53 protein-coding genes and 1 pseudogene (1 of these 54 cut by a window edge) are annotated in these 56785 nt (G+C 60.4%); 35 read left to right on the top strand and 19 right to left on the bottom strand.

Annotated elements, in window-relative coordinates; all coding sequences use genetic code 11:
- The first annotated feature begins 10 nt into the window (after positions 1 to 10).
- From HX851_RS41940 to HX851_RS41920, 5 genes are all read left to right on the top strand, one after another.
- The gene (locus HX851_RS41940; protein WP_369680893.1) at positions 11 to 2182 is read left to right on the top strand and encodes a type I secretion system permease/ATPase; all 2172 of its coding nucleotides are present in this window, start codon (positions 11 to 13) and stop codon (positions 2180 to 2182) included.
- Positions 2169 to 3590, top strand: a complete 1422-nt coding sequence (locus tag HX851_RS41935; RefSeq protein WP_177063934.1) for an HlyD family type I secretion periplasmic adaptor subunit — start codon at positions 2169 to 2171, stop codon at positions 3588 to 3590. Before HX851_RS41940 ends, HX851_RS41935 begins: the two co-directional genes overlap by 14 nt.
- Before the next feature lie 258 nt (positions 3591 to 3848).
- Positions 3849 to 4259 carry a lysozyme inhibitor LprI family protein gene (locus HX851_RS41930; RefSeq protein WP_177063933.1) on the top strand — a complete coding sequence of 137 codons (411 nt, stop codon included), beginning with the start codon at positions 3849 to 3851 and terminating at the stop codon, positions 4257 to 4259.
- A 503-nt stretch (positions 4260 to 4762) separates the two neighbouring features.
- On the top strand, positions 4763 to 5359 hold the full coding sequence (locus tag HX851_RS41925) for a hypothetical protein (protein WP_177063932.1): 597 nt from the start codon (positions 4763 to 4765) through the stop codon (positions 5357 to 5359).
- 172 nt (positions 5360 to 5531) lie between these two features.
- Positions 5532 to 6041, top strand: a complete 510-nt coding sequence (locus HX851_RS41920) for a hypothetical protein (RefSeq protein ID WP_177063931.1) — start codon at positions 5532 to 5534, stop codon at positions 6039 to 6041.
- Between the two features lie 661 nt (positions 6042 to 6702).
- Here HX851_RS41920 and HX851_RS41915 read toward each other — a convergent pair.
- Positions 6703 to 7134 carry a low affinity iron permease family protein gene (locus HX851_RS41915; RefSeq protein WP_256262335.1) on the bottom strand — a complete coding sequence of 144 codons (432 nt, stop codon included), beginning with the start codon at positions 7132 to 7134 and terminating at the stop codon, positions 6703 to 6705.
- Between the two features lie 151 nt (positions 7135 to 7285).
- A complete protein-coding gene (locus tag HX851_RS41910) occupies positions 7286 to 7762 on the bottom strand; it encodes a PA2171 family ribosome-binding persister protein (protein ID WP_177056699.1) in 477 nt (158 codons plus the stop codon).
- Between the two features lie 284 nt (positions 7763 to 8046).
- Here HX851_RS41910 and HX851_RS41905 point away from each other — a divergent pair, with 284 nt between their 5' ends.
- From HX851_RS41905 to HX851_RS41895, 3 genes are all read left to right on the top strand, one after another.
- Positions 8047 to 8373: a toxin C-terminal domain-containing protein gene (locus tag HX851_RS41905; protein WP_177063929.1), complete on the top strand. Its 327-nt coding sequence runs from the start codon at positions 8047 to 8049 to the stop codon at positions 8371 to 8373.
- A 1-nt stretch (position 8374) separates the two neighbouring features.
- Positions 8375 to 8569 (top strand): hypothetical protein, encoded by a 195-nt coding sequence (locus tag HX851_RS41900; RefSeq protein WP_177057164.1) that lies wholly within the window; start codon positions 8375 to 8377, stop codon positions 8567 to 8569.
- Between the two features lie 399 nt (positions 8570 to 8968).
- Positions 8969 to 9199, top strand: coding sequence for a hypothetical protein (locus tag HX851_RS41895; protein WP_218170447.1), 231 nt, complete (start codon positions 8969 to 8971; stop codon positions 9197 to 9199).
- 69 nt (positions 9200 to 9268) lie between these two features.
- Here HX851_RS41895 and HX851_RS41890 read toward each other — a convergent pair whose 3' ends face one another.
- From HX851_RS41890 to HX851_RS41870, 5 genes are all read right to left on the bottom strand, one after another.
- Complete coding sequence (locus tag HX851_RS41890; protein WP_177063928.1) at positions 9269 to 9766, bottom strand: GNAT family N-acetyltransferase; 498 nt, start codon at positions 9764 to 9766, stop codon at positions 9269 to 9271.
- A 106-nt stretch (positions 9767 to 9872) separates the two neighbouring features.
- Positions 9873 to 11330 (bottom strand): YncE family protein, encoded by a 1458-nt coding sequence (locus tag HX851_RS41885; protein WP_177063927.1) that lies wholly within the window; start codon positions 11328 to 11330, stop codon positions 9873 to 9875.
- Positions 11331 to 11370: 40 nt separating this feature from the next.
- Positions 11371 to 11808, bottom strand: a complete 438-nt coding sequence (locus HX851_RS41880) for a DUF305 domain-containing protein (RefSeq protein WP_177056703.1) — start codon at positions 11806 to 11808, stop codon at positions 11371 to 11373.
- Positions 11809 to 11937: 129 nt separating this feature from the next.
- Positions 11938 to 13293 (bottom strand): aspartate aminotransferase family protein, encoded by a 1356-nt coding sequence (locus HX851_RS41875; RefSeq protein WP_177063926.1) that lies wholly within the window; start codon positions 13291 to 13293, stop codon positions 11938 to 11940.
- A 31-nt stretch (positions 13294 to 13324) separates the two neighbouring features.
- Positions 13325 to 14848, bottom strand: coding sequence for a CoA-acylating methylmalonate-semialdehyde dehydrogenase (locus HX851_RS41870; RefSeq protein ID WP_177063925.1), 1524 nt, complete (start codon positions 14846 to 14848; stop codon positions 13325 to 13327).
- A 424-nt stretch (positions 14849 to 15272) separates the two neighbouring features.
- On the opposite strand from HX851_RS41870, the gene HX851_RS41865 reads away from it, so the two are divergent.
- The 10 genes from HX851_RS41865 (at position 15273) to HX851_RS41820 (ending at position 25806) form a co-directional block, all read left to right on the top strand.
- Positions 15273 to 16640, top strand: coding sequence for a glycerate kinase type-2 family protein (locus HX851_RS41865; RefSeq protein WP_177063924.1), 1368 nt, complete (start codon positions 15273 to 15275; stop codon positions 16638 to 16640).
- Positions 16641 to 16658: 18 nt separating this feature from the next.
- Entirely contained in the window at positions 16659 to 17372 is a 714-nt protein-coding gene (locus tag HX851_RS41860; protein WP_177056707.1) for a haloacid dehalogenase type II, read from the top strand.
- A gap of 40 nt (positions 17373 to 17412) precedes the next feature.
- Positions 17413 to 17808 (top strand): RidA family protein, encoded by a 396-nt coding sequence (locus HX851_RS41855; protein WP_177056708.1) that lies wholly within the window; start codon positions 17413 to 17415, stop codon positions 17806 to 17808.
- A gap of 31 nt (positions 17809 to 17839) precedes the next feature.
- Entirely contained in the window at positions 17840 to 19135 is a 1296-nt protein-coding gene (locus HX851_RS41850) for an NAD(P)/FAD-dependent oxidoreductase (RefSeq protein WP_177056709.1), read from the top strand.
- Positions 19136 to 19273: 138 nt separating this feature from the next.
- The gene (locus tag HX851_RS41845) at positions 19274 to 20329 is read left to right on the top strand and encodes an ABC transporter substrate-binding protein (RefSeq protein ID WP_177056710.1); all 1056 of its coding nucleotides are present in this window, start codon (positions 19274 to 19276) and stop codon (positions 20327 to 20329) included.
- Between the two features lie 76 nt (positions 20330 to 20405).
- Positions 20406 to 21470, top strand: a complete 1065-nt coding sequence (locus HX851_RS41840; protein WP_177056711.1) for an ABC transporter ATP-binding protein — start codon at positions 20406 to 20408, stop codon at positions 21468 to 21470.
- Positions 21467 to 22648 carry an ABC transporter permease gene (locus HX851_RS41835; protein WP_177063923.1) on the top strand — a complete coding sequence of 394 codons (1182 nt, stop codon included), beginning with the start codon at positions 21467 to 21469 and terminating at the stop codon, positions 22646 to 22648. The genes HX851_RS41840 and HX851_RS41835 overlap by 4 nt, the downstream gene beginning before the upstream one ends.
- Positions 22645 to 23436: an ABC transporter permease gene (locus HX851_RS41830; protein WP_177056713.1), complete on the top strand. Its 792-nt coding sequence runs from the start codon at positions 22645 to 22647 to the stop codon at positions 23434 to 23436. Before HX851_RS41835 ends, HX851_RS41830 begins: the two co-directional genes overlap by 4 nt.
- A gap of 36 nt (positions 23437 to 23472) precedes the next feature.
- Positions 23473 to 24975, top strand: a complete 1503-nt coding sequence (locus HX851_RS41825) for an aldehyde dehydrogenase (RefSeq protein ID WP_177056714.1) — start codon at positions 23473 to 23475, stop codon at positions 24973 to 24975.
- 96 nt (positions 24976 to 25071) lie between these two features.
- A complete protein-coding gene (locus HX851_RS41820; RefSeq protein WP_177056715.1) occupies positions 25072 to 25806 on the top strand; it encodes a GntR family transcriptional regulator in 735 nt (244 codons plus the stop codon).
- A gap of 45 nt (positions 25807 to 25851) precedes the next feature.
- Here the strand turns inward: HX851_RS41820 and HX851_RS41815 are convergent, their stop codons facing one another.
- Positions 25852 to 25992, bottom strand: a complete 141-nt coding sequence (locus HX851_RS41815) for a hypothetical protein (RefSeq protein WP_177056716.1) — start codon at positions 25990 to 25992, stop codon at positions 25852 to 25854.
- A 30-nt stretch (positions 25993 to 26022) separates the two neighbouring features.
- On the opposite strand from HX851_RS41815, the gene HX851_RS41810 reads away from it, so the two are divergent.
- Positions 26023 to 26148, top strand: a complete 126-nt coding sequence (locus tag HX851_RS41810; RefSeq protein ID WP_256262337.1) for a hypothetical protein — start codon at positions 26023 to 26025, stop codon at positions 26146 to 26148.
- A 2-nt stretch (positions 26149 to 26150) separates the two neighbouring features.
- On the opposite strand, the gene HX851_RS41805 is transcribed toward HX851_RS41810, so the two are convergent.
- Positions 26151 to 27413, bottom strand: coding sequence for an MFS transporter (locus tag HX851_RS41805; RefSeq protein WP_439899094.1), 1263 nt, complete (start codon positions 27411 to 27413; stop codon positions 26151 to 26153).
- 254 nt (positions 27414 to 27667) lie between these two features.
- Here HX851_RS41805 and HX851_RS41800 point away from each other — a divergent pair, with 254 nt between their 5' ends.
- Both HX851_RS41800 and HX851_RS41795 read left to right on the top strand, forming a co-directional pair.
- Positions 27668 to 28795 (top strand): MFS transporter, encoded by a 1128-nt coding sequence (locus tag HX851_RS41800; protein ID WP_177064092.1) that lies wholly within the window; start codon positions 27668 to 27670, stop codon positions 28793 to 28795.
- 58 nt (positions 28796 to 28853) lie between these two features.
- On the top strand, positions 28854 to 29954 hold the full coding sequence (locus tag HX851_RS41795; protein ID WP_177056717.1) for a LacI family DNA-binding transcriptional regulator: 1101 nt from the start codon (positions 28854 to 28856) through the stop codon (positions 29952 to 29954).
- A 40-nt stretch (positions 29955 to 29994) separates the two neighbouring features.
- On the opposite strand, the gene HX851_RS41790 is transcribed toward HX851_RS41795, so the two are convergent.
- Genes HX851_RS41790 through HX851_RS41780 form a run of 3 tightly spaced genes read right to left on the bottom strand, consistent with a single transcriptional unit; the run spans position 29995 to position 34120 of the window.
- Entirely contained in the window at positions 29995 to 31593 is a 1599-nt protein-coding gene (locus HX851_RS41790; RefSeq protein WP_177056718.1) for a GMC oxidoreductase, read from the bottom strand.
- A gap of 17 nt (positions 31594 to 31610) precedes the next feature.
- On the bottom strand, positions 31611 to 33398 hold the full coding sequence (locus HX851_RS41785; protein WP_177056719.1) for a thiamine pyrophosphate-binding protein: 1788 nt from the start codon (positions 33396 to 33398) through the stop codon (positions 31611 to 31613).
- The gene (locus HX851_RS41780; protein ID WP_177063922.1) at positions 33395 to 34120 is read right to left on the bottom strand and encodes a ThuA domain-containing protein; all 726 of its coding nucleotides are present in this window, start codon (positions 34118 to 34120) and stop codon (positions 33395 to 33397) included. Before HX851_RS41780 ends, HX851_RS41785 begins: the two co-directional genes overlap by 4 nt.
- A 310-nt stretch (positions 34121 to 34430) precedes the next feature.
- On the opposite strand from HX851_RS41780, the gene hisD reads away from it, so the two are divergent.
- The 3 genes and pseudogenes from hisD to HX851_RS45505 all read left to right on the top strand — a co-directional run bounded on the left by hisD (position 34431) and on the right by HX851_RS45505 (position 38004).
- The gene (hisD, locus tag HX851_RS41775; protein ID WP_177056721.1) at positions 34431 to 35714 is read left to right on the top strand and encodes a histidinol dehydrogenase; all 1284 of its coding nucleotides are present in this window, start codon (positions 34431 to 34433) and stop codon (positions 35712 to 35714) included.
- A pseudogene (locus tag HX851_RS45510) lies at positions 35599 to 37143 on the top strand (methyl-accepting chemotaxis protein); the annotation flags it as partial. The gene hisD and the pseudogene HX851_RS45510, both read left to right, overlap by 116 nt.
- A gap of 81 nt (positions 37144 to 37224) precedes the next feature.
- Positions 37225 to 38004, top strand: a complete 780-nt coding sequence (locus HX851_RS45505) for a methyl-accepting chemotaxis protein (RefSeq protein ID WP_370590456.1) — start codon at positions 37225 to 37227, stop codon at positions 38002 to 38004.
- Positions 38005 to 38126: 122 nt separating this feature from the next.
- Here HX851_RS45505 and HX851_RS41765 read toward each other — a convergent pair whose 3' ends face one another.
- From HX851_RS41765 to HX851_RS41750, 4 genes are all read right to left on the bottom strand, one after another.
- Positions 38127 to 39206 carry an ABC transporter ATP-binding protein gene (locus HX851_RS41765; protein WP_177063920.1) on the bottom strand — a complete coding sequence of 360 codons (1080 nt, stop codon included), beginning with the start codon at positions 39204 to 39206 and terminating at the stop codon, positions 38127 to 38129.
- A 5-nt stretch (positions 39207 to 39211) separates the two neighbouring features.
- Positions 39212 to 40003: an ABC transporter permease gene (locus HX851_RS41760; protein WP_177056724.1), complete on the bottom strand. Its 792-nt coding sequence runs from the start codon at positions 40001 to 40003 to the stop codon at positions 39212 to 39214.
- 28 nt (positions 40004 to 40031) lie between these two features.
- Positions 40032 to 40967 (bottom strand): ABC transporter permease, encoded by a 936-nt coding sequence (locus HX851_RS41755; RefSeq protein WP_177056725.1) that lies wholly within the window; start codon positions 40965 to 40967, stop codon positions 40032 to 40034.
- A gap of 92 nt (positions 40968 to 41059) precedes the next feature.
- The gene (locus HX851_RS41750; protein WP_177056726.1) at positions 41060 to 42220 is read right to left on the bottom strand and encodes an ABC transporter substrate-binding protein; all 1161 of its coding nucleotides are present in this window, start codon (positions 42218 to 42220) and stop codon (positions 41060 to 41062) included.
- A gap of 576 nt (positions 42221 to 42796) precedes the next feature.
- On the opposite strand from HX851_RS41750, the gene HX851_RS41745 reads away from it, so the two are divergent.
- Entirely contained in the window at positions 42797 to 43897 is a 1101-nt protein-coding gene (locus HX851_RS41745; protein WP_177063919.1) for a thiamine pyrophosphate-dependent enzyme, read from the top strand.
- Here HX851_RS41745 and HX851_RS41740 read toward each other — a convergent pair.
- The gene (locus HX851_RS41740; RefSeq protein WP_177056728.1) at positions 43888 to 44754 is read right to left on the bottom strand and encodes a helix-turn-helix transcriptional regulator; all 867 of its coding nucleotides are present in this window, start codon (positions 44752 to 44754) and stop codon (positions 43888 to 43890) included. The genes HX851_RS41745 and HX851_RS41740 overlap by 10 nt on opposite strands.
- A 304-nt stretch (positions 44755 to 45058) precedes the next feature.
- Here HX851_RS41740 and HX851_RS41735 point away from each other — a divergent pair, with 304 nt between their 5' ends.
- The 6 genes from HX851_RS41735 to pip all read left to right on the top strand — a co-directional run bounded on the left by HX851_RS41735 (position 45059) and on the right by pip (position 52148).
- Positions 45059 to 46090: a glycoside hydrolase family 3 N-terminal domain-containing protein gene (locus tag HX851_RS41735; protein WP_177063918.1), complete on the top strand. Its 1032-nt coding sequence runs from the start codon at positions 45059 to 45061 to the stop codon at positions 46088 to 46090.
- Positions 46077 to 47081 carry a glycoside hydrolase family 3 N-terminal domain-containing protein gene (locus HX851_RS41730; protein WP_177063917.1) on the top strand — a complete coding sequence of 335 codons (1005 nt, stop codon included), beginning with the start codon at positions 46077 to 46079 and terminating at the stop codon, positions 47079 to 47081. The genes HX851_RS41735 and HX851_RS41730 overlap by 14 nt, the downstream gene beginning before the upstream one ends.
- Before the next feature lie 9 nt (positions 47082 to 47090).
- Complete coding sequence (locus tag HX851_RS41725) at positions 47091 to 47972, top strand: sugar phosphate isomerase/epimerase family protein (RefSeq protein ID WP_177056731.1); 882 nt, start codon at positions 47091 to 47093, stop codon at positions 47970 to 47972.
- A 50-nt stretch (positions 47973 to 48022) separates the two neighbouring features.
- On the top strand, positions 48023 to 49609 hold the full coding sequence (locus HX851_RS41720; RefSeq protein ID WP_177063916.1) for a GMC family oxidoreductase: 1587 nt from the start codon (positions 48023 to 48025) through the stop codon (positions 49607 to 49609).
- A gap of 43 nt (positions 49610 to 49652) precedes the next feature.
- The gene (locus tag HX851_RS41715) at positions 49653 to 51074 is read left to right on the top strand and encodes an amino acid permease (RefSeq protein WP_177063915.1); all 1422 of its coding nucleotides are present in this window, start codon (positions 49653 to 49655) and stop codon (positions 51072 to 51074) included.
- A 129-nt stretch (positions 51075 to 51203) separates the two neighbouring features.
- Positions 51204 to 52148: a prolyl aminopeptidase gene (gene pip / locus HX851_RS41710; protein ID WP_177064091.1), complete on the top strand. Its 945-nt coding sequence runs from the start codon at positions 51204 to 51206 to the stop codon at positions 52146 to 52148.
- An 18-nt stretch (positions 52149 to 52166) separates the two neighbouring features.
- Here the strand turns inward: pip and HX851_RS41705 are convergent, their stop codons facing one another.
- Positions 52167 to 52757, bottom strand: coding sequence for a CGNR zinc finger domain-containing protein (locus HX851_RS41705; RefSeq protein ID WP_177056735.1), 591 nt, complete (start codon positions 52755 to 52757; stop codon positions 52167 to 52169).
- 127 nt (positions 52758 to 52884) lie between these two features.
- Here HX851_RS41705 and HX851_RS41700 point away from each other — a divergent pair, with 127 nt between their 5' ends.
- The 3 genes from HX851_RS41700 to HX851_RS41690 all read left to right on the top strand — a co-directional run bounded on the left by HX851_RS41700 (position 52885) and on the right by HX851_RS41690 (position 55725).
- Positions 52885 to 53766: an alpha/beta fold hydrolase gene (locus tag HX851_RS41700; RefSeq protein ID WP_177063914.1), complete on the top strand. Its 882-nt coding sequence runs from the start codon at positions 52885 to 52887 to the stop codon at positions 53764 to 53766.
- A 177-nt stretch (positions 53767 to 53943) separates the two neighbouring features.
- The gene (locus HX851_RS41695; protein WP_177063913.1) at positions 53944 to 54615 is read left to right on the top strand and encodes an SDR family oxidoreductase; all 672 of its coding nucleotides are present in this window, start codon (positions 53944 to 53946) and stop codon (positions 54613 to 54615) included.
- 63 nt (positions 54616 to 54678) lie between these two features.
- Entirely contained in the window at positions 54679 to 55725 is a 1047-nt protein-coding gene (locus HX851_RS41690) for a polysaccharide deacetylase family protein (protein ID WP_177063912.1), read from the top strand.
- Positions 55726 to 55749: 24 nt separating this feature from the next.
- On the opposite strand, the gene HX851_RS41685 is transcribed toward HX851_RS41690, so the two are convergent.
- Entirely contained in the window at positions 55750 to 56565 is an 816-nt protein-coding gene (locus HX851_RS41685) for an AraC family transcriptional regulator (protein ID WP_177063911.1), read from the bottom strand.
- Positions 56566 to 56685: 120 nt separating this feature from the next.
- On the opposite strand from HX851_RS41685, the gene HX851_RS41680 reads away from it, so the two are divergent.
- A protein-coding gene (locus HX851_RS41680; RefSeq protein ID WP_177063910.1) for an MFS transporter crosses the window boundary here: on the top strand, positions 56686 to 56785 show its 5' portion. Its footprint extends 1088 nt past the window's final position; 100 of the gene's 1188 nt are visible here — the first part of the coding sequence; its start codon is at positions 56686 to 56688; its stop codon lies off the right edge, out of view.

Raw genomic sequence — 56785 nt, 5'->3', positions numbered from 1 at the left:
GGAGAGTTTTGTGTCAGGAAGAACAACAATAGATACGCCCTCCCAGCGAGTTGAGCCTGCCGACGGCGACAGTGGCATTGCTTCACTCGTTGTCATTGCCCAACTTTCAGGTGTTGCAGTCAGCACCGAACGCCTCAAGCACCTGTCGGGGTTGTCGGGGCCTATCGATGCCTTGACCCTGGTACGTCTGGCCCGGCAGATCACACTTAAGGCCCGCACCACCACTAGCCAGATCAGTCGGCTTGCACAGACACCACTGCCGGCTATAGCTGAGCTTCGCGACGGGCGCTTTCTGGTGCTGGCCAAATGCGCCAACGATAATGTGTTACTCCACGATGAGGTGCAACAATGCACTTTTCAAATCAGTTTGACCGACTTTGAGGCGATTTGGTCTGGCCGGTTGATTCTGATTACTTCGCGGGCTGTTCTTGCGCAAGGCGGTGGAAAGTTTGATCTGTCGTGGTTTATTCCGTCGATTGTCAAGTACCGCAAGCAATTTATGGAAGTGCTGGCGGGTTCATTTTTCTTGCAGTTATTCGGTTTGGTATCACCCTTATTCATGCAGGTGGTGATTGATAAAGTGCTGGTGCACAAATCAATGTCGACCCTGGATGTGCTGGTATTCGGCCTGATTACCATCTCCGTGTTCGAAGCATTGCTGGGGGGATTGCGCACTTACGTATTCAGTCACACAACCAACCGCGTGGATGTCGAGCTGGGTGCTCGTTTATTCAATCACTTGCTCGGTTTACCACTGGCCTATTTCCAGGCCCGGCGAGTAGGCGACAGTGTGGCGCGAGTGCGAGAGTTGGAGAATATCCGAAGCTTCCTCACCGGCAATGCACTGACGGTGGCCATGGACACGTTCTTCACCCTGGTGTTTTTTGCGGTGATGCTGACGTACTCGCCCTGGCTGACTTTGATCGTGTTTATCTCACTGCCGTGCTACGTCGCGTTGTCGGTTCTGGTGACGCCAGTACTCAAGGCCCGGCTCGACGAGAAATTCCGTCGTAGCTCGGAAAACCAGTCGTTCCTGGTAGAGTCCGTGACGGGGATAGAAACCCTCAAGTCGATGGCGGTCGAGCCCTTGATGCAACGGCGCTGGGAGGAGCAATTGGCCGCCTATGTGTCCAGCGCTTTCAAGGCCTCCAATCTGTCCAGCTCGGCCAACCAGGTCGCATCCCTGATCAGCAAACTCACTACAGCAGCCTTGCTGTGGTTCGGTGCCCGATTGGTGATTGATGGCGATCTATCGGTCGGTGAACTGATCGCCTTCAACATGCTTTCCGGTCGCGTCAGTGGGCCGATCCTGCGCCTGGCGCAGCTGTGGCAGGACTTCCAGCAGGTGCGCCTGTCGATGGCCCGACTGGGCGATATCCTCGACAACAAGGCCGAGTCTGGAGCCTCTGCCGGCCAAGCTTCGATGCCGCCGGTCAAAGGCGAGGTGGTATTCGACCGCGTGGTATTTCGCTATCGGGCCGATGGTCCCGAGATCTTGCGTGGCCTCTCATTGACGGCTCAGGCAGGTAGCGTCATTGGCATCGTCGGGCCTTCCGGATCCGGCAAAAGTACCCTGACCAAACTGATCCAGCGCCTTTATGCGCCTGAGCGTGGACGGGTGCTGATCGATGGCATGGACCTGTCGGTGCTTGACCCTGCGTCACTGCGCCGGCAGATCGGGGTGGTCTTGCAGGAAAACATGTTGTTCAAGGGCACGGTACGCGACAACATTGCCTTTGCTGCGCCCGGCATGTCCTTTGATCAGGTGGTGGAGGCCGCCGAGTTGGCAGGCGCCCATGAGTTCATCCTGGAATTGCCACAGGGCTATGACACTGAACTGGGCGAGCGGGGCAACGGTTTGTCCGGCGGCCAACGGCAGCGCGTTGCGATTGCGAGGGCCTTGGCTACCCAGCCGAAGATCCTGATCTTCGATGAAGCTACATCAGCGCTGGACGCCGAGTCGGAATCCATCATCCACAGCAACATGCACAAGATCTGCAAAGGTCGCACGGTGTTCATCATTGCCCACCGTCTGTCCGCCGTCAGAATCGCTCAGCGCATCATCACGGTGGAAAAAGGCACCATTGTCGAGGAGGGCAGCCACGAAGAACTGCTCGAGCAGAACGGGCGCTATGCTTCGCTGTGGCGGCATCAGACGGGGCATCTTCATGTCGCTGCTTGATCGTTTCTTCCCTCGACTGCGGCATTACCACGACATTGCTCGCGCCGCCCTTGACGCAGAGAAAGCCCAAGGCAACACCTTGCAGCGTAAGCGCGACGAGGTCGAATTTCTTCCTGCGGCTCTGGAGGTGCTCGAAACGCCAGCATCGCCCATTGGACGTGGCCTGATGTGGGCGTTGATGTCGTTGTTCGCTATTGCGCTGGTGTGGTCGGTTATCGGCAAGCTTGATGTGGTCGCCGTGGCGCAAGGCAAGGTCGTGCCCAATGGCAACAGTAAGACCCTCCAGCCGCTGGAAGCCGGCATCGTCAAGGCAATCATGGTCGATAACGGTCAGCATGTGACCCAGGGACAGGCGCTGATCGACCTGGACCCGACCGAGGCCACGGCGGATGTCAGCAAATCTAGAACGGCTCGGATAGACGCGATGCTGGTGATCAATCGCGCCCAGTCCTTGCTGGATACACAAACGACCAACCGGGCGCCGGTTGTCGCGCCGGTCGAGGACGCGAGTGAGGATCGTCAGCGCGATACCCAGCGCTTTGCCGAAAGCGCTTTCTACGAGCAACGCAGCAAACTCACCGGACTGCGCTCGGAGTTGCAAAAGCGCCTGCAGGAGCTGCAGACCACCCAGCACAAAATCAGCAGTCTGCAGCAGACCTTGCCCATGACCCGGGCCGAGGAGGAGGACTACCAGACCTTGCTCAAGCAGAGCTATGTGCCCCGTCACGCCTACCTGGAAAAGGTACAAGCGCGCATTCAGCAAGAGCAGGAGTTGGCCGGGCAGCAGAGTTATGCCAAGGAGCTACAGGCCACCATTCAGGAGCAACGCGACGATATCGATACGGCTGTTGCTCAGTTTCGCCGTGAACAGCTCGATCTGCTCAACCAGGCGCAGCAGCAACTGGCCCAGGACCAGGGTGATGAAACCAAGTCCCGGCAACGGCAAGGGCAAACCCACCTGACGGCTCCCGTGAGCGGTACCGTCCAGGAGCTGGCGGTGCACACCATCGGTGGGGTAGTGACGCCAGCCCAAGCCTTGCTGGTGATTGTTCCCGACGATGCCGGGTTGGAAGTCGATGCGCAGATTCTCAACCGGGATATTGGTTTCGTTCGGCCGGGACAGGACGCTGAGATCAAGCTGGATGCCTTTCCGTACACCCACTACGGCACGATCGCCGGCAGGGTCATGTCGATTTCTCAGGATGCGGTCAAGGACGACAAATTGGGCTTGATTTACCTGGCCCGTATTCAACTCGGTGCACATGAGATCGTGGCCGACGGCAAGAGGATTCAGCTGGAACCGGGGATGAGCAGTTCGGTTGAAATCAAGACTGAGCAACGGCGCATTATTGAATATCTATTGACGCCGTTGTTGAAGTACCAAAGTGAGGCGTTGCGGGAACGGTGAATCTATGGGGCTGGATTGTATGTATTTCGGTCGGCGCGACACGAAGCTGAGAAGCCGATGATACTAAAGGGGGGGGCGGCAAGATTGTTTTAAGTGGTCATCACGCTGATAGTTTTATGTAATCGGCGTAACTAACGATAAAGACGCAACGCATAATGAGCGTGCGATTGTGCAGGTTAATTTTTAAGCTCGAATGCTTGAACTGCTAAAAGTAAAATCACAACAATTGACTTATGTGAGGTTTGGAGGTTGGTAGATATGTCTGATTTTGCTGCGTATAAAAAGACACTGGCTATCATGCTGATTGGATTGTCTGGTTGCATGCATGCAGTCGCCGATGATAAGCCATGTTCGACGCAAAATAGCTCCATTGGAATCGCACAGTGCAAGGCGGAAAAACTAAAAGACTTGAATGCAGTGCTTGATGCACATTACAGAGATGCTCTGAATAAGCTGCCGGAGGTTGGTAGTGAGGACGTTCGAAAAACAAAAGAGCAATTAAAAAAAGCGCAGAGTGCGTGGCAAGTTTATAGAGATGAGAATTGCAGCTATGTTGGAGGATTACAGGGCGGCAGTAGCATGTGGGTGACGATTTTCTCCGTGGATTGTGTTCTGGAAGAAACTGAAAGGCGTATTGAATTTTTTAAGAATTTGCCAGTGGGCGGTTGAGAGAAATTTGAATCTTAGGCTGTGGTGGATGTCGTGAAGAAAATCAGTGTTTATTTTTTTTGTGTGTTTTTTACTCTTTGCTCATACGGTTCAAGCTGCCGATAAGTGGGATGGTAAATCTCCTTGCTGGGTAGCTGGTGTCTGTGGGGAGCTTGAGTTGACAGCTTGGGATAAATTCAATAGGCATCCTCCCTGTCACATAAAATATGTGGTAAGGGCATCGCATGAAGTGTACACCGCTGAAAAGAACTCAGATAACCAGGGTGCTTCATCTCACGCTATGTTTCCTGATGATTTTTTTGGCAGTAAGGGGAAGGAGGCGCGCTTTAGCTATAGCTGTGCGATTAAAGATTTTAGGTGTGAAATTTATAGCGATGGTGTTCGTGTTGACTCTGGGACGGTTGGCATGAATTATAAGGTTGACCGGCTGCTTTAGGTATGAGGTGACTTGTTAGCGTCACTGGTGTGGTTGTGTGCTTTTTCAATTTTTAGGGAGTGGGGAAATGGTTGAGCTTAAATCTAGGCTTTCTTGGGGTTCAGCTATTTGCATGATGTGGCGTGGAAAGGCCGAGGGGTTGGGGCGTGCTCATAAAATAAAATCTCTCTCTGTCGTGGTGGCAATAATATTTACAGTGTCTATGCCGATATTTAATTATTTCGATATTAAGAAGTTTTCTGGGGCACTGCCTCCTGAGGCTCCTCTTATAAGGACGGCTGGTGAGTTCTCAAAAAACGATGAAAAGTTAGCCTTGAAACAGGTGCCATATTTCATTTTCACTACTGACAATGGGGTTGAGTATCGGACGGAAAATCGAATTGCTCCAGGAGTTGTTGAGGAGCTAGGGGGGAGGGTCCCTCGTGTGAAGGTAAATGTTGAAGGGTTTATTCTTAGGAACGGTAATGGATCTTTTTATCCGCTGAAAATAATTGGGGAAGATGGCAGGGAACTGGCCTCTTCTGATGAGCTGATGAAGAGACTCCTGATTTGGCGAGATTTTTTCTATTACAAATCGGTGTTTCTTTATTTTGCTGTTATATCTGTTTTTTGGGGTGTTTCGTTTTATTTCGCTGCGCGGTTGCGGCAGGGCTTTGTTTCTTGAGGACTCCTGTGTTCGCTGAGTTGGTTTTTTCTTTTGTTGTGTCTTGGTATTGGGTTCTGTCTGGTTGGGTAAGTTGAATGTTTTTCAGGAGTGACTAAAGGAGATAATTATGTCTGAGATCTCAACCCTTTCGAATTGCCAGGGTTTGGTTATGTTTGAGGAGAATTTCTAAATGAAAATCACCAGAGGTATGAGCTTTGCGTTAGTTTGTGCTGTTTCAGTCGCCTTGATATGGGCTGTATTTTTTCGTGAGTCCGATGAGGATTCGGTTGAGGTGGCGGGTAGCGGCGAACTTCAGATTAAGGGGCGAGAGTTCAAGGAAGAGATACAAGGCGAGTTTAAAAAAATGGTCAATGAGGAGTCCCGGCGCACCTATATTTTAACGGATGTTTGCAATAAATATTTTCCGGCAGGAATGCTTTTTTCTGACATTGAGATAGTCATGGCGGCTGCTGGAGCCCTCCCAGATAAAAAAGGGGGGGAGATTCTGGGCCCTAGTTTTAATCATAAGCTCCCAGCTGATAGTCCGGATAGAAAAGATATGGCCGGAGGCTTTTTGCTGGAGCAGTCACTGGTATCCCATACGTTATTTCAAATTACCTTTAGGCCGTATGGGGCCGGTGGCGAGCCGAAAAGACTCGAGAGGGTTGTTGATTGTTTTGCAAGGTCAACAAATTTATAAATAGGAGGATGTGCGTATGTCGGATGCCGAAAATGGTTCTTCAATATCGGTTGCATTTGTCCCTGTCAGATCTTTGTTAGGGGTGATGACTTATCATCAGACGCTGATATACACAACCCCTCAGGGCGCTTACTATATTTCTGCGGGACCAACAACTGCTAATAATAAACTGGATATGAATCCAGTTCAAACAGTGGGTAATATTGCGCTCGCTGCGAATGATGTGATTTATAATACACCTTCTGTGTGGGGGACTCTGAAGGTTGAAGGGAATGGGGCGTTCATACCCGGCGACACAACGTCTGCCGGAGGAGTAGACGTGGTTCCACAGAATGATCCAGTGACAGGCCAAAGGACCCGGTAGGACCGAAATCCTCCCGCGCACAGCCGCCATTGAAAAAATGCGGGCAAAGAAACGCCTGCAATTGTAACCGATGGGCGCCTGTGCGCTATGTCTTCGGGTTTCCAAGCCCGGTCGCCGAAAAACGACGACAGCCGAAGACTAGTGTTCCGGTTCCACAGCGACAATATCAGGAGTATTTCCGGTTGTGGCAAAAGGTATCTTGAAAGACGACAACCCCAGCGGGGAGGGGGCCGTAGCTCAATCGGGCGATTGAAGGCCGGTCGTCAGCCACCTACTGACGACTCAGCCCGCAACAAACTACGAATCCGATGATTTTTTTCCTGCCACTTCCTCCGCTGGCGAAGAGGAAACCGGATTAGGAAGCAGCGTTTGATCCGCCTCTTCACCGGAACCGATTTCGCTGTACTCCTTGCGCAGCTCACGCAGTTCCCGGTTCTCCAGTTTGTCGAGGCACAAGGCGGCGTTTTGCGCGTCCTTGGTCACTCGCAGCAGCTCATCTATCTTGATATGCAGAATGTCGTTGTCACGGTTCTGGGTGTTCTGGATCAGGAACACCATCAGAAAGGTGATGATGGTGGTCGAGGTGTTGATGATCAGTTGCCATGTATCGTTGTAATGGAAATAGGGACCCGTGGCGGCCCAGATGATAATCAGCACCACTGCGATCATGAAGGTCTTCGAGTTCCCCGCCCATTTTGAAAGCTGTTGGCAAAACTTGGCGAATTTCATGATGGGATTCCTTGTTGTGTGTCCAGATATGGACATCAACCCATTCGTGAAATTCTATGTTACATCTTGGTGCGCGAGATATTTTCCTGGCTTATACCCAGTCGAAATCGAGAGCCCGGCACATGGTCGGGCTCTCGATGGATCGCACCGATCAGGCTGCTATCTGCGCGGCACTCAGGTCTTTTTTGTACTGGGCCTTCATGGCCTCCATCTGCTCGCCCAGGGCATCCAGGGTTTTCTTGCCCAGCAGTTTTTTCGCTTGGGGAAACATCTCGGTTTCCTCCTCTTCAATATGGTGCTCCAGCAATTCCTTGACCACCTTGGCCCGGCCGGCGAACTCGGGGCTGCTGGGGTCGGTGGTCTTGAGGTCGGGCAGTACCAGCGAGTCAACCGTACGATGCTCTTCCTTGGCTTCGTAATACATTTCATCCTGCTCTTTGCCACCGGCTTTCTTGAACGCCGGATAGAGGATTTCTTCTTCCAGGCGGGTATGGATGGAAATTTCCATTTCGAGCTTTGCCACCAAATCCATGCGCTTTTTCAAGGCCCGGTCGGTGGACTCACTCAGTTGCGCCAGAATGGCTTTTACACGTTCGTGATCGGATTTCAGAAGGTCGATGGCGTTCATTGGTATTGCCTCTGCTGTCACGGAAGGGCACGGGCAGCTCGATGGCTGCGCCGCTGTGTTCTCCCGTTGAAGGCAGCACTACTTGTGCCAGACCTTATGATTGAAATTCGTCTTGTTTATCAACACTTTGAAAAAACTGTTGGGTGAAGAGGTCATGCAGACTGCACGGCCTGCGTCGCCAGGCATTGCAAATCAGCAAGTCGATACGCGTCTGCGGCCCAGTCCGGCGAGGAGGGCGCTTCAAGCAGGAATCCGCATCAACACTATAGTGGCCCTCTCTATAGATGTTGAAGTCATCCCGGGTGGCGGCCTGTATGCCGGGGATTCCGGACGCTGGCGTTCTCGTCTGTGGCGTGCCCATGAAGCTTGCTGAGCCGGTCTATAAGACGAACTCAGAAGCAGCGCAAGCAGCAAAGGCTCCAGGCTTCAGGAAGGTCAATGAAACAGTTCATGGACACACTGTTTTCAAAAAGGGTAATTTCTACATCACTCGAGATGTAGATGGGCATATTGGTGGGGCTTGGAAAATGGCGAAGTCTATTGAGGATCTTGCATCGAAGATCGGTCGTGCCGGCACTTTTGATGCTAATTTGAGGAAAGTTGGTGATTGAAATGGATGATGTGGAGAAAAATCCAAGTTGGGTCACTCGTGGGAAAACAATCCGTGAGTTGATTGAGGAGCTTCAGACATTTGATGATCTGGATATTCCTGTTGAAATATCTGTTGACGGTGGTGACACACAAAAACCGATAAGCCTTGTTATTCGTTCGGACGGGGTTTGTGTATTGTTGAACTGCGAAGAGTAATCTGTGTTTTGAGGCATGGAAGGAGTCCTCATCGGTTTTTTCTGAATTTTTATCGGGTAAGCTTTGGGGGGTACAGGCCTATGGAAAAAACGGCTCGTACCCTACCTGAAAGCCTGGGAGTTAAATGTCCGCCTGATGGAAATTCTTGGGAAGGGTCTGAAATACTCACCGATTTTTGATGCTTTCAGTTTTTATTGATTAGGACACCTGGCTGCCTCCGTCTTTCATGAGTTGTTTTCGGGAGTTCGTCTGCTATCGTTAAAATATCGGGAGGGTAATCCTCTGCTTGCACAAAAAATGCTTGCGCTCCTGAATCGAGAAAAGGAATTGATTGCAACAGATTCTGATGCTAAAAATTTTTCAGAATCCTGACGGATAATCTTCGCAAAGTACTTTCTGATGCTTGATATGGTTGTCAGTCTGGATGACCAGCCACGCTACATGCTGATGGCATGGAACGCCGAGGTGGCTGAACCGGCGATCCGACCTGGTGCGTTTCACGTTCAAAACTCCAGCATGCTCGGTGAGCTCGAAGGCATAAGCATTGTTGATAATGTTTTGTTCCTTGAGGGGTATTTTGGAGACATGGCTATTGAGGTCACAACAGTTTTGGTCGAAAGGCTGACGTAGAAGAACACCCGAAATGTTTGATTTCTCGAAAGCGTTCTGCGGTCATCGCGTGAGACTCGCGCACTTTGTTTAGACCGGAAGAGCGAGCCGGTATTCCTCTTCCCGGTCTTTCACCGAAACACCTTCAGCCAGAAACCCACAACGGCCCAGCACCTTTTTCGAACCCCTGTTTTCCTTGTACACCGTGGCCACCAGTTGCGTCAGTTGCCAGTGGGTCTGTGCCACATGAATCAGATGCCTCAGCGCCAGGGTTGCCAGGCCTTGTCCGCAGACGTGTTGGTCGATCCGATAGCCGACTTCAGCCGAGCCTTTGGGTGAGTTGATGCTTTTCAGGTTGGCCCGACCGACGATTGTCGCGCTGGCATCTTCGATGACAAACGGATGCCAGGTCCCGGCGGCGAAACCGGACAAGTAGGATTCGATATGATCGGCTGCACCTTGCGGCGAATAAAAACAAGGCGCGCGGGCCTCGATCTGCGATTCGAACCACTCGCGGTTACGTGATTCGAATGCCAGCAAGGCTTCAACATCCGTGCTCTCCAGTTTGCGAACGCTGAACGGTTTCACTGGGTGACGCTCCTGTCTGCACAATATTCTGGTTTTGTATCCCTCCTGATGGGGTGTCTGCAAGCGCCGAGTGCGCAGCGAGGTCCGCTGCACACTCGGGTGAGGCTTACTTCGCCTGGGTCTGGACCACGGCGCCAGGTTGATCAGGCTTGCCGGCCGCGATCACCAGGTAGCGATTCTGCTCCGGTGCATCGTTCTGCACGATCTGGCGGATAGGCCCGATTGCATTGACGATGGCCGAGCCCGCCGGGTTGCTCATGAATGCCGCCAAGGGCTGCAAGGTGCCGCTGCCATCGGGTTTGTCGGCCAAGGCCAGCAGGTAGGGTTGTTTCGCTTCCAGCCCGGTCACGGCGGCTTGCAGTACCTGCGTCAGGCCCTGGTTGAACAGCGTCACGCTGGTCGGTGCCGGGTCGACCGATTTACCCGTGGCCTGCAGGGTCAGGTGTACCGCTTGCCCGGCGACGCCCAGGGGCTTGAGGTTGTCGGTGCCCGGACCTTTTGTGACCGCGTTGGGTACGTAGGCGATGGCCTGTGGTGCCTGGCCGATGGGGATGGTGGCGATGACCTGGTTGCTCAGGGTGTCGATCACCGCGAAGGCGTCGGCATTCTCCAGGCCGACGTAGACCCGGCTGCCATCACCGGACGGCCAGATGCCGTGGGGCAGGTTGCCGACGGCAATCGTCGCGACCTTCTCGAAGGTGTCGGTGCGATAGACCTGCACCTGGTTCAGGCCGCCCACGGTGATGTAGGCAAACGAGCCGTTGGCGTTGTTGACCAGGTTGACGTGGTTGGCGATCGGGCCGATATCGAGGGTCTTGAGCAGCTTGAACGGCGGTGTGGCTTCGAACACCTGGGCCTTGCCCACGTCCTTCAAGGTGAACCAGACTTGCTTGCCATCGGCGGAAGCGGCGATGTTCGGGCAGAACGGGCTGGCTTGCGTGACATGGCCGACGATCTTGTGGTCGGCCACGGAAATCACCACGGTTTCCGGGTTGAACGAAGAGCAGACGTAACCGTACTTGCCGTCCGGGGAAAAGATCTGCATGCCCGGGCCTGCCGGGGTCTTGATGCGGGTTTTTTCCTGGTAGGTGCGGGCATCGATCACCGAGACATAGTCCTCGCCACGCACGGTCACCCAGACTTCCTTGCCGTTGGGGGTGAAGAAGGCTTCGTGGGGCGCGCGACCGACATAGGTCTTGTGCTTGACGGTGTTGGTTTCGGTATCGATGAAGGACACCGAGTTGGTGCCGATGGACACCGCCGCCAGGGTCTTGTGATCCGGCGAGAAGCCCAGGCCATGCACCAGCACTTCACCTCGGTACAGCGGGCTCAGGTTGCCGGGTTGCGGATCGCCCAGGGCAATCACCCCGAGCAGCTTGTTGTCGACTGGGTCGGTCACCGACACGGTGTTGGAAAACTGCTCCGCCGCATACAAGCGGTCCTGGTGCGAGATGGCAATGTCTTTGGCCGAGGCCTTGCCGGGAATCTGCCCGGCGAAGCTGGCGGTGCTGCCAGACAGCAGGGCCAGGGTCAGCAGTGCCAGGGGGAATGTTGTTATCTTCATGAAATACATCCTTCTTTTTGTAAAGTCAGGTGTGTGCAGCTCAGGGTTGGGTTGCGGCGGAAATCTGGGGTGGGATCTGTGTGGGCGCGGCGGTGGAGGGCGGCAGCGGGGCGCCGATAGCCAATTGCATGGCGGCGATTTCCTGCTGCTGTTCGACGATGATTTCCTGGGCCAGGCGCTTGAGCTGCTCGTTGTGGCCGTACTTGAGCAGGGTCATGGCCATGTCGATGGCGCCCTGATGGTGGGGACTCATCATGGCGACAAAGTCGCGGTCGATATCGCCGGTGGGTTTGGCGTCCATGCCGGCCATCATCTTGGCCATGGCGGCATCGTTTTCGCTGAGGAAGGGCGCTTCGGCGCTGGCAGGGCTGGACGCCCCGGTGTGCTCCTGGCCTTCGTGGGCCATGGCTGAAGACGTCACGGCAATCAGGGCAAGCATCGCGAGGTCGCGTAGCGGGTGAGGCGTGAATGTCGGCATGAGCGTTTCCTGTGGTTGAACCCACAGGCAGGACGCTTGGTGAGAGGGGTTATTCCATCGGGGCAAGTATTTATCTTCGCGGCCATGCCCCAGGAAAAAGGCCCGAGGTCATCCCGGGCCTTGTGGTGGCTACTTCAACAACCCAGCCAGCACCGCTTCGGTTTCCGTCAGCAGGCGCGTGGCGTCGGTTTCCGAGAACACCAGCGGTGGGCGGATCTTCAAGGTATTGGCGGCGGCGCCAGTCGCCGAGATCAACACCCGACGTTCACGCAAACCATTGACGATCGCGGTGGCGAGGGCGCTGTCAGGCGTCTTGCTGGCAGGGTCCTGGACCATCTCCACGCCGATGTACAGCCCGGCACCACGCACGTCGCCGATCTGCGGGTAGCGGCTGGCGATATCGTTGAAGCCTTCGCGGATAAAGCGTCCGACCCGCCGGGCATTGTCCTGCAGGTGTTCCTCGCGAATCACGTCGAAAGTCGCTTGCGCCGCGGCGATGGCCACGGTGTTGCCGCCGAAGGTGTTGAAGTAGCGCATGTCCTGGCCGAATCGTGCAACGATTTCCGGGGCAATGGCGATGGCGGCGACGGGGAAGCCGTTACCCATGGGTTTGCCCATGGTCACGATGTCCGGATCGATGCCGTGGCGCTGGTAGCCCCACAGGCTGTCGCCCAGGCGGGCAAAGCCCGATTGCACCTCGTCGGCGACAAACAGGCCACCGGCCTTGCGCACCACCTCGGCCACCGGCCCCAACAGGTCGGTAGGGTCGGAGAACACACCGTCGGAGGAGAAGGCCGAGTCGACGATAAACGCCGCCAGTCCCTCGCCCCGGCGCTCAAGGTCGCGAATCTGCGCGCTGACCTGCTCGGCGAACCATTGGCCCATGGTTTCCTTGGGAATCCTGTAGGAGTCCGGCGACGGCACGCGCCGTACCCAGGTGCCCAACGGCGAACTCTCGCCCAGGGACGGCGAAAAGCCGGCGGTGAGGTGCGAGTTACCGTGGTAGGCCTCGGAGGTGATGATGATGCCTTTGCGGCCGGTATGATGCTGGGCGATACGCATCGCCAGGTCGTTGGCTTCGGAGCCGGTGCAGGTGAACATCATGTGCCCGGCGTCGCCCACGCGGCCGCCGAAGGTGCCCAGCAGTTGTTCGGCGTAGTCGAGAATGCCGTCCTGGATATAACGGGTGTGGGTGCACAGTGTGTGCGCCTGGCGGCTGATGGCGTCGGCGACCCGCGGGTGGGCATGGCCGACGGAAACCACGTTGTTGTAGGCATCCAGGTATTGATTGCCATGCTTGTCGTAGAGGTGCACGCCTTCGCCCCGGCAGACCTGGACCGGGTTCTGGTAAAACAGGCGGTAGGCCGGGCCGAGCAGGCGGATGCGTTTTTCGATCAGGCGGCGGGTTTCCCCGTCGAGGTTTTGCAGGCTTTCCGGGTTGAACGCATTGACCATGGTGGCGCGACGTTGCGGTGAATCAGTCATGGGGTGCTCCTGAAGCGTGATTGAGGGGGATTCACTTGGCCGTCGGCATCGCAAACTCGGCGCCCTTGGCGATGCTTTCCGGCCAGCGCTGCATGACACTTTTCTGCTTGGTGTAGAACCGCACACCTTCCTCGCCATAGGCGTGGGTATCGCCAAACAGGCTGCGCTTCCAGCCACCGAAGCCGTGCCAGGCCATCGGTACCGGCAGCGGCACGTTGATCCCCACCATCCCGACTTCGATCCGCCGGGAAAACTCGCGGGCCACGTTGCCGTCGCGGGTGAAGCAGGACACACCGTTGCCAAATTCGTGGGCGTTGATCAGCGCCACGGCTTCGGCGAAGTCCTTGACGCGCAGGCAGCCGAGCACCGGGCCGAAGATTTCTTCCTGGTAGATACGCATGTCCGGTGTCACGTGATCGAACAGCGTGCCGCCCAGCCAGTAACCGTTGTCGCAGCCCTGGCCGGCCTCGGCGCTGTTGAAGGTGCGCCCGTCGACCAGCAAGGTCGCGCCTTCATCAATACCCAACTCAATGTAGCCCTTGATGCGTTCAAGGGCGGCGGCGGTCACGATGGGGCCCATCTCGGCCGCGGGGTTCATGCCGTCCAGCACCTGCAGGTTGCGGGTTCTCTCAATGAGCAACGGCATGATCCGCTCGGCCACGTCGCCCACCAGCACCGCCACGCTGATGGCCATGCAGCGCTCACCGGCCGAACCGTAGGCGCCGCCGATCAAGGCGTCGACGGTACGTTCGATATCGGCATCGGGCATCACCACCAGGTGGTTCTTGGCGCCGCCGAGGGCCTGCACACGCTTGCCGAAATGGGCGCCGCGTTCATAGATGTAATTGGCGATGGGGGTGGAGCCGACAAAGCTGACGGCCTTGACGTCCGGGTGCTCGATCAGCGCATCCACCGCCTCCTTGTCGCCCTGGACCACGCTGAACACGCCGTCCGGCAGGCCTGCTTGCTGCAGCAGTTCGGCCATGAAGAGGGAAGGGCTGGGGTCGATGGGGCTGGGCTTGAGGATAAAACAGTTACCGGCGGCGATGGCCACGGGAAACATCCACATGGGCACCATCACCGGGAAATTGAACGGGGTAATCCCCGCCACCACGCCCAGCGGCTGGCGCAGCGTCCAGTTGTCGATGCCGGTGCTGACCTGGTCGGTGAAGTCGCCCTTGAGCAGTTGGGGAATACCGCAGGCGAATTCGAGAATATCGATGCCACGGGCGACTTCGCCCTGGGCATCACTGAAGACCTTGCCATGTTCCAGGGTGATCAGGTGGGCCAGTTCGTCTTTGCGCTGGTTCAGCAGTTCGAGGAACTTGAACAGTACCCGGGCCCGGCGAATCGGCGGCACATCGGCCCATTTATCGAAGGCCTGGCGCGCGGCCGCAACGGCCGCGTTCACGTCGGTGCGATCAGCCAGGGCGACCTGCGCGATCACCGCGCCAGAGGAGGGGTTACCGACATTCTGGAAGCGCTCGGATGTACCGCAAGTCTGCACGCCCGAGATGAAGTGATTGATCACCGGGGCGCAGTGGGGGTTGCTCATGACAGGTATCCCTCTAGGTTTGGCTGGATAAGCACGGCGTGAAGGTGCCGGAACTGCACTCAGCATACGTAGACTGATCATTGTCGACAATATTCAATTAAATATTTTCACTGCCTTCCTGGTGTAGATGCGGCTAAAAGCGTCGTTCCCGGATATGCGCTTAATACGGCTTTATAGTCAGTAAATAGCCGGTTTATCGAGCCTTAAAGCAAAAAAACTGACCGTCTGAACTGTTCTGAAGACGTCATTTTTACGGTCTTAAAAAGATTTTTTCGAGGGTTTTTACCCTGTTGTAAAATTGTCGACATTAATCAATACTCGATTTCAGCACCTTCGCTAGCCCGCCTTTTGAAGCAAGGAGAACCCCGATGCCGGCACCCACATTCGATCTCGGCGCACGAGCACTGCTCGCCGGTGTGACGCGATGAGCTACATAAAGAACAGGCAACAATTACTGGGCAGCGGGGCCATGGACCTGCGCGCCCTGGCCTTGAGAATCGCCGATGCCGGCATTGCCTATTCCGACCCCGGCAACGCGGTTCGCCGCTACGTGTCCCTGGCGGACGACGCACTGCTGGTGGATGGCCGGCGTCATCCCCTGACGCCGGACAGCCGGGTGTTCGTGATCGGTGCCGGCAAGGCGAGCTTTCCAATTGCCAAGGCGCTGGATGAGCTGCTGGGCGGGCGCATCCATAAAGGCATCGTCACCTGCAAATATGGCCAGGAGGGCAGCCTCGAGCATATCGAGTTGCGCCTGGCCAGCCATCCGATCCCGGACCAGGCTTCCCTGGACGCCGCCGAAGCCATCGTCGCTCTGCTGGCCGACGTGCGTCCGGGTGACATTGTGTTGAGCTGCTTTACCGGTGGCTCGTCGTCATTGTTCGTCGCGCCTGCCGCCGATATCTCGCTGCAGGACAAGGCCGCCGCCAGTGAAATTCTGCTGACCTGCGGGGCCAACATCACCGAGATCAACGATGTGCGCAAGCACCTCTCGACCGTCAAGGGCGGGCGCCTGATCCGGGCGCTGTCCAGCGGCGTTACGCTGATCAACCTGACGGTCTCGGACGTGATCGGCGACCACCTGGACTACATCACCGACCCGTCCGTGGCCGACCGCTCGACCTTCGCCGATGCCCAGGCGGTGCTCGACAAATACCGCCTGTGGGAGCGCCTGCCGGTGTCGGTTACCGCCTTTTTGCGCCTGGCGCCCGCCGAGCATGAAACCGTGCGGGCCCGGGAGCTGGCGCACCTGTCCTGTCAGGACGTGATCCTGGTCGCCGCCGATGCCGCCTGCATCGGCGCGGCCAACGAGGCCCGGCGCGCCGGCTTCAACCCGTTGTTGCTGTCGACCTTTTTCGAGGGCGAAAGCAGTGCCCTGGGCCGCAACCTGGTGGCCATCGCCAAGCAGATCGTCCAGGACGGTCGGCCGATCTTTGCCCCTTGCGTGCTGATCGGCGGTGGCGAAACCACCGTCACCGCCAGCGGCTCGCGAGGCCGTGGCGGCCCCAACCAGGAATTCGCCGTCAGCGCTGCCCTGGAGCTGCGAGACACCCGCGGCATCGTTGTGCTCGGCCTGGATACCGACGGCACCGATGGCCCGACCCAATACGCCGGCGGCATTGCCGACGGCACCACGGCCGAGCTGGCGCTGCAGATGGACGTGGACCTGCATCAGGCCCTGGCGCGCCATGACGTCACCCCGGCCCTGGAGCGACTGGGCCATGCCATTGAAACCGGCGCGACCGGGACGAATGTGAACGACCTGAAGCTGGTCCTGGTGGCCAAGCTGTAATTATCGAGGAGAAGAGCAATGCTCAAAGATAAAAAGCTCAGTGGCGAGAAACCCACCTGGTTGACGTTTGACTGCTACGGCACCCTGATCCAGTGGGATGAAGGCGTACGCGCGGCACTGACGCAGATCCTGCAGAAGTACGACCGTAGCGATATTGCGCTCAAGGACATCATCGCCTGGCACGACGACCGTGAGCACGAGCTCGAACAGTCGGTGCCGTTCATGAAGTTCCGCAAGATCGTTGCGCAGAGTTTTGTCGAGGCCATGGCCCACTTTGGCGTGACCACCGATCAAGCCGATTTCGACATTCTGATCGGGCGCATCTCGGCCATGCCACCGTTCCCCGAAGTGGTAGCGGCGCTGACCGAGCTCAAGCAGATGGGCTTCAAGCTGTGCATCGTCTCCAACGCCGAAGACGCGGTGATTGCCGGCAATGTCGCGCAACTGGGCGGCACCATCGACCGGGTGATCACCGCCGAGCAGGCCGAGGCCTACAAGCCGTCGCCGCGCCTGTTCAACCATGCCTACCGCCAACTGGGCATCGACAAGAGCGACGTGGTGCATATCTGCGCATCGCCGTTGCTGGACCTGACCGCCGCGCGGGATATCGGTTTCCGCTGTGTGTGGATCGACCGTGGCACCGGCCGCCAGGCGCCCGCCGACTACACGCCCGATGCGGTGCTGCCGAACCTGTCCCACGTACCCGAACTGTTCAAATCCCTGGGCTGGTAACACCCGCTCAACCTGCACATTCACGATAACTGGAGGCTACATGTTTACTCGCTTGAACTACTCGGATCGTCCTGCACCCGCCACGCAATTCTCGGAAGCGGCTCTCGTCGAGCCCGGCACCCGCTTGCTGATCACCTCCGGCCAGATCGGTATCGGTGCTGACGGTCGCCTGGGCGCAACGGCGGCGGAGCAGATCGAAATCACTTGGCAGAACATCCTGCAACTGCTCAAGGAAGCCGGGACCTCGACCGAGCATATCGTCAAGGCGACCACCTACTTGACCAACGTCGAAGACATCCCTGCCTACCGCGCGATCCGCAACCGCTACATCCCGACGGTCCGGGCCTGCTCCACGCTGGTGATCGTGCCGGCGCTGGCCGACCCGGGCTACAAGGTCGAGGTCGAACTGATCGTGGCCGTTCCCGCCGTCGCCTGATCTCCACCCACCCACGCCCACAGGTGCGCACATGAACAACAACAAGCTCCACTCGATCCTTCAGCCCCTGGACATGCCGGCCTGGACGGCAACGGCGGAACCCGCGCCGACCCTGCTGGCGTTGCAGCAGGACCTGGTGGTGGATGTCGCCATTATCGGTGCGGGGTTTACGGGGTTGTCCGCGGCCATCGAGCTGGCGTCCCATGGCGTCACGGTCGCGGTGCTGGAAGCCGGGCGGGTGGGTGACGGGGCCTCGGGGCGCAACGGCGGGCAGATCAATCCGGGGCTCAAGCTCGATCCCCACGATGTGCTCGCCAAGCATCCGGCCATTGCCGAACACGCGCTGGATTTTTCCGGCAAGGCGCCGGACAAGGTGTTCGAGATCGTTGCCCGCTACGATATCCAGTGCCATATCAAACGCACCGGCTGGCTCATGCCGGCCCACCGCGAAAGTGCCGAGGCGGACCTGGAACGCCGGGCCAACGGTTGGATCAATCGCGGCGTCAAGGTGCAGACCCTGGGCCGTGAAGAGACCCGGCGCATCACCGGCAGCGCGGCCTACACCGGGGCGATCATCGATCCTCGGGGCGGCAACCTGCAGCCGTTGAGCTATGTGCGTGGCCTGGCCCGCGCTGCGGTCAGCGAAGGCGCCAAGGTCTTTGAGCGGACCCGCATCCAGACACTGGTACAGCAGTCCGGGAGTTGGGTCTTGACCACGGCTTCGGGGGCCAAGGTCCGGGCCAACCGGGTGATTCTCGCCACCAATGGCTACACCGATGGCCTGTGGCCGGGGCTGGAACAAACCATCATCCCGGTGCATTCGTTCCAGATCGCCACGGTGCCGTTGGAGGCCTCGGTTGCTGCCTCGATCCTGCCGGAAGGGCATCACGCGGCGGACACCCGCCGGTTGATCCAGTACTTCCGTAAAGACCCGGCCGGGCGGTTTTTCCTCGGCGGCGAAGGCAAGGCCGGTGGGCCGAAGACGGCGGCTGATTTCTCGCATCTGTATCGCCTGATGTTGCAGGCCTACCCGCAACTGGCAGGTATCTCTATCGAGTTCGCCTGGTCCGGCCGCCTGGCGGTGACCCCGGATTACTTGCCCCATGTCCATGAGCCCGCTCCCGGCATCAGCGCGGTGCTGGGTTGCCAGGGGCGTGGCATCGCGATGATGACGGCCATGGGCCAATCGCTGGCCGCCCATTTGCTGGACAGCAGCTCAGTATTGGGGCTGCCGGTGACTCGGCTCAAGCGTATTCCGTTCCATGGCCTGAACCAGCTGTATGCCGCCGTGGCGTCGAGCTATTTCCGGGTGATGGATGTGAACTGAGAGTGTGACCGCGGCGAGGCATAAAACAAAAAAGGAGCCCCTTCGCCGGACAAGGATTGTAGAGGAGCGTCTGATCCAGATTTTGCCGTATGTCTGCCCATTCTGTCCGACGAAAGTAATAACGATCAGGGGAATACCATGTTGAAGACATTCAGCTTTAAACGTTGTATCGGCACCCTCGCCGTGGTGGCCTCGGCCGTCACCGCAGGCCAGGTCTTGGCCCGGGATCTCACCGTGGTCGGGTGGGGCGGGGTCACCCAGGATGCGCTGAGGGATATCTATATGACGCCGTTCTCCAAGTCGGTGGGCCAGCCGGTCCTTGAGGATTCCTGGGACGGCGGTTACGGCGTGTTGCAGGCCAAGGTCAAGGCCGGGACACCAAACTGGGACGTGGTCCAGGTGGAGTCCGATGTACTGGAACTGGGTTGCTCTGATGGCCTGTTCGAAAAGATCGACTGGAGCAAGAACAGCGCCAAGGACAAACTCCTGCCCGACTCCATCAGCCCCTGCGGGGCAGGGGTCTACTACTGGTCGGTCGCCATCGGCTATGACGCCGACAAGCTCAAGGTCGGACCGTCCGGCTGGGCCGATTTCTGGGACGTGAAGAAATTCCCCGGCAAGCGTTCGCTGCGCAAGGGCGCCAAGTACAACCTGGAATTCGCCTTGCTGGCCGATGGCGTTGCCGCGAAGGATCTGTACGCGGTGCTCGCCACGCCTGAAGGGGTGGATCGCGCCTTCGCCAAACTCGATCAGTTGAAAGCCAATATCGTCTGGTGGGACGCCGGCGGTCAGCCGTTGCAGTTCCTGGCGTCGGGTGAAGTGGCCATGGCCGCCGTGTACAACGGTCGCCTGACCAATATCAGCAAGACCGAACACAAGAACTACAAGCTGGTCTGGCCCGGCAGCATTTACGCGATGGACAGTTGGGTGATTCTCAAGGGCGCGCCGAACAAGGACCTGGCCCAGCAGTTCATTGCCTTTACCACCCGTTCCGAGAACCAGGCCAAGCTCCCGAGCATCGTTTCCTACGGCGTGCCCAACCGCGATGCGGCGGCGCTGATCGCCAAGGCTGACTTTGTCGACCTGCCGTCGAATCCGCAAAACATGCAGGACGCGATCCCCCTGGACACCAGCTTCTGGAATGACCACCTGGAGGACCTCACCGCCCGTTACAACGCGTGGTTGGCCAAATAACGGCCCGCCCCACGGGTGAAGGATGCGGCTGTTCCGGCAGCCGCACGATAACAACACGTTTTCGAGGATTCTCCTTGTGACTGATTTCAGAATACGTTTCGCCGGCGTCACAAAGAATTATGGATCGATCAAGGTGATCGACAACCTCTCCCTGGACATCAGGGAAGGGGAGTTTGTCAGTCTTCTTGGGCCGTCGGGTTCCGGCAAAACCACCTTGCTGATGATGCTCGCCGGCTTCGAAACGGCCTCCAGCGGCGACATCGTGGTCAACGACGTCAAGGTCAACGATTTGCCACCCCACAAGCGAGACATGGGCGTGGTGTTCCAGAACTATGCCTTGTTTCCCCATCGCACCGTGGGCGAGAACATCGCCTTTCCGTTGCGCATGCGCGGCGTCAGCCGTAGCGAGATCAAGCAGCGCGTGGCCCGGGCGCTGGATATGGTGCAACTGTCGGCCATGAGCGATCGTCGGCCGACGCAACTGTCCGGCGGGCAGCAGCAACGGGTCGCCCTGGCCCGGGCCCTGGTGTTCGAGCCCCGCGTGGTGTTGATGGACGAGCCCCTGGGTGCCCTGGACAAGCAACTGCGTGAACAGATGCAGCTGGATATCCGTGCACTGCACAATCGCCTGGGCCTGACCATCGTGTTTGTCACCCACGATCAGTCCGAAGCGCTGACCATGTCGGATCGGATCGCGGTGTTCAACAAGGGCAAGATCGAGCAGATCGGTTCGCCCCGGGACATCTACGACCGGCCGCGGACACGTTTTGTCGCCGAGTTCATCGGCGAGACCAACCTGCTCGAAGGGCGCCTGGTGAGCATCGATGGCGAGCGCGCGGACGTGCTGCTGGGCAGTGGCGCGCGTATCTGCGTGTCCGCGTCGGGCTTGAGCGTGGGCCAGGACGTCCTGGTGTCGGTGCGTCCCGAGCGCCTGACCCTCAGCGACAGCGCGACCCAGGCCAACTCGCTGGCGGTGCAGATGGTGGACGCGGTGTACCAGGGCGATCATCTGCGGGCACAGCTGGCGGGTGACAACCTGACCCTGACCGCACGCTTGAGCCGCAGCGCGCCCGAGTGCAGCACCGGGACCCGGGTCATGGCGCATTTCGATCCCCGGGACTGCTGGATGATCGCCTCATGAGCACTCTTTCCGTGAAAAACCGCCGGTCCGCGGTCCTGCTGGTGGTGCCGTTGTTTCTGTTCATGCTGGCTTTTTTCCTCTGGCCCCTGGGCACGGTGATGCAGCAGGCAGTGTCTGACCGCTCGGTGCTCGACGTGCTGCCGCTGACCCGCGAGGCTGCGACCGGATGGGACGGGCAATCGCTGCCCGGCCCGGGGATTCAGCAGGCGTTTGTCACCGACATCCGCAACATCAGCGACCAGCAAGCCATCGGTGAGATGGTTCGGCGGCTTAACAGTGCCGCGCCGGGGTTTCGCACGCTGATCGGCAAGACCCAGGCGGCGGTACTCGCCAGTGACGGCCCGGTCGATCTGGCCAGCGTGGACAGTCGTTGGGCCGATCTGCGCTACTGGCAAACCGTGCGTGACGCCCTGGCACCGGTTACCGACCGTTTCCTGCTGGCGTCCGTGGACCTGCAGCGTGACAGCCAGGGACAGGTGGTCGCCATGCCCGGTGATGCCTCGGCCAACCGCACCATCATGATTCGTACCTTTTCCATGACCGCCACCATCACGGTGCTCTGCCTGCTGCTGGGCTATCCCTATGCCGTGCTGCTGGCCAGCGTCAGCGGCGGGTGGCGCAACCTGTTGCTGGGCGCGGTATTGCTGCCGTTGTGGACCTCGCTGCTGGTGCGCACCACCGCGTGGTTCATCGTTTTGCAGGACAACGGCATCGTCAATCGCCTGTTGATGCTGCTGCACCTGACCGACCGACCCACGGCCCTGGTGTTCAACCGGACCGGGGTGATCATCGCCATGGTCCATGTATTGCTGCCGCTGATGGTGCTGCCGATCTACAGCGTGATCATGGGCATTCCGCGCAACCTGATGCCGGCGGCCGGCTCCCTCGGGGCGAATCCGTTCCGGGCGTTTCTTGAGGTACTGCTGCCGCTGAGCGCGCGGGGCATCACCTCCGGGGTGCTGCTGGTGTTCATGTCCGCCATCGGCTACTACATCACCCCCGCGCTGATTGGCGGGCCCAAGGACCAGATGATCAGCTCGGTCATTGCCTTCTACGCCACCGGTGCCGCCAACTGGGGCATGGCCAGTGCCCTGGGCCTGGTACTGCTGGTGATCACCATCGTGTTGTATGCGGTGTATCAGCGCCTGTCGAACCGTGAACAGGAGACGGCCGAATGAAAAGCCACCCGTTTTTGTCCCTGTACGGCGCCTGCATGGTGATGTTCCTGCTGGCTCCGCTGTTCGCCGTGCTGCCGCTGGCGTTCACCTCCAGCTCGTTCCTGGTGTACCCGATACCGTCGTTTTCCCTGCGCTGGTTCGAGCGGCTGTTCACCGCGCAGGCCTGGGAAATGTCGATCATCAACAGCCTGATCATGGCCTTCGGTGCCACGACACTGGCCACCAGCCTCGGTACCCTGGCGGCCCTGGGGTTGCGGCGCAAGGGCGTGCCGTTTCGCGGGGTGGTCAACTCGTTGTTCATGTTGCCGATGGTGGTCCCGGCGGTGGTGCTCGGCGTGGGCATGCAGATGTTCCTGCAGAAGCTCGGGCTGACCAGCAGCTACACCGGCGTGATCATTGCCCATACCGTGCTGGCGGTGCCTTTCGTGGTGATCAGCGTCTCCGGCTCGCTGGCCGGTATCAATCCGAAGATAGAGCTTGCCGCCGCGAGCCTCGGCGCCAGCCCGTTCACAGTGCTGCGCACCACCACCTTGCCCCTGGCACTGCCGGGGATCCTCTCGGGGGCGGTGCTGGCCTTTGCCACCTCCCTCGATGAGGTGGTGCTGACCCTGTTCGTCGCCGGCCCCGGGCAACGGACCCTGGCCTTGCAGATGTTTTCCAGCATCCGCGAAAACATCAGCCCGGAAATCGCCGCCGCGGCCTTTCTTTTCATTGTCGGGACGCTGTCGATCGGCTTGATCCTGATGCTTGTGCGCAATCGGCGCCGTCGGCGGCTGTACCCGGTTTAGTCAAATCGTCAACGCTCATCACTGTGGACTCTTGAAATGAACGAATCGTTGGATACCTCGTATTACCATCGCATCGCCGCTTCGCTGACTTTGCCGGACCGGCCTTACATCAATGGCCAGTACGTTCAGGGCGATGCACGCTACGACAACATCAACCCGGCCACCGGCCAGGTCTTCGGCAGCATCGGTTTCGCCAATCGCGGCCATGTCGATCAGGCGGTCGCGGCCGGCCGGGCGGTATTCGAGACGGGTGACTGGTCCAGGGCCAAGCCGGAGTTTCGCAAGACGGTCCTGTTGCGCCTGGCGGGCCTGATCCGTGAGCACTCCACCGAGCTGGCGGTGATGGAGTCCCTGGACAGCGGCAAGCCGATCAAGGACTGCCTGCATGAAATCGGCACCGAAGTGCCAAACTTCTTCCAGTGGTATGCCGAGCTGATCGACAAGACCTTTGGCAAGGTGGTGCCCACCGGCGAGGACGTCACCGCTTTTATTGTCCAGGAACCGATCGGTGTGGTCGGGGCCATCGTGCCGTGGAATTTCCCGCTGCTGATGAGTGCCTGGAAGCTGGCGCCGGCCCTGGCCGCCGGCTGCAGCGTGGTGCTCAAGCCGGCGGAACTGACCTCGCTGACCGCCCTGCGCCTGGCTGAACTGGCGACCCGTGCCGGGCTGCCCGACGGCGTGCTGAACGTGCTGCCGGGTTATGGCCAGGAAGTCGGTGAAGCCATGGGGCGCCACCCGGGGATCGACGCCATCACCTTCACCGGTTCCGGCCCCGTGGGCGCCCTGATCCTGGAGTACGCGGCGCAGAGCAACCTCAAGCCGGTGGGCCTGGAGCTGGGCGGCAAGAGCCCGTTGATCATCCTCGATGACGCGCCGCTGAGCGACGACCTGATCGACAATGCGGTCAACGCGGCCTTCTGGAATGCCGGGCAGAACTGCTCGGCGAACATGCGCCAGATCGTCCATTCGAGCTGCAAGGCGCAGTTCCTGGAGAAGGTGAAGGCCAAGGTGGCGTCGTTGAAAGTCGGCGACCCGCTGGACCCCGAAACCGATATCGGGCCGCTGGTGTCGGCTCGCCAGCGCGATCGGGTCCAGGGTTTCATCGACAAGGGAATAGAGCAGGGCGCGAAGGTGCTGACCGGCAACCGCGCCCTCGACTTGCCGGGGTTCTATCTGGATCCGGTGGTGTTCGATGGTGTCGATGCGCAGATGGTCATTGCCCGGGAGGAGATCTTCGGCCCGGTGCTGGGCGTCATCGAGGTGCACAGCGACGCCGAGGCCCTGCAGGTGGCGCGCGACACCGAGTACGGCTTGCATGCTTCGGTGTTTACCCGCGACATTGACCGCGCGCTGCATTTCGCCCGCCAACTGCCGTGTGGCGTGGTAGGGATCAACGGGTTTTCCGAGGGTGACGTCAAGACGCCTTTTGGCGGCTATCGTAAATCCGGCTCGCTGTCGCGGGACAAGGGAACGGAAGCGATGTCCCAGTACCTGCAGACCAAGACCGTGTGGATTCGCTCCCTGCGCGGCTTCGACTGACCGCCGTTGACACCCGGCCCACAAAATTGTCGCCAATTTTGTGGGCTTGTCATACCATCGGCCATTCGAACGCCCTGAACTGAATCGAGAGTCGCCGTGAGCCTACTGAAAGTTCCCAAAGTCATAAAACGTCCCGCGGAAGTACAGGCTGCCGATGTACTGCGCGAGTCCATTATGTCGGGCACGATCCTGCCGGGCGCACGGGTGACCGAGGTGCAACTCGCCGAGGAGATGGGCCTGTCCCGAGCCACCGTGCGCTCGGCCCTGCACCAGTTGGAAAAGGAAGGCCTGACCACGCTGATTCCCTATACCGGCTGGACGGTGATCTCGCTCACCCCCAAGGATGTCTGGGAGCTGTACACCCTGCGTTCCAGCGTGGAGCGGCTGGCGGCGCAACTGGTGGCGGCCAATATGGACGACACCAGACGCAAGCGCCTGAACCGGCTGATGCAGGTGTTGGTGGATGCCTGCGAGTCGGACAGTCCGGACAAGATCGCCGAGGCCGACTTTGCCTTGCACAAGGGCATCATCACCTTGGCCGACCACAGTCGCTTGTTGTCTCAGTACGAATTCATCGAGCGCCAGATCCGCTTGTATATCCGTTCGAGCGACTCATTGATCGAAGACGGTGAGACCATTGTCGAGCAACACCGTCCGTTCGTGAACGCGATACTGGCTGGCGATGCCAAGACGGCGGGGGCGTTGTCCGAGGCGCATAACCTCAGCGAAGGCCAGAAGCTGATCGATCACCTGCAGGAGCTGATGCCGGACAACTCGGCGATCTCGCCAGAGGGGCGGCTCAAACACCTCAAGCCTCGCGGCAAGAACTAGGCCCGCCCTCTCTCCGCCGTCCACGGTCAGTGTCGTGCCATTCACCTAGCTGGCGCCGGGTGACAGCAGCCACCAGATGGCCTCGGCCACCTCTTGTGGGCTGGCGAGACGGCCCTCGGGGATCCTGGCCGTCAGGGCGGCCAATCGCGACGCGCCGTTGACGACCTTGTCCATACCTTCGGCCACAACTCCTACCTCGGTGCCGACGAGCACCTGGTGCTGATGGAAGCGCTGCGGGACAAGAAACCGGCCAAGGCCCGCAAGGCCATTGCCGATGACATCTTGCGGGGCGGGATCAGCATCTTGAAGTTCATTGATGAAAAGGAAAAAAGACCGGTCTGACCCTACAAGGCATTGGTTTGCGCCTTTGCACACGCGACGGCTTTCGGCTTGCGCATCAGCAGCGGGCCGAATGTCGCCAGCAGGCCGAGCATGATCAACGGGAAGAACATCAACCGACCCAGGCCCAGATGGCTGACGATCAGGGTGATCACCGCAGGCCCCACCAGCATTCCGGAAAAGCCGATGCAGTTGACGATGCCGATGTTGCGCCCGGCATGCTGGGGATCCCTGCGCCCGGCGGCGGAGATCATCAGCGGGGCAATGCAGGAAAGACCCAGGCCAAACAGGGCGAAGCCGATAATGCCGGTCGTGGCGCTGCCGCCGACGAGGGTGATGATCATGCCGAGGACGCACAGCGTTCCGCAGGCGAAAACCACTTGCGCATTGCCGAACGCCGCCGCCAGCCGGTCACCGAAAAGACGCCCGACAAAGGCGGCGCCGACGAAGATGGAGACGGCCATGCCCGCCGTGGAAGTGGTCGTCGAGAACTCGCGGCGAATGTATTCCTGACCCCAGTCGGCAATGGCGTTCTCGCCCATCATGCTGCCCAGCAGAAGGGTACCGAGGGCAATCATGACCAACAGGGTCTTGGTCGAGGGGCCTTTGCCGATCTCGTCAGCCACCCCGGCGGTGTGCCATTCGCCGACCTGCGGGTCGGGCACATCATGCTTGCCCAGCAGCCAGCGGCTGAGGATACACCCCAGCACCAACATGGCGATGCCCAACACGGTGTAGGGGACTTGCACGCTGTCGGTGTAGAACCCGGTCAACCCGCTGCAGACCATGCCCAGCAGGAAACCGCCCAGTGAGTAGAACGCATGGAAACCGGACATGATCGAGCGTTGATAGAACCGCTCGACTTGCACGCCATGGGCATTGAGGGCGGTGTCCAGTGCTCCGCGCAACAGGCCTAGCAGCGTGCCAAAACACAACGCAAACCAGAACCCGCCGACATACCCCAGCGGGATGATTGACAGGGGATAGGCCAACGCGCCCACGGTAATGACCGGCTTGGCGCCAAAAGTGTCGAGCAGACGGCCCACCAGCAGCGCACCGGCCGCGGAACCGACCCCGACCCCCAGCGCGATCAGGCCGAAGTCGCTATCCCCCCGTTCACCGGCAAGGCCCAACTGGGCCCGGAACACACTGACGCCGGTGGACCAGATGTACATCATGGCGCCGATCATCATGAAACCGAGAAAGGTGGCGATACGCGCTTTGCGGATACGTGGGGCAATGGAGGTCTTTGGAAGGGTGTCTATCACGCTGCAGGGTCCCTTTTATTTTTGTTGGGTGATTATGCAATCGCTATTGGTTACGGAGGTTATACGAATAACTTTTAAAAAGTAAAACGTGCGAGCGATGAGCTGTCAACGCTTTTCAGATGGCAAGCATCTTGGGTAGCGGCGAGCTATTGGCCTAATCAGAATTTTTGAGTTATACGTATAACTTCTATCGTTCGAGTGCAGGAGGTTGCGTGTCGTCTCAAGAGTTGGTGGTCCCGTGCGCCACGCCGCATATGTCGGCCTATCGGTTGACGTTTCTGATGTCAGGCCTGTGCATGGGTGCCTGGGCACCGCTGGTTCCCTATGCGCGCAGTCGCGCCGGGGTCGACGACGGCGCGCTGGGCATCCTGTTGCTGTGCCTGGGCCTGGGCTCGCTGGTGATGATGCCGCTGGCCGGCATCCTCAACGCACGCAGGGGTTGCCGCTTCACCATGCACGTGGGTATCGCCCTGGTGCTGCTGACGCTGCCCATGCTCGCCACGATTGATTCCTTCGCCGGTTTGATGTTCGCCCTGACGGTGTTCGGTGCCGGCTGTGGGGCGGTCGACGTGACGATGAATGTGCAGGGCGTGATGGTCGAGCGCGCGACCGGTCGCATACTGATGTCCGGCTTTCATGGCTTGTTCAGCCTGGGTACGATTGTCAGTGCCGCGGGGATCACGGCCTTGCTCTGGCTTGGCGCCACGCCGCTGCAGGCCAGCGCTGCGGTGATGACGGCTCTGGCGGCGTTCGTGCTGACCTACGGGCGGCAGATGCTCGGGCGCAGTGGCGAGGAGGGCAGTCCGGCATTTGTCAGGCCCAGTGGAAAAGTCCTGGTGCTGGGGGTGTTGTGTCTGTTTGCCTTTCTGGCCGAGGGCGCGATTCTCGACTGGAGCGCGGTGTTTCTCACCCAGGTACGTGGCGTCGAGCATTCCATTGGCGGCCTGGGCTATGCGGTATTTGCCGTGATGATGGCGCTGGGGCGCTTGAATGGTGACCGGATTCTGCGCCAGCTCGGTTCGCGGGTGGTGCTGATCGGCGGGGGCCTGATCGTGGTCCTGGGATTCCTGGTGGTGGTACTCGCGCCGAACTGGCTGGTCAACCTGGTGGGGTTCGCGGTCATCGGCATCGGCCTGGCGAATATTGCGCCGGTCTACCTGTCCCTGGCGGGTGCGCAACGGACGATGCCCGGCGAGCTGGCCATTGCCGCCGCCACCAGCCTCGGTTATCTCGGTATCCTGATGGGGCCGGCCGTTATCGGCCTGTTTGCCCATGCGACCAACCTGTCCTGGGCGCTGTTGGCCGTGGCCTCGTTGATGATCGCGATCATGGGCACCGCCACGCGGCTGGTTCCGAAGGGTTCCCCGCAGCGGTTACACTGAGTGCAGTTATAGTTCCAGGACCTCGTCAGAGGTATTCAGAGAGAGTGGGAAGCAAGCGATGGCAGCCGTTTCAATGAAAGACGTAGCACTGGCGGCAGGGGTGTCCCAGCCTGCGGTGTCCTACGCCTACAATCGCCCCTCCAAGTTGTCGCCGGCGCAGCGCGAGCACATCCTCGAAGTCGCCGCGTCACTTGGTTATCCCGGCCCGAATGTCCTCGGGCGCAGTCTGCGCTCGGGCAAGATCGGCGCCATCGGGCTGATGATGATGGACAAATTGTCCCTGGCCTTTGCCGACCCCTGCACCATTGCCCTGTTGCGCGGCATCAGCGAGGTGGGCGAGCTGGAGAACGTCGCGCTGACGTTGTTTCCCCTCAATAACAACCGCCTGGTCGGGCGTGCCCAGGCCGCCAGCCACGGCAGCCTGGCCCTGCGCGGGCTGGTGGACGGCCTGATCATCTCGACCCTGCCCGACGATCATCCGGCGGTGCTGGCGGTGGTGAAGCAGAATATTCCGTTTGTGGTGATCGATTCGCCGCTGGTGGAGAACTCGTTTTTTGTCGGCATCGACGATCGCGGCGCGGCGCGCACACAGATGCAGCATCTGCTGGACCTGGGCCACCGCAAGATTGGCGTCATCATTGATCGTCTCAACCCCGATGGCTATCGCGGTCCGATTGATCAGCAGCGCTTCAAGAGCGCCAGCGAGCGCATCGTGCGCGAGCGTCTTACCGGCTATGTGGAAGCCGCCAATGCAGCGGGGCTGGCGTTCGAGGACCTGAGCGTAATCGAGGCCGGCGGGCTGGATTCGACGTCAGGGCAGACGGCGGCGTTCACGTTACTGACGTCCAACGACGTCACCGCGGTGGTCGCCTGTTCGGATGTCATGGCGATTGCCTGCATGAAAACTGCCCACGCCCTCAATCGCCCGGTCCCGCAGACGCTTTCGGTGATCGGTTTCGACGACATCCCCGAAGCGGTGCAACTTGGCCTGACCACTATCGCCCAGCCGATGGTGGAGAAGGGCCTCCACGCCGCCCGGCTGTTGACCGAGCAATTGAACGCGCCGGCCGATGCACCGTTGCAACCGCAGCAGAAGATATTCGCCACCCGCCTGGTGGTGCGCACGTCGACCCTCAGCGTGCAGCCGTCAGACGCCTGAGCCCCTGAAAGCGGCGGTGTGAAGTTCACACCGCCTTTTCCTATTGCCCGGTCTTGAAATGCGCCGCCACCCTCAGGGCGTTGGCGGCGATGGTCAGTGCCGGGTTGACCGCCGCGGATGACGGGAAGAACGAACTGTCCACCACCCAGGCGTTGTCCAGGTCATGCAACTTGCAGTTCAGGTCCAGCACGCTGGTGGCCGGGTCGCTGCCCATGACGGCGGTGCCGCATTGGTGCGAGTTGGTGGCGATGCCCATGCGCGCCTTCAGGATCACCGGATAGCCCGCCGCGCGCATGATCTTGCTGGTCTTGTCGACCAGGCCTTCATGAGCCTGCAGGTTGTTCGGCGTCCAGTGGACCTTGATCGCACCCCGTTGCTTGTCGTAGGTCACGCGGTTGTCCCGGGTTGGCAGATCCTCCGAGGTCAGGTACAGGTCGACGCTGTGGTCGGTGATGTAGCGCGAAGCGAACTTTGGCAGCCAGGGGCGCATGGCGCTGATCATCGGCTCGCGGATTTTCCCCAGCATCTGCACGTTACCCAGGGGGAATGCATTGTGGGGGCTGGCGCTGTACCAGTCGTTGATGGCCAGGGTCTTCTGGAAGGTCACCTTGTTCTTGCGTCGTGGGTCCACCGCGAGCATGAAGGTACTGTTGTGGACCATGTAGTTACGGCCCAGTTGCCCGGAGCTGTTGCCCAGACCTTCCGGGTGCCGGGCATTGGCCGACTTGAACAGCAGTGCGGCGCTGTTCACCGCGCCGCACGCCAGCACAAAGCGTGTGGCGCGCAATGTCACCTCGCGGCCATCCATCACGCCTTGGGCCTCGGTGACGGTTCGGCCATCGGCGGAGGTCTTCAACTGCTTGATCGTGGTGCGGGTCATCAGCCGGATGCTGCCACCCTGCAACGCGGGTCTCAGGGCCGACACTTCGGCATCGGCCTTGGCCTCCACCAGGCAAGGGTAGCCGTCGCAGGTGGAACACAATACGCAGCCGCCGCCATCGCCATAATCCACCGCCGCCGGCATCACGAAGGGCTTGAGCCCTGAGCGGCGCATGCTCTGCTCCAGCGCGACCAGGGCCGGGTCGTGTTGCAGCGCCGGTTGCGGGTAGGGGCCTGACCGCCAGGGTTCGCTGGGGTCGATGCCGGCCTGGCCGTGGACGCGGTAAAGCTGTTCCGCTTCGGCGTACCAGGGTTCGAACTCGGCGTAACTGATGGGCCATGCCGGAGACACACCCTCGGCGTGCTGGATTTCAGCGAAGTCCGCCTCGCGAAAGCGCGGGAGCATGGCGCCGTAGAATTTGGTATTGCCGCCCACGTAATAAAACACGCCCGGCGAAAACGCCTGGTTGTGCCGGTCCAGCCAGGGTTCGGCGTTGCGATAGCGGCCTTGGCCGAATACGGATTCGGCGCTCCAGTTGTGGATCTCGCGGGGCAGGAAATCACCTCGCTCGACGACCACGATGTCCAGCCCGCTATCACGCAAGGCATGGGCGAAGGTCGAGCCGCCCATGCCCGAGCCGATAATCACCACATCACAATTGACCGTGCCATCTGCATCAGGTGTCACCACGTCGAGGGCGCGGGGCGCCCTCGGTTGTGGTTTCAGCTCTGCATGATGCGAAATCAATGCATCACTCATTTGAGCCGCTCCAGCGCTTACAGGTGTTGTTCGGAATTACGGATCTGCCAGTATTCGTCCTGGCGTTCGTCGGTGATGTACTCGGGAATCGGGAAGTCCCACCAGCCCGGTACCCAAGGGCCCGCGGCGTCGCGGTCGGTGGGGACTTCGATCAGTACCGGCGCGTTTAGGTCCAGGGCTTCCTGCAGGATCGGCTCGAGGTCTTCCGGACGCTCCACACGATAGGACTTGAGGCCGAAGGCTTCGCCCACCGCTTTGAAGTCCGGGCTGTAGGGCGTGCCGTCCGGGTGGTTGAACTCGGTGCCGATATGACGGCTGGTCTGCTTGCGCTGACCACCGCGAATCGACATGTAGCCGGCGTTGTTCTGGATCAGGAACACCACCGGGATGTTGTTGGTCACGCAGATCGCGATTTCCTGGGACGTCATCAGGAAGTCACCGTCGCCGAGGATGCACACCACCGGTTGATCTGGCGCGGCCAGCTTGGCGCCGATGGCGGCAGGCACGGCCCAACCCATGGACGAGAAACCGCCGGAGGTCAGGTGTGTACGCGGTGTGTACACCGGGAAGGTCTGCTTGACCGCACCCTGGGTGTTACCGGAACCGACCACCACGATGGTGTCACGGGGGAAGATCTTGCGCAGTGCGCCCAGTGGGCGTTGCGAGGTAAAGGGGAAACGGTCGGAATCACGTCGGCCCGCCAGTTTGCTTTCCCATTCGTCCTGATAGCCGCGCAGGTCGCTCAGGTAGGCCTCGCGATCGACGCTCTGGCCTTTCAGGCCTTCGACGATAGCGGCGAGGGCGTGCTTGGCATCGGCACAAATACCCACGGTGACCGGGTAGTTCTTGCCGATTTCATGGGGGTCGATGTCGATATGAATCAGCTTCGACGGCGGAATGGCAAAGGTCACGCCCTTGGCATAGCTGGACGACGACCAGTCGGTGAAGCGACAGCCCACGGCGATGATCACATCGGCGGTGGAGGCGACTTTGTTGCCGCACAGGGTGCCGGTCTGGCCGACGCTGCCAGCGAACAACGGATGATCCTCCGGGAAGCCGCTTTTGCCGTTCCAGGTGGTGACCACCGGGATTTTCCAGGCCTCGGCGAGGGCGAACACTTCAGCGCTGGCCTCGCCGGTGATGACACCGCCGCCGATGACCAGCACCGGGCGCTGGCAGGCCTGCAGCTCTTGCACCGCCCGTGCCGTGGCGGCCGGGTCGGGGTAGCATTTGCCGATGGGGGTACGTTCTTCCAGGGCGTGGAGGGTCACCTCCGCGGCCTCGGCCTGGACATCCATCGGGATCTCAAGATGGACCGGACCCGGGCGGCCGGTGACCATCGCGCTCCAGGCCCGGTGCATCATGAACGGCAGCTCTTCGACGCGGGTGGCAACCCAATGGCGCTTGGTGACGGCTTCGGCGATTTTCGGGAAGTCGTTGTCCGTGTAGCGCTCCAGCTCCTGCAACAGACCGTGGCCGCGCATGTGGGTGGGTGGCCCGCCGGTGATCAGCATCAGGCTGGTGGAGTCGGTGAACGCCGTGGCCATGCCGATCACCGTGTTGGCGGCGCCGGCGCCGATGGAGGTCACCGCCGCCATCGGCTTGCCGCACACCCGGTAGTAACCGTCGGCGAGGTGCACCGCGCTCTGTTCATGAAAGACCTGGATGAACTTGAGCTTCGAGTCTTCCTCGAGGAAGGCGTCGGTGAGGGTCCAGATGCCGTGGCCAGGGATACCGGCGACGTACTCGACACCATAGTTTTTCAGGGTTTGCGCGACTATCTGGCTGCCGGTCAATTTGCTCATGACAGGACTCCTTGGGTTGATGAAGCCGGGTGGGATGCGTTGTGGGTGTCGATACCTGCCGCGCGCCCGCGGGTCGCCCAGTTCAGGCCCTGCTTGGTCAGGCGACGGATATTCGGGTCGGCCAGGTTGCTGGTGTCGTGCCCGATGGAGTGATAGAACACCCGGCCTTCACCCCACTGGCGCACCCAGGCCACCGGGCTGCGATGGCCCTTGAGCCAGGGGAACGGGTTACCGTCGAAGGTGGTTTCGGCCAACACATGGATGTTCGGGTCAACCTGCATGTAGTACTGCTCGGAGCGCACCTCGAAATCCTCGACGCCCTGGGTGACTTCGTGGCTGTGATCGATGAAGTTGACCTGGTACGGATGGGGAAAGCCTTCGCCCATCGGATGCTCGAGAAACGAACCGCCCAGTACCCAGTGGTACTTGAGGCTGGCACGAAAGGCCGCTCCCGCACCGTGCCAACCGACCAGTCCGGTGCCACTTTCGATGGCTTCGAGCAGACGGTTTTCCTGGGAGGCGGTCAGCGTCTCGGTGGTGACGGCGTTGTTCCAGCCGATCACGATCAGGTCATAACCGGTCAAGTCCCGGTCCAGGGTGAAGATATCGGTCGACTCATCGACCTCGAAGTCCAGCTCCTGGAAAACGGTCCGTGCCCATGCCGCTATTTCATAGGGGTAATGGCCGGGCCAGCCACCGAATAAATACAAGACTCGACTCACGGTTGGTCACCTCTTCAAGTGGGTGTGATTATTAGGTTATACGTATAACCGTCTTTTTAAACTATCACTCCGCCGTTCTAAGTCAATGCCCGTTCCTCGCTTTTCATGGGTGTTTTTAGCGGTTATATCACCGAGTTATACGAATAACTTCGGTTATAGGCATCAGTGCTTCAACCGTGCGTCTGTGCTGCGTCAGGTTGCGTCATCTATGGAGGGGCTGCGAAATTGCCCGGGGCGGGGGGACAGGAAAAGATGGAGGTGAATGCTGAAGGCATTTTGCGTGCCCTCAAGAACCACCTGGAGTCCATTGATGATTCGTTATCTGAAAACAAGTAAACCGGTCGAAGCCCAAGCCGAGATCGCCGCCCAAGTCCGCGATACCGTTGAGCAAATCATCGCCAACGTCGCCCGCAATGGTGACGCCGCGGTGCGTGAGTACTCGCAGAAGTTCGACAAATGGGCGCCTGCGTCCTTTCGGTTGACCGACGAAGAAATCGCGGCGTGCGTGGCGAGTCTGTCCGAGCAGGAAATCGGCGACATCACCTTTGCCCAGGCCCAGGTACGCCGTTTTGCCGAAGTGCAGAAGGCATCCATGCACGATGTGGAAGTCGAAACCCTGCCGGGCGTGATTCTCGGACACCGCAATATTCCGGTGAACTCGGTGGCCTGCTACATCCCGGGCGGTAAATACCCGCTGTTGGCCTCGGCCCATATGAGCGTATTGACCGCCAAGGTGGCGGGTGTGAAACGCGTGGTAGCCGCAGCGCCGCCGTTCGACGGCAAGCCCCATCCGGCCATCGTGACCGCCATGTACCTGGCCGGTGCCGATGAAATCTATTGCGTCGGTGGCGTACAGGCGATTGCCGCGTTTGCCCTGGGCACCGACACCTTCAAGCCCGTGGACATGATTGTCGGTCCGGGTAACGCCTACGTCGCCGAAGCCAAGCGGCAACTGTTCGGCAAGATCGGTATCGACCTGATCGCCGGTCCCACCGAGACCCTGGTGATTGCCGACGACAGCAGCGATGTCGAAATCATCGCCGCCGACCTGCTGGGCCAGGCCGAGCACGGCATCAACTCGCCAGCGGTGTTCCTCACCAACAGCGCCGCACTGGCGGAAAACCTGCCGGCGGAAATCGAACGTCAGTTGACCCTCCTGTCCACTGCACCCGTGGCTTCGGTTGCCTGGCGCGACTATGGCGAGATCATCCTCTGCGACACGGTTGATGAACTGGTGCAGGAGGCCGATCGCATTGCTTCCGAACATGTGCAGGTCATGACCGAGGATCCGTTGTACTTCCTGGCGCATATGACCAACTACGGCGCGCTGTTCCTCGGTGAGCGCACCAACGTCTCCTACGGCGACAAGGTCATCGGCACCAACCACACCCTGCCCACCACTGGCACCGCGCGCTACACCGGTGGTTTGTGGGTCGGCAAATTCATCAAGACCTGCACCTATCAGCGCGTACTGACGGATGAAGCCTCGGTACTGGTGGGCGAGTACTGCTCGCGCTTGTGCGGCATGGAAGGTTTCGCCGGGCACAAGGAACAGGCGGATATCCGCATCCGGCGCTACAAGAAGCCCGTTTGAAGTCTGTCACCCGGTTGTTGCACTTGGCAGGCGGGTAGCGGGAGCAAGGGTCGCCCTCGCTACAGCTGGTCACTCTCACCGGCTTGCCAAGTGTTTACAGGCTCCCCATTTGGGGGGCCTTTTTTTAGGTGCGGGAAAAAACGTTGTTCCAGCTCAATATCAGCGAGGCGATGTGATGGGAACCTGGTCGATCAAAACAAGAATAACCCTGGCGGCGGGTAGTTGCCTGTTCGTGATGGTGCTTTGCCTGGTGGGATTTTCCCTGTATCAGATGCGCGAAACCTCGGCCGTGGTCAGCGACTCCAGTGCCCGTTCGCTGTCCGCGGCTTCGATGCAGTATCTGGAGGCGGCGGCGCAGGTGCAGTCGGCGGGTATCGAGCAGCGGTTTCTCGGCAGCCTGATGTTTACCCGTTCCCTGGCCACCCAGGTGGTGATGATGCGCCGGCAAGCCCGGCAAAATGCGGCGCCTCCCGGGCAACTGCGCAGCGACCTGTACCGCTTGATCCGTGCGCAGGTGGCAACCACACCTGAGATCCTCGGCGTCGGCCTGGCCTTTGAGCCCAACGCGCTGGATGGCGCCGATTCGAGCAGCCTCAACGGGGCTGACTACAGCGGCAATGCCAGTGGACGTTTTGCCCTGTATGTCTCTTCCATGCAGAACTTCGTCCTCGAGGAAAAGGACATGCAGGACAACGATGAAGCGGCAACCGCCTGGTGGAATTGCCCGAAGAGAACCCGCAAGCCCTGCCTGGTGGAGCCCTATACGTTCTTGCTCAACAATGTGCCGACACTGACCTCCAGCATTGCCCTGCCATTGATGGACGGTGGCAAGTCGATCGGTGTGGTCAGTATCGACCTACCGCTGAGCAGCCTCCAGAACATCGCGCAAAAAGCCAGCGCTTCGCTGTTCGAAGGTCAGGGCCAACTGACCTTTGTCAGCGCCGCCGGGGCGATCATGGGCCGTAGCGGCGACCCGGGAGCCCTGGGAAAATCCATCAGGGATATCTACCCGGGACAGGCTGCCGCGTGGTTCGAAGGGGCGAAGGCTGGCAAAACCCTCGCCATCGATGATCCGGACCATGCCAACGTCATACTGGTCCTGCCCTTTGCGCCCATGCCGAATGCCAGCCCCTGGATGACGGTGGTGGAAGTGCCACGCGCCACGCTGATGGCTTCAGTGGCGGTGTTGCAGCAGGTGCTGGAGCGCTCCAATCGAACCGCGGTGCTGATGCAGGTGCTCACCGGATTGGCGGTGACCGTGGCCGGGACGCTGCTGATGCTGGGGCTGGCGGTGAGTGTCACGCGGCCGATCCGCCGGGTCTCGCGCATGCTGGAAAACATCGCCAACGGCGAAGGCGACCTGACCCAGCGCCTGAGTGCCGAACGGCGCGACGAAGTGGGCGTGTTGGCCGGTTGGTTCAATTGCTTTCTCGACAAGCTGCAGCCTGTCATCGTCCAGGTCAGCCAGAACGTATCGGCAACCCGATCCAGTGCTGACCAGGCGTCGTTGATGGCCACCCAGGCCAGCAGCGGCATGCAACAGCAATTGCGCGAAGTCGAGCAGGTCGCGACGGCGGCCCATGAGATGAGCGCGACCTCCCAGGACGTCGCGCGTAACGCATCCCGGGCGGCAACCGCTGCCCGCGCGGGCGATGCCGCCGCAGGTTGCTGTCGAGAGACCATCGAGGAGGCCGCACGGTCCATTCAGTCGCTGGCCAGTCATATGAGCGGGGCCATGCGTGGCGTACACCAACTGGCCGACAGCAGCGAGAAAATCGGCAGCGTGCTCGATGTGATACGCACCATCGCCCAACAGACCAACCTGCTGGCGCTGAACGCGGCGATCGAGGCGGCGCGAGCCGGAGAGACCGGACGCGGCTTTGCCGTGGTGGCCGATGAGGTGCGATACCTGGCCCAGCGCACCCAGGACTCCGTGGGGGAGATCCAGGGTGTTATCGAAAGCCTGCAAAGTGGCACGCGGGAGGTGGTCAGCGCCATGCAGAGCCAGCACCGTCAGGCCGATGCCAGTGCCACCCAGGCACTTGAAGCGGTCGGCGCCCTGGCCCATGTCAGCCAGAGCATCGAGATCATCACCGACATGAACCTGCAGATAGCCAGCGCCGCCGAAGAGCAGAGCGCGGTGACCGAGGAGGTGAACCGCAATGTCTCGGCGATCAGGGACGTGACCGGGGGATTGGTCGAGCAGGCGCACCGGTCGGCGCGGATCAGCCAGTCCCTGAACGACCTGGCGAACCAGCAACAGCGGTTGATGAGCACCTTCAAGGTCTGACATTCGTCGTTTGCCCCTGGCAAAAAAACGCCGGATCATCCCCTTGTGGCAAAGGGGATGATCCGGCGTTGCAACGAGTCTCTGCCGATGTCAGCAGAGACTATTGTTCAAGCCGTTGTCATTCAGGCCGGGATCACCACGAAGCTTTCGGGTTTGCAGGTGAGCGCCACATCCGTGCCCGGCGGCAGGGCGTGGCTGCCGGGAGTGGGCAGTTGCTGGCATTTGAGGTCCAGGGTGCCATCGGCTACCGCGACGCGGTAGATCACCCGGTTGCCGATGAACGAGGTGTCCCTGACCTTTCCGGCAAAGGCGCCGTCGGCCAGCACGGCGCCCAGGGTGGGCTCCAGGCCGATGGTTTCGGGGCGGATCGAGACATTGACCGGGCCGTTGCCCACGTCGCTCTTGGCCGTGTGGGCGTAGCGTCCGAACGGCAGTTCCACATAGCCTTCACGGTTATCGCCCAGGCCGTAGGTGCCATTGATGATATTGGTATCGCCGAAGAACTTCGCGGCGAACAATGTGCGGGGCGACCAGTACATCTCCTGCGGTCCGCCGATCTGTTCGATGCCGCCCTTGTTCAGCAGCACCACGCGGTCCGAGAGGATCATCGCCTCGTCCTGGTCGTGGGTGACATAGACAAAGGTGGTCGAGGTTTCTTCGTGGATCCGCTTGATCTCGTTGAGCATATGGTGGCGAATCTTCAGGTCCAGGGCCGCCAGGGGTTCGTCCAGCAGCAGTACCGCCGGGCGATTCACCAGGGCTCGGGCCAGGGCTACACGTTGCGCCTGGCCGCCGCTGAGCTCGGAGATCCAGCGGTTCTTGAAGCTTTCCAGTTGCACCAGTTCCAGGGCCTTGGTCACTTCCCGCTTGATCTCGTCCTTGGGTTTCTTCTTCAGGCGCAGCCCGAACGCCACGTTGTCGAACACATCGAGGTGGGGGAACAGCGCGTATTTCTGGAACACCATATTCACCGGGCGGTGCTCGGGGGCCAGCGCCGTGGAGTCCTTGCCGTCGATCAGTACCTTGCCGGTGGTCGGCTCTTCGAATCCGGCGATGATGCGCATCAGCGTGGTCTTGCCGCAGCCGCTGGGGCCGAGCAGGGTCAGGATCTCGTTGCGCTTGACCGTCAGGTCGACTTTGCCCAGGGCGGTGAGGTTGCCGTAGCTCTTGGAAATTCCGGTCAGTTCAATACTGTTGGTCATGGCGATTACTCCGCGGTTTCAGCACGTTCAAGTTCAAGGCGGCGACGACGCAAGGTCATGACCAGGCCGGCGATGGCGATGATGGCGATGGTCACGACCAGCATGAACACCGAGGCGGCATTGATGGTGGGACTGACCGCACGACGCATCATCGACAGAATCATGAGGGGCAGCGTGGTGTCGCTGCCGGTGACGAATACGGTGATCAGGAACTCGTCCATCGACAGCGCCACGGCCAGGATCGCCGCGCCGGCGATGGTCGGGCCGATGATCGGCAGCGTCACCAGCCAGAACGCTTTCAGGGGGGATGCACCGAGGTCGCGAGCAGCCTCTTCGAAGGAAAGATCGAAGTACTCCAGACGCGAACGCACCGATTCGACGAAAAACGGAAAGGTGAACAGCGTATGGCCGATGATCACCGTCAGCAGTGAGCGGGGCAGGCCGACCAGCGAGAAGAAGATCACCAGGGCGATGCCCAGGAACAGGCCGGGCAGGGCGATGGGGGCGAAGTTCATGAAGGCGAATACCGCCTTCACGCGTCCTTTCATGCGCATCAGCGCCAGTGCCGAGAAGGTGCCCAGCAGCGTGGTGAGGATGGCCGAGCCGGCGGCGACGATGGCGCTGTTGGTCAGCGCCGTCATGAAGTCCGAACTGTTGAACAGTGCTTCGTACCATTGGGTGGAGAAGCCTTCGAACGGGAACGACAGCGACGCGGATGAGTGAAAGCTGAACAACGCGATAATCGCGATGGGGGCATAGAGGAACAACATGTAGACGTAAGTGAATAGCCGGATCATGACAAGTTACCTTTTTTGTGGGCGGCCATCAGTCGTGGTAGCGCTTGCCGGGCGCCAGGTTTGCCGCCCGCAACACGCCCAGCAGCAGCGCGTACACCAGCATGAACACGATCAGCAGCAGGTAGGCCATTGCAGCACCCAGCGGCCAGTTGCCGACCGAGCGGAACTGGTTGGCGATCACCAGGCCCGTGGTCATCGCATCCCGGCCGCCGAGCAATTGCGGGGTGACGTAGTCACTGGCGGCGAGGACGAACGTGAACATGAACGAACTGACGATGCTCTTGTGCGCCATCGGCATGATCACCCGCCAGAGGATGGTGGCGCCGCCGGCACCCAGGTCGGCGGCGGCTTCCAGGTAATCGCGCTTGATATCCCGCAGTCCCGACACCAGCAACAGCAGGGTAAAGGGCAGCATGATGTGCACCAGGGTCAACACCACCGAGAACTTGCTGAACACCAGCCATTCCAGTGGCTGGTCGATCAGGCCGAAGTGCTGCAGGGTGGAGTTGATCACACCGTTGGTGCCCAGGATCGAACGCCAGGCATAGACCCGTACCAGGTAGCTGGAGAACCACGACACCAGGGCCAGGTACAGCACGGCGTTGGACCGTGTGCGGTACACGATGTAGTAGGCCACCGGCGCACTGATCACCGTCGATAGCAAGGCGGTCCAGAAGCCGTTTTGCAGGGCAATCCACAGCGATTCATAGAACCCGCTGGCATTCAGGGCCCTGGCATAGTTGGCCAGGGTGGCGGCGGGTTCCATGCTGAAGGTCTTGGCGGTCCAGAAGCTGGCGATCAGCAGCAGCGCCGAGGGAATGAGAAAGAACACCACCAGAAAGAGCAGCGGCGGCGATGCCAGCCAATATCCGCTGAGGATTTGCCGGTCGATTTTCACGCGTTTGCCAGCCTTCGTATCCCGGTCGTCCAGGGTGATGGGCTCGCTGTTGTTGACTACGGTCATGATGAGTTGCCTGTGCTTTTTTCGATGACGTGGTGCTTGGGCGAGAAGCGCGTATTCGCGGACACGCGCCCCTCAACGGCCTGCCAAGCGCTCTAGAACGAGCCCTTGAAGTTTGCCCACTGATCGATCCATTCGGCGTAGGTCACGTACTGCTCGGAGCTCAGCGGCGGTTGGCCGTAGAGTTTGGATTTCTCGAAGAAGCTATCCAGGTGTTCGTAGTCGAAGGTGTTTCTCAAGTCGTCGGGAAGCAGGGGAATGGCCTTGGGATTGACCACGCCGGAGAACATGGTGGTTGCCATCTTGGCCTGGGTTTGCGCTTCCAGTGTCTTGTTGATGAATTCCAGGGCCAGGGGGATGTCCTTGGCGGTCTTCGGAATGAACAGGGCATCGCACCAGAGGGCGGCGCCTTCCTGAGGCACGGAGAGGGCGGTGGTGATGCCGCGCTTGGTGGTTTCGCTCGGGGTGTTGGCGGAGGCCGAGAACACCACGTCCACTTCACCCGAGACCAGCAGGGATACGGCGTCGCCCGAAGAGGCGGCAAACACGCGGCACTGATCACGGTAGGGCTTGAGTTTTTCGAAGGCGTCGTTGAACTCGGCATGGGTCAGGTTCGGGTATTTGTCGGCGTAGCCGCCAATGGCCGCGATCAGGGACCAGTTCGAGGTGCCGTCGTCGACGAAGGTCAGCCGGCCCTTGAGTTTCGGGTCCAGCAGATCCTTGTACACCGTCGGCTTGCTCACCTTCTTGGGGTTGTAGACGATGGTGTTCATGCCCCACAGCAACGGGATGCCCCATTGCTTGCCATCCCAGTACCAGCGGCTGCCCTTGTAGAACAGTGGCAGGGTATTGTCGGCCGAGTAGTTGGGGATCTTCGCGGTATCGATGGCCTTGAGCAGGCCCATTTCCTTGTAGATCTTCTCGTAGCCCAGGGCGTACATGGTCAGGTCGAGTTGTACCGGGTCTGTGCCGGCCAGTCGGGCGGTAATGTCGTCCTGGTTGCTGGCATAGCTGGAGCGGACGGTGACGCCGCGCTGCTTGCGCCACTCGGCCAGTTCCGCTTCACCGGTTTCACCTTCCCAACCGAGGATTTCCAGGTGGCCTGTCGTCGCGGCAAAAGCGCTGGGTACGAACGATCCGATATACAAGCCCGCGGCAGAGGCGGCGGCGCCCAGCAGGAACGAGCGCCGTTTCAAACTGATGGAGTTGAGGTCAATGCCGGTCAAACCATAACCCGTCTCTGTTTCTTTTTTCATTTCGAGTTCCTGCCTAGGGTGGTTGTGTGCAAATGTTGAGCGACTTGCAAGGTGAAGGCCCGGCGGCTGTTGCCGGGCGCCTCCTTTTTCATGCAGTCAGTTGGATCGGCAGTGGTATGGCCAGCATTGATTCCATGCGGCTGGGGAGGTGGGTAAGACCTCCACTGGTCCGATTGACTCTTCCTTGGCTGGGCGACGCACGCTTTTCCCGGTTTACAAGGTCAAGGGTTTATGAGGTAAAGCCTTGAAGCGACGCGCCCAGCGCTTGATAGGCTCGGCTTTTTGTTTTCATGGATCGAGTATTGGCCGGGCAGGCAAGGCACTCAATTTCGCAGCCCTTTTAAAAGCGACGCACTCTGACGCATCAAAGTGACCTAATCGGCGCAGGCGGCTCCCCTGAGGATAGTTCTCCCCCGGGCGGGTGGCGGGGCGGATCATTTGCGTCAACCTGCGTCTCTTTTGCGGGGGGTGCGAAATTGAGCCGGGCCCTGGGGGGGCGAATACTCCAGGGGCGATCCTCGGGCGAGGCGCGGTGCATTCGCGCCGAGGCCTGCGCCCGTTCGACTGGAGTGTTCCGTGAAGCTCACTGGTGGCCAGATTGTTGCGAAAGCGTTGAAAGCGAACGGTGTCGACTATGTGGCCGGGATACCGGGCGACGGTTCATGGCTGCTGGTGGAGGCCTTGCTGGCGCCGGGGACGGATATTCCGTTTATCCATGTCATGCAGGAGCACAGCGCGGTGCACCTTGCCGATGGTTACTTTCGCGCGTGCGGGCGCCCCATGGCCGTGGTGCTGGAGGGCGCGCTGGGCATTTCGAAGGCCCTGGGCGCCGTGGCGGCCGCACGCGAGCAGTCTTCGGCGCTGCTGGTGATCAGTGGTGGACGCGGTGAAGCGGTAGATGCGAGCATCACGAAAGAGCAGGTGATGGTGTCGGCGATTGAACAACTGCCCCTGGCCTTGCGCCAGGCGTTCGATACGATGTTCACCGGGCGCGTCGGTCCGGTCAGCCTGGCGATTGAACACCTCGTACAGAGCGCCGTGATCGATGCCAGCCTGCCGCCGGCCACCTTGCGCGCGGAACCTCCGGTGATCCCGCGCAAGACTGCCGTGATGCGCGAAGGTCGGGCGTCGCGTTCGGTTCTGGAAAAGGACGCGCTCCTGGTGGTGGGGGCGGGGCGTATCCAGGCCCGGGTCAGCGCGATGTTTCCGGTTCATTACCCCCACAGTCAGTTGTGCGCCGGCCCCCTGGGTACTCTCGGCTGGGCCGTCCCTGCCGCCATCGGGGCGAAACTTGCCATGCCGGCGCGTCAGGTGGTGTGTGCCGTGGGCAACGGCGATCTGCTGCAGTCGATGCAGGAGATGGCCGTCTGTGTGATGCACAGCATTCCGGTGGTGTTCCTGGTTTTCAACAACAGTGCCGACGGGCCTGTGAACGGCGGGCAAGCCTCGGCTATCGAGCAGCACCGCGCCGGTGAGTTCAATCTGCCGGACGGCAAACCGTACGCCCCGGACTTCGCCGGCATCGCCCGCAACTTTGGCCTTGAGGCCTGGCGGGTCGAACACGCTTCACAACTCACCCCCACGCTTGTCAAGGCGCTGAACAGCAAGGGGCCGTCGTTGGTCGAGGTGATGGTAGTGCGCGGGGGCCACGAAGCGGCCCCGCCACCTCAATCCTGACCGCCCCAGACGATGGTGGCGTTATCGCCGGTCATGTATTCGCGCACCTCCAGGGGAATGGACTGATCGCTGGGCAGCACGACGGTGGCATTGCGCAGGTGATGCTTGCGGATCTTGCCTTTGTCCACGAGCCCCAGGGCCATGCGGGTGGAGAAGGGCTGGCGGAACGAGGACGAAGCCACACCGGTGACCAACCCATAAAGAAAGCGGATCGGCCGGCGATGCTGGGGCGTCAGGATCGAAAAGGTCATCTCGTTGCGCTGCTTGCCTTCGAAGTCGACCATGAACAGGCGGTCGCCCAGCAGCAGGCAAAATCCGTGGTAGGTGAACGAGTAGCCGATCTTGCCGCTGCCGTCGCGCAACGGAAAACGCTCGATGGTGACGTACTGCACCATCGAGTCGGCGCGATACAGGCAGGTCACCGAACGCAGGATCCGGCCCTTGTAGATCGATGAGTTGTGGTAGCGGTAATAGACGCCCAGATAGTCTTCGAGCAAGTCGGCCGACTGCTTGGCCAGCGGCAGGAAATGATTGAATTGTTCCGAGGCACGCAAGTCCGTCGGCAATTCGTTTTCATACCCTTCATAGAACTTCTTGAACTCGGCGGGAGGACGAAAAAGATCTTCCGCTTCCATCATGAAATAGCGACCGATCTTCTGCAGGATCTTCTGTGAAGGAATGTGCTGGCCCACCAGGTATTTATTGAATTGCTGGCGATTGACATCAACTTTGCGGCACATATCCGCAACCGAGCGGCAGGACTCGACGAGCGTGCTCAGGTTCTTTTGCACATTGGCCTGCAAGTCGCTGCGTACCTGCTGGCGCTCGGGGTGCGACGTGGCGGCCGCTAACGACATGGTGGGGGTGTCTCCTCGACTGGGCATGGTTCTCTCGACGGGTCAGCTCGGTTAAGGCGCAAGTTATGAAAGTTATAGCGTGGTTATCGAATAACCTTTTGCTTAACCGGCATAACCTCCTCAAGCATTTGAATGTCCTGGTACTGGATAAAGCATGTTCCATGCCGGCCTGCGCAATTCAAGGCTGGTTGTAGCCGGGTGCTTCAGTTCGCGTCAGGTATCGATTGTGTGCGAAATGGAGAAAGAAAACAGCCCCCGTGATACTCGGTTGCATGCTCTCCCATAACGCCGTCGAGGAAAAACAATGTCAAGCGAACTGCATCGCGCCGCGTATTCGGTACTGCTTCCCGCGTTCGGGGATCTGCAACTGGACGACACTGTGCGCCGTTACCTGAACCGGGGTGGTGTATCCCTGTTGCTGGGGGAAACCCAGGATGAATACGTCGGCCGAGACATGAGCCCGCAGCGCAAGGCCAGCGAATCCCGGGCCGACTTTATCCAGGTCGTGCAAGAGGCCACGGCCCTGGCCGGCGCGCCGCTGCTGATCGCGGTGGATCAGGAGTTGGGTGGTATCGAGCGCCTGCACCAATTGGTGCCCGCCGTTGCTTCCCGGGCACAGCTGCAGGGCCTCAGCGCCCAGGATATCGAGCAACGCTGTTTCGAGATGGCAACCGCGGCCCGCGGCCTGGGTGTCAACCTGTTCCTGGCGCCGATCGTGGATGTGGTCACCGGGGTCAATCCGTGGTTGCTCAATCGACACCTGGGAACCGATCCGGTTGAAGTCAGCCGGGTGTCCTGCGCCTTTATCCGCGGGGTGCAACGCGCGGGTGTCGTCGCCACCGCCAAGCACTTTCCCGGGCACTACGTCACCGAACAGGATCCCGCCATTGCCGAGGCGACCGTGCCGGGGCCGCTGGAATTGCTCCATGACAACCTTGAAGTCTTCAAGACAGTCATCGCCACCGGTGTAAAAGCCGTCATGCCAGGACCGGCCGTATTTCCTGCGATCGATCCTGATCACTCGGCGTCGACCTCGCCCAAGGTCATCGGGGTGCTGCGTGACACCCTCGGCTTCGAGGGCCTGATCATTTCCGATGACCTGGATGCGGTGTCCATTCTGCGGGGCAACAGCATCACCGATACGGCGGTTGCGTCGCTGTTGGCCGGGGCGCATTTGTTGCTGGTCTCCAGCGAGTCGGGACTGGATGCCATTGCCGACGCCATTGTCGCGGCCGTCCATGACGGTGTGCTCGACCGGCAGTGGCTCTTGGACGCTGCCTCCAGGGTTCGCCAACTGGCGATAGCCACTCAGGGGACTGACCATGAGTACCCATGAGCGAAAGGCCTATAGCGTCCTGTTTCCGGTGGTACTGGATCTGCAGATGACGGATGACGTACGCCGGTTTCTCGGCAATGGCGGGCGCAGCCTGTTGTTTGGCGAGACCGCCGAAGAATATGTCAGCGGCAAAATGAGCGCGAGCCGCCTGGAGGCGGAAACCCTGGATGCCTGGCAACGCTTCAGCGGCACCGCCACCGAACTGGGTGGGCCACTGCTGCTGGCGGCCGATGCCGACATCTCTGCCGTTCACCGTCTGCAAGGGATCACCCCGGCGCTGCCTGAACCCGATGCAGCCAGGGCCATGGACAGTAGCGAGTTGGAAGAGACCTGCTTTCAGGTGGCGACAGCGGTGCGCAACGCCGGCGTGAACCTGCTGCTGTCGCCGACCGCCGATGTGCTGGGCGGCCCGAATATCTGGCTGAAGGGCCGCACGCTGTCCGACGATATCCCACAGGCCGCGGCGATGGTGGCGGCCTATGTGCGTGGTGTACGCCGGGCCGGGTTGGCGAGCACGCTGAAGCACTTTCCCGGGCATCCGGTGTTGTTGCGGCAACCGGCGGTAGAGGAGGCGGTGGTCGGCGAATCGATGGCGCAACTGCGGCGTTACTGGCCGACCTTTCAAGCCGGGATCGATGCCGGGGCGGACGCGGTGATGATGGGGCCGGCACGGTTTGCCGCCTGCACGCCACCGGTGTCGGCATCGATTTCAGCCGAGCTGATCGGCTTGCTGCGCCAGGAGCTGGGGTTCAAGGGCCTGGTCATGACTATCGACCTGGACCACCGCTCCGTCATCGGACATTCGTCCCTCGGCGAAGTGGCCGTGGCGGCGTTGCGGGCCGGAGCGGATCTGCTGCTGATTTCCGCCAGGGCGATGCCGCAGATCGCGCAGGTCGTGCAGGCGATTGTCGCGGCCATCGCTGATGGCTCTTTGCCGCAGGAGCGCCTGGATGCCGCGGCGCTGGCAGTTTCCACCTTGGCTGAACGGTAGGAGTCTCATATGACAACCCCAAACAATATCCTGGTCCTGCATTCCACCGTCGCAAAACAGTCGACCCTGGCGATGGATATCGACATTGCAAAGACGGTGGGTTTCGACGCGCTGGAAATTAACAGCGGCAAACTGGAAGCGTATCTGCAGGCCGGTTATGCCGAATCGCAGCTTCAGGAAACACTCAAGCACGTGCGGGTTCCCGGTATCGGTTATCTGCGCGATATCGAGCGCCAGGGCGCCGAGCGTGATGATCTGTTGAAGGAAGCGGAGCGGTTGTTTCATCTGGCCAACCTGGCGGGTGCCAAGGGGGTGCAAGTGCTCACCGGCCCGATCAACGTGCAGGCGGTGCTTGATTTCCAGCGGTTTGGCAAGAGCGCTCATTACTCGGGGCTGCTGGGTTTCGATCAGGCCGAACAGTACGCGTTGACCGCGAAAAACCTCGCCGCCCTGGCCGACCTGGCCCAGCAATATGACCTGCTGCTTTACCTCGAGGCCTTGTCCTGGACTCCCCTCAACAGCCTGCAGCACCAGTTGCAACTGATCGATCGCACCGAGCGCAGCAACGTGCGGATGGTGATCGACTACTGGCATTGCTTTACCTCCGGCGTCACCCCCGATGACATCGCCGGGATGAACAAGGACGTGATCTACGGCGTGCATGTCTGTGACTCGTTGCCCTTCGCCGGTGGTGTTCCCAATGAAGAGCTGCTGAGGGACGTTCCCACGGGCGGTGGCGTGCTGGATCTGGTCGAGTGGACCGCAGCGGTAAAAGCCACCGGTTACGTCGGCTGGTGGAGTTGTGAGTTGTTCTGCAAAAAACAACAGCAACAGAACAGCTACGAAGTCGCCCGGGAACTTAAGGCGCTTCTGACCCGGCTGGTGGGTTGATCGATCAGGCTTCAACAATCGGTTCAATACTAAAAAGATCTGAGGTCGTCATGGTGGATTTCATCGTAATCGGGGGCGGCTCCACGGGCTGCACGGTCGCATCGCGTCTGAGCGAGGACGCGGCGGCGTCCGTTGTGCTTTTCGAGGAGGGGCCTCGCGATCGCAGCCCCTACATCCATATTCCCGGCGCCTACTACAAAACCGCCCAGGGGCCGTTGCTCAAACGCTATGCCTGGGAGCCTACCGAGGACCAGCAGCGCAGCGAAACGCCGACCATGGTCCAGGCCAGCGTGCTGGGTGGGGGCAGCTCGGTCAATGCCATGATCTACATCCGTGGCGTGCCCGCCGACTACGATGGCTGGGCAGAGCAGGGGGCCGTCGGCTGGTCCTACAACGAGGTGCTGCCGTACTTCAAGAAGGCCGAGGACAACGAGCGTTTCTGCAACGACGTGCACGGTGTCGGCGGGCCGCTGGGGGTGTCCGATCCGATCAATATCCATCCCCTGACCAAAGTCTGGCTGCGGGCCTGCCAGCAGTACGGCCTGCCCTACAACGAAGATTTCAATTCGGGCACGCCCCAGGGCTGCGGGTTGTACCAGATCACCGCCAGGAACGGTTGGCGCAGCAGTGCGGCGGTGGCATACCTGGCGCCGGCCAGGCAGCGCAAGAATCTCACGGTCAAGACCGGTTGCCGGGTGATCCGTATCCTGATGCAGGGCAACAAGGCCACCGGCGTCGAGTACCTGGAAAAGGGTGTGCGCCAGGTGATGCATGCCGACAAGGAGATCATCCTGTCGTCCGGTGCCATCAACTCACCGCGCCTGTTGATGCTGTCCGGGATCGGTCCCGCGGCGCAGTTGCAAGCGCATGGCATCAAGGTGGTCAAGGATCTGCCGGGCGTGGGGCAGAACCTGCAGGACCATATCGAGATCTCGCTGGTCTATGAACTGACCGGGCCTCACAGCTACGACAAGTACAAGAAGCCGTTCTGGAAAATGCTCGCGGGGTTGCAGTACGCGCTGTTCCGGCAGGGCCCGGCGGCCTCCAACCTGATTGAAGGCGGCGCCTTCTGGTGGGGCGACAAGGCGGCCAGTCATCCCGATATCCAGTACTTCATGGTGGTGGGTGCCGGCATCGAGGAAGGGGTGGATTCCGTCCCCGGAGGCAACGGCTGCACTCTCAACCTGGGGCAGATACGGCCACGGTCCAGGGGATATGTCGGGCTGTATTCGGCTGATCCGATGTCGCCACCGCGTATCGTGCCCAACTATTTCTGCGACCCCTACGACATCGAAAGCCTGGTGGATGGCTGCCTGGTGGGCGACGAGATCATGGCCCAGGCGGCTTTCAAACCCTATGTGGCCAGGCGTCATGTGCCGGACGCCGGCATCCGTTCGCGCGAAGCCATGAGGCAGTTCTGCCATCAGCAAGCCCACGCCGCGTTGCACCCTTCGGGGACCTGCCGCATGGGAGTGGACGAGCTTGCCGTGGTCGGGCCCGATCTCAGGGTGCATGGCATTGATGGGCTGCGGGTAGCCGATGCGTCGATCATGCCGACGCTGATCTCCGGCAACCCCAACTCGGTGTGCATCATGATCGGCGAAAAAGTCGCCGACATGATCAGAAGTGCCCACTAGGGCCTTTGGCAGTGTGAATTCACCCTTACAAGGAGCGCAGTCGATGCACGATCCAAACAACAAGGTTTCACCCTACGGCGCATTATCCAAAGGCCTCAACAGCCGTCAGATCACCATGATTTCCATCGGCGGGGTGATCGGCGCGGGTTTCTTCGTCGGCTCGGCCAGCGCCATTTCGGCGGCGGGCCCGGCGGTGCTGGTGTCGTTTGCAATCGCCGCGGTGCTGGTGATTCTGGTGATGGGCATGCTCGGTGAGCTGGCCACCGCCAACCCGGACACGGGCTCGTTCTCCACCTACGCGCAGCAAGCCATGGGGCGCTGGGCCGGGTTTTCCATCGGCTGGCTGTACTGGTGGTTCTACGTGCTGGTCATCCCGCTGGAGGCCATCGTTGCCTCGGACATTCTCGGCGGTTGGCTGGGTGTGCCGTCGATACTGGTGGGGACCTTGCTGATCTGCGTGCTGACCGCCACCAACGTGCTCAGCGTGAAGAACTTCGGGGCCCTGGAATACTGGCTGTCGTTATTCAAGATCGTCACCATCCTGGGCTTTATTGCCCTGGGTACTGCCGCGGTATTTGGCTGGTTGCCCGGTGGCCATGCCCGTGGCGTGCAGCATTTGTGGGCCGACGGCGGCTTTGCGCCCACGGGCATCGCCGGCATTGCCTCGGCGCTGGTGCTGGCCCTGTTCAGTTTCACCGGCATGGAGATCGTCACCATTGCCGCCGCCGAGTCGGAAGACCCGCGCAGGAACATCCGCAAGGCGATTCGCTCGGTGGTGTGGCGCATGGTGATCTTCTACTTCGGTTCGATCTTCCTGATCGTCAGCCTGGTGGCCTGGAATTCCCCGGCGCTGGCCAACGGCTCGTTCCAGTCTGCCCTGGAGGCGATGAACATTTCCGGCGCCGCCGCTATCGTCCAGACCGTGATCCTGGTGGGTGTCGCCAGCACCTTGAACTCGGCGATCTTTACCGCCTCGCGCATGGGTTATTCCCTGGCCACCCGCCGGGACGCCCCCAGATCCTGGGGGCGGACCACCACCAATGGTGTACCGCGAGTGGCGATCCTGTATTCCAGCGCAGCGTCGCTGCTATTGCTGGTGGCCAACTACACCTTGCCGCAAACCGTGCTGGTGCCGCTGATTGCGACCATCGGCACCATTGCATTGGTGATGTACCTGGTCATCGCGATCAGCCAGGTGATCCTGCGCAAGCGCGCCATGGCCCGAGGTGAAAGCCTGTTGGTGAAAATGCCGTTGTTCCCGGCGCTGTCCTATTTCACCATCTTCGCCATTGTCGCGTTCCTGGGGTTGATGGCCGTGGTGCCCGGACATCAGATGGAACTGTTGGTGTCGGCGCTGCTCTCGGCGTCGCTGGTGGCGATCGGTGCCTGGCTGCAGTACCGCGACAAGCGCTCGACCGGCTCGACCTCGGGCGCCCATCAAGGCAATGCACCGCTGGCGGGCTGACGGGCTGCTAAAGTGCCTGGCATGGCTTTATCGACGGCCAATGGCTCGCGCCGCATTATGATGCAGGCGCAGTCATGGCTGTCGACGTATTGGCCAAGCCATGCTTTCCAGTCCACCACGAGGTTGTCCATGCGTGATTTTTATCCCGACATTACTCCCTACAAAAGCTATCACCTGCCCGTGGATGCCCTGCATCGGCTTTATGTCGAAGAGGTCGGTAACCCTGATGGCCAGCCCGTTGTATTTTTGCATGGCGGTCCGGGAGCCGGTATCGCGCCAACGGCACGGCGGTTTTTCGACCCCGATCGCTACCGGGTGATCCTGTTCGATCAGCGCGGTGCCGGCCAGTCGTTGCCGCCCGCGGAACTGTCCGATAACACGACCTGGCATCTGGTTGCCGATATCGAAGCCCTGCGCGTGCATCTGGGCATTGATCGCTGGATTGTCTTTGGTGGGTCGTGGGGCTCGACCCTGGCGCTGACCTATGCGCAGACGCACCCCGAGCGTGTCACCAGCCTGGTGTTGCGCGGCATTTTCCTGGGGCGGCAGGAGGAAGTGAACTGGTTGAATGAAATGGGCTCCGGTGCCTCCTGGATATTTCCCGAGCGCTGGGCGCGATACCGGGATTTCATCCCCGCGCAGGAGCGCAGCAATATGGTCGAGGCCTACTGGCGTCGGCTCGACAGCCCGGACGCGGCGGTGCGCCTGGAAGCCGCCCAGGCATGGGGGAATTGGGAAGGCGGCATCATGACCTTGCTGCACGAGCCAGAGGGTGCCGGGTTGTTCGAGACACCCGAGATAGCGATCAGCATCGCCCGGGCCGAGACCCATTACTTCCGCAACCGGTTCTTTCTGGAGCCTGGTCAGCTACTCGCTGGCATGGACCGTATCAGGCATATCCCCGCAGTGATCGTGCACGGCCGCTACGATCTCGTGTGCCCGGTGAAGAGCGCCTATGATCTGGCCTGCGCGTGGCCGGAGGCGGAGTTGAGGATCGTACAGGCCGGGCATACCGCCAATGATCCGGAGATAAGGTCTGCGCTGATCGAAGCGATGGATAACCAGCCGATCTGATTCTCAACCTGACGGACTTCAGTCCGCGGCACCCTGACGTCGCTTGCGGAACTCGGCGACCTTATGCCGGTTTCCGCACAGCGCCATGCTGCACCAGCGCCGTTTGTGCGACTTGGTCCGGTCGTAAAACATCAATGAGCACTCCGGGCTTTCACACTTGCGCACCAGCCTGAAATCCCCCTCGGCCAGTAACTCGGCACTGGCATAGGCGAGTTGGCCCAGCCGCCGGGCGACGGCGTCATCCTGATGGAAGCGCTCCAATACAGGGTGCCCCGAAGGGTCCCAGACCAGTTGTGGGACCGCCCGCAGCAGAAAGGCATTCAGTGGCGCGGGGTCGGCGCTACGGTTCTCCCGGCGCGCGCCGATCAGGCTTTCGATGCCGTCGCGCAGCCTGCGCAATTGCGCGAGCAAGCGCCCATCGCCGGCCACCCATTCCGCTGCCAGCCCCAAGCCGACCTGTTCCAGCCAGCGCGCCGCGTCCTCATCGCTGTTGAGCAAATCACGCCGTTTGCCCTCGACCATCATTTGCGTGTTCAGCAGGTCGAGCGCCGGGTGATCCGCCAGGATCAGCGGGGCGGGCAGTTCAGAAGGGAGGGCGGAAGTCGTCATGGGCATGTCCTGAAAATCGTCAATCGAGTGTAACCTATAAAAATAGTTTGACAAGTTACATGGCGGATGCAAAATAAACCTAGGTAACCCGTAAAGCATAAATTAACAGTTACAAAGGAGTTCGATCATGAGCGTGTCCCCCTCTACAAACATCACCTATCGATTCGCCGAAGCCGACGGCATCAGCGTGTTCTACCGCGAGGCTGGAGCCCCAGATGCGCCGGTACTGCTACTGTTGCACGGGTTTCCCAGTTCGTCGCACCAGTTCCGTGACCTGATCCCGCTGCTGGCTGAAAAGTACCGCCTGATCGCACCGGACCTGCCCGGTTTCGGCTTTACCGAAGTCCCGGCCGAACGCAACTACGTCTACACCTTTGACGCCCTGGGCGAGACCCTCCGCCAGTTTGTCGATGTGCTGGGGCTCAAGCGCTACGCCCTGTATTTCTTCGACTACGGCGCGCCCACGGGTCTGCGTCTGGCACTGGCCTACCCGGAGCGGGTCAGCGCGATCGTTTCGCAGAACGGCAACGCTTATCTGGAGGGGCTGGGCGAGGCCTGGGCACCGATCCGTCAGTATTGGGCCGAGCGCTCCCAGGCGAATGGCCAGGTGATCAACGATGCCGTGCTGAACCTCCCAGGCACTCGCTGGCAATACGTGGAAGGCGTGAGCAACCCCGAGGTCATCGCCCCCGAAGCTTACTACCTGGATGCGCTGTTGCTGGAACGTCCGGGCAACAAGGACATCCAGCTCGACCTGTTCTACGACTACCAGAACAACCTGAAGCTGTACCCGGCGTTCCAGCAGTTCTTCCGCGACACACAGGTACCGACGCTGGCGATCTGGGGCAAGGGCGATCCGTTCTTCATTCCACCAGGCGCCGAGGCCTACAAGCGCGACAACCCGAACGCGGTGGTCGAGTTGCTGGACACCGGTCACTTCGCTCTGGAAACCCATGTGGGGCACATTGCGCAGCGGATCGTTGACGTCCTGGGCGATGCCATCAACTGATGGTTGGCCGCCAATTATTCGGGATTGCCGAAAATCATTTTTGATTTTCAATCAATTATCAAGACAAGGCTAAAAGACTAACTTCCGCCCCTACAAGAGCGGAAGTGGTCGCTGGATTCGACCGCACCGGCATTCACACCCGCGACCTGGCAGGTGCCAGTCGATACGGAGAATCAAATGACCTTCAATGAACACACGCTTTCAATTGTCATCGGCGGTAACAGCGGTATTGGCAAAGCGCTCGCGACGGCGCTGTCCGACCGCCCGGGGCAAGTCAAGGCGGTCAGTCGCAGCAACGGTCTCGATGTGAGCGACAGCGCTTCGGTGGAGCGTTATTTCGCATCGGTCGGAGCCGTCGATCATGTCATCTTCACCGCCGGATCACAGGCCCCCGGTGGCGCCTTGTCGAGCCTTGACCTGCAGGCGGCCAAAGCGGCTTTCGACACCAAGTTCTGGGGCACGCTGGCCGTTGCCAAGGCCGCTGCCGCGTATATCAAGCCCGGTGGAACGCTGACGTTGACCTCCGGTTTTCTGTCCCGCAGGACCGTGCCGGGCACCCTGGTCAAGACCGCGATGAATGCCGCGATCGAGGCGGTGGCAAAAATCCTTGCCGTCGAGTTGGCCCCCATCCGCGTCAACGTGATCAGTCCCGGCCTGACGGACACCGAGGCCTACCAGGGCATGGACCCGAAGGTGCGTGGCGCGATGCTGGAGCAAGCGGCTGCCACGCTGCCGGCTCGCCGTTTCGGCCGTGCCGAAGACATTGCGCAGGGTTTCCTCTTTGTCATCGACAACCCCTTCATCAGCGGTGCAACCATCGATATCGACGGCGGCGCGCTGATCAAGTAGGTCGCTCCATGCCCCGCAGTTGCCTGATGCCAACTGCCGAATACTCCAGGTGAGGTCAGTAACATGGACACAACGAACAATCCGATCGCGGCTGATACCAGCGCTCCGCCCAATCCCCAACGCCGGACATTCCTGGCCCAGGCCGGTGCCGGTGCGGCGGTCCTGGCCGCCGGCTCCCTGCTGGTCGCGGAACATGCCGCCGCCGCCAGCAAGAACCAGCCTGCTTCGGTTACGGCTGGCGCCAGCCGGACCAAAGGACGTTTCTGGCCGGGCGACACCCGCCTGGTGGTATCGATCTCCATGCAGTTCGAAGCCGGCGGGCAGCCGCCAAAAGACACCGACAGCCCGTTTCCCCGGGTGAGTTTCCCTGACAGCGTGCCAGTCGACCTGGCGACCGGGACCTGGTTTGCCTACGGTTATCGCGAAGGCATTCCACGGATGCTCGACCTGTGGGATCGCCACGATGTCAAAGTCACCTGCCACATGATCGGCGATGCGGTGAAACGCAATCCGGCCCTTGCCAGGGACATTGTGGCCCGTGGTCACGAGGCGTCGGGGCATGGTCCGCACTGGAGTTCGCAGTTCGCCATGAGCCGTGATGAGGAACGCATTTTCCTCCAGCAGTCGGCGAGCATGCTGCAGGAGGTGACCGGGCAACCCGTCACGGGTTACAACGCCAACTGGCTACGTCGCGGGCCCAATACCTTGTCGTTGTTGCAGGAGCTTGGCTACGTCTATCACATTGACGATATCAGCCGGGACGAACCCTTTATCGAACAGGTCAATGGCAAGGATTTCGTCGTGGTGCCCTACACCCTGCGCAACAACGACATCCTGTTGATCGAGGGACGCAACTATTCACCCGGGAAATTTCTCGAGCAGGTGAAGCTGGAGTTCGACCAGCTCTACGAGGAGGCCGGCGGCCGGCGGCGGATGATGTCGATCAGTGCCCATGATCGCATCAGTGGTACGCCGCAGATGATCAGGGTCTGGGATGAGTTTCTGCGTTACGCCAAGAGCCATCCCGGTGTCGCGTTCATGCGCAAGGACGCTATCGCCCAGTACACGCTCGACAGTCCCCTGAGTGTCAGGGAAAGCGAAACGATCTGACGTGCTCCTGTCTTTCCATGATCTTCAGCCCCGGTCCAGATAGTCCCGGGGCGACTCGCCGAGTATGCGCTTGAACATGGCCGAGAACGCGCTCGGGCTGGCAAACCCCAGGCTGTCGGCGATGCGATTGATCGGCTCGCCGGCCTCGAGCATGGTCAGGGCCTGGGCCAGGCGCACCTGTTGCACCCACTGGCGGTAAGTGATCCCGGTTTCCTTGATGAAGAGGCGGATCAGGGTGCGGGTACTCGCCCCGACCACCTCGGACCATTGCTCGATGGTCCGGGTCATGGCCGGGGACTCGAGGATCTGCTGGCAGATCGAGACCAGGCGACGGTCCTGTGGCCAGGGAATTTCCAACGGTACGGTGCGCGAGTGTTCGAGCTTGTGCAGGATCAGCGCGACCACGCTTCGGTTGTGCAGATCGTCCGGATAGACCATGGGCTGGTCGGCCAGCGCCAGTATCAGCTCGCGTAACAGCGTATCGACCTCGATCACCTTGACCCGCGTACCAAATTGCCCGGCCTGGCTGCGCTCGATGTAGATCGTGCGCATCCGCGTGTCGGTGAGCATGGCCTGGTCGTGCACGATCCCCGCCGGAATCCACAACCCTCGCTGCGGCGGAATGGACCAGATGCCATTGTCGCTGGCTACCCGCATCAAACCTTCGCTGGCGTAGAGAAACTGCCCCCGCGGATGGCTGTGTGGTGCGTTGTAGCTGCCCGCCTTCTGGTCCCGGGAGAAGGCGGTGATCGGCCGTGGCACGTCCTGATAGTCGTTGTAGTCGTCGCTTTTGCCGTGGCTTTTCAAGGTGTCACTTTGGCGACGAATCTTGGCATTCATGAAAAACCGTCCGGGTCTGTGTCGACCTTAGTATTTGCCACAGAAATGAATTCAGCGATAGAGACCCGGGGGTATCAAGTGTCAGTAGCAGTCAGTCAGAAAGCGAAGGCCGTTGCATCGATGGCGGGCCTTGGCCTATTCATCATGGCGCTGGCGTTGCGACCGGGGATTGTCTCGGTCGGCCCGCTGGTGCATGCCATTCAGGCCGAGTTTGACATGC

The sequence above is a fragment of the Pseudomonas gingeri genome (assembly GCF_013385635.1).
Lineage (GTDB): Bacteria > Pseudomonadota > Gammaproteobacteria > Pseudomonadales > Pseudomonadaceae > Aquipseudomonas > Aquipseudomonas gingeri_A.
This window is presented reverse-complemented; position numbering and strand designations above follow the sequence as displayed.

Bases quoted from the DNA above. Each gene is read 5' to 3' on its own strand.
- HX851_RS41935 (WP_177063934.1), top strand. From the start codon at position 2,169: ATGTCGCTGCTTGATCGTTTCTTCCCTCGACTGCGGCATTACCACGAC.
- HX851_RS41930 (WP_177063933.1), top strand. From the start codon at position 3,849: ATGTCTGATTTTGCTGCGTATAAAAAGACACTGGCTATCATGCTGATT.
- HX851_RS41925 (WP_177063932.1), top strand. From the start codon at position 4,763: ATGGTTGAGCTTAAATCTAGGCTTTCTTGGGGTTCAGCTATTTGCATG.
- HX851_RS41920 (WP_177063931.1), top strand. From the start codon at position 5,532: ATGAAAATCACCAGAGGTATGAGCTTTGCGTTAGTTTGTGCTGTTTCA.
- HX851_RS41915 (WP_256262335.1), bottom strand. From the start codon at position 7,134: ATGAAATTCGCCAAGTTTTGCCAACAGCTTTCAAAATGGGCGGGGAAC.
- HX851_RS41910 (WP_177056699.1), bottom strand. From the start codon at position 7,762: ATGAACGCCATCGACCTTCTGAAATCCGATCACGAACGTGTAAAAGCC.
- HX851_RS41905 (WP_177063929.1), top strand. From the start codon at position 8,047: ATGTTGAAGTCATCCCGGGTGGCGGCCTGTATGCCGGGGATTCCGGAC.
- HX851_RS41900 (WP_177057164.1), top strand. From the start codon at position 8,375: ATGGATGATGTGGAGAAAAATCCAAGTTGGGTCACTCGTGGGAAAACA.
- HX851_RS41895 (WP_218170447.1), top strand. From the start codon at position 8,969: ATGCTTGATATGGTTGTCAGTCTGGATGACCAGCCACGCTACATGCTG.
- HX851_RS41885 (WP_177063927.1), bottom strand. From the start codon at position 11,330: ATGAAGATAACAACATTCCCCCTGGCACTGCTGACCCTGGCCCTGCTG.
- HX851_RS41880 (WP_177056703.1), bottom strand. From the start codon at position 11,808: ATGCCGACATTCACGCCTCACCCGCTACGCGACCTCGCGATGCTTGCC.
- HX851_RS41875 (WP_177063926.1), bottom strand. From the start codon at position 13,293: ATGACTGATTCACCGCAACGTCGCGCCACCATGGTCAATGCGTTCAAC.
- HX851_RS41870 (WP_177063925.1), bottom strand. From the start codon at position 14,848: ATGAGCAACCCCCACTGCGCCCCGGTGATCAATCACTTCATCTCGGGC.
- HX851_RS41865 (WP_177063924.1), top strand. From the start codon at position 15,273: ATGAGCTACATAAAGAACAGGCAACAATTACTGGGCAGCGGGGCCATG.
- HX851_RS41860 (WP_177056707.1), top strand. From the start codon at position 16,659: ATGCTCAAAGATAAAAAGCTCAGTGGCGAGAAACCCACCTGGTTGACG.
- HX851_RS41855 (WP_177056708.1), top strand. From the start codon at position 17,413: ATGTTTACTCGCTTGAACTACTCGGATCGTCCTGCACCCGCCACGCAA.
- HX851_RS41850 (WP_177056709.1), top strand. From the start codon at position 17,840: ATGAACAACAACAAGCTCCACTCGATCCTTCAGCCCCTGGACATGCCG.
- HX851_RS41845 (WP_177056710.1), top strand. From the start codon at position 19,274: ATGTTGAAGACATTCAGCTTTAAACGTTGTATCGGCACCCTCGCCGTG.
- HX851_RS41835 (WP_177063923.1), top strand. From the start codon at position 21,467: ATGAGCACTCTTTCCGTGAAAAACCGCCGGTCCGCGGTCCTGCTGGTG.
- HX851_RS41830 (WP_177056713.1), top strand. From the start codon at position 22,645: ATGAAAAGCCACCCGTTTTTGTCCCTGTACGGCGCCTGCATGGTGATG.
- HX851_RS41825 (WP_177056714.1), top strand. From the start codon at position 23,473: ATGAACGAATCGTTGGATACCTCGTATTACCATCGCATCGCCGCTTCG.
- HX851_RS41800 (WP_177064092.1), top strand. From the start codon at position 27,668: ATGTCGGCCTATCGGTTGACGTTTCTGATGTCAGGCCTGTGCATGGGT.
- HX851_RS41795 (WP_177056717.1), top strand. From the start codon at position 28,854: ATGGCAGCCGTTTCAATGAAAGACGTAGCACTGGCGGCAGGGGTGTCC.
- HX851_RS41790 (WP_177056718.1), bottom strand. From the start codon at position 31,593: ATGAGTGATGCATTGATTTCGCATCATGCAGAGCTGAAACCACAACCG.
- HX851_RS41785 (WP_177056719.1), bottom strand. From the start codon at position 33,398: ATGAGCAAATTGACCGGCAGCCAGATAGTCGCGCAAACCCTGAAAAAC.
- hisD (WP_177056721.1), top strand. From the start codon at position 34,431: ATGATTCGTTATCTGAAAACAAGTAAACCGGTCGAAGCCCAAGCCGAG.
- HX851_RS45505 (WP_370590456.1), top strand. From the start codon at position 37,225: ATGGCCACCCAGGCCAGCAGCGGCATGCAACAGCAATTGCGCGAAGTC.
- HX851_RS41765 (WP_177063920.1), bottom strand. From the start codon at position 39,206: ATGACCAACAGTATTGAACTGACCGGAATTTCCAAGAGCTACGGCAAC.
- HX851_RS41760 (WP_177056724.1), bottom strand. From the start codon at position 40,003: ATGATCCGGCTATTCACTTACGTCTACATGTTGTTCCTCTATGCCCCC.
- HX851_RS41755 (WP_177056725.1), bottom strand. From the start codon at position 40,967: ATGACCGTAGTCAACAACAGCGAGCCCATCACCCTGGACGACCGGGAT.
- HX851_RS41750 (WP_177056726.1), bottom strand. From the start codon at position 42,220: ATGAAAAAAGAAACAGAGACGGGTTATGGTTTGACCGGCATTGACCTC.
- HX851_RS41740 (WP_177056728.1), bottom strand. From the start codon at position 44,754: ATGTCGTTAGCGGCCGCCACGTCGCACCCCGAGCGCCAGCAGGTACGC.
- HX851_RS41735 (WP_177063918.1), top strand. From the start codon at position 45,059: ATGTCAAGCGAACTGCATCGCGCCGCGTATTCGGTACTGCTTCCCGCG.
- HX851_RS41730 (WP_177063917.1), top strand. From the start codon at position 46,077: ATGAGTACCCATGAGCGAAAGGCCTATAGCGTCCTGTTTCCGGTGGTA.
- HX851_RS41725 (WP_177056731.1), top strand. From the start codon at position 47,091: ATGACAACCCCAAACAATATCCTGGTCCTGCATTCCACCGTCGCAAAA.
- HX851_RS41720 (WP_177063916.1), top strand. From the start codon at position 48,023: ATGGTGGATTTCATCGTAATCGGGGGCGGCTCCACGGGCTGCACGGTC.
- HX851_RS41715 (WP_177063915.1), top strand. From the start codon at position 49,653: ATGCACGATCCAAACAACAAGGTTTCACCCTACGGCGCATTATCCAAA.
- pip (WP_177064091.1), top strand. From the start codon at position 51,204: ATGCGTGATTTTTATCCCGACATTACTCCCTACAAAAGCTATCACCTG.
- HX851_RS41705 (WP_177056735.1), bottom strand. From the start codon at position 52,757: ATGACGACTTCCGCCCTCCCTTCTGAACTGCCCGCCCCGCTGATCCTG.
- HX851_RS41700 (WP_177063914.1), top strand. From the start codon at position 52,885: ATGAGCGTGTCCCCCTCTACAAACATCACCTATCGATTCGCCGAAGCC.
- HX851_RS41695 (WP_177063913.1), top strand. From the start codon at position 53,944: ATGACCTTCAATGAACACACGCTTTCAATTGTCATCGGCGGTAACAGC.
- HX851_RS41690 (WP_177063912.1), top strand. From the start codon at position 54,679: ATGGACACAACGAACAATCCGATCGCGGCTGATACCAGCGCTCCGCCC.
- HX851_RS41685 (WP_177063911.1), bottom strand. From the start codon at position 56,565: ATGAATGCCAAGATTCGTCGCCAAAGTGACACCTTGAAAAGCCACGGC.